Source organism: Acidobacteriota bacterium (assembly GCA_038040445.1).
Classification (GTDB): domain Bacteria; phylum Acidobacteriota; class Blastocatellia; order UBA7656; family UBA7656; genus Onstottus_A; species Onstottus_A frigus.
In genome coordinates this window covers 57,672-115,342 of sequence record JBBPIG010000023.1, presented here as the reverse complement: position 1 = coordinate 115,342, position 57,671 = coordinate 57,672, and the positions used below count along the sequence as shown (strand labels likewise).

Here is a 57,671-nt window from a genome sequence, read left to right as displayed (position 1 = left end):
ACGTAACGCAACCCGATTATGAGAGCTGCGTGCGCTTCGTGAAGGAAGGCTTGCCGGTCGTCGTGTCGCGCACGTTCTCGAAGATCTACGGGATGGCTGGGCTGCGAGTCGGCTACGCGATCGGGCGCAAGGATTTGATCAAGCGAATGGCCAAACGCCAGTTGGTGAACAACCCGAATCAACTAGCTATTGCAGCGGCGCTAGCGGCGTTGAAGAGCGATGGCGAGTTCGTGGATCGCTTGCGTAAGATGAACGCCGAAGTAAGAGACTACGTGTCCAACGAGTTCAGCGCGATGGGTCTCCAGCCCATTCCATCCCAAACGAACTTCGTGATGATCGGCGTTAACCGCCCGGCGAAGCCGCTGATCGAGGAGTTGAAGAAACGCAAGCTGCTTGTGGGCCGGCTGTTCCCCTCGATGCCCCAGCACGTGCGAGTGAGCTTTGGGACGATGGCTGAGATGAAGACGTTCCTAAAAGAGTTCAAAGACCTGCTGACGACTCAAGCTAAGTTGGGCGCCGCTTGAGCGGGCGAGATTCCGGCTCGTCTCCGAGGGATGTAGCGGCGCGCAATCGTGACAGCTCGTTGAGACTCGCGGGGCGCTTGAGTTACACTCTCCAACGAGCAGAACCAACGGTGAGGGCTTGAACCATGTCACGAGTATTAGCAGACACTCCGGTCGATTTGCGTGACGTCATCGAGAACATCATCACCGAGGATGATGAGCCGGTGGACAATCTCTTTTCCTGTAAAGAACAACGTCTTTTGGCGGGGACCATATACAGTTCGTGGACACCGACGCCGAGCGAAGACCGGCCGAAGAGGCGCCGAAAGTTTCTGGCCGGCATCAATGTCGGGATCTTCTTCGCCCTTCATGAACCGCCGCTCGTGCCCGATTTCTTCCTTAGCCTCGACGTGCAGCCGCACAAGGACTGGCACGACAAGGCGCATCGCAGCTACTTCGTTTGGGAGTTCGGCAAAGTTCCGGAGCTCGTCATCGAGATCGTCTCAAATCGCAAGGGCGGCGAGTTGACCGGAAAGCTCAAAGACTACGCGCGTATGGGCGTGAATTATTACGCGGTCCACGATCCCGAAAAGCTCTTGAGCAAAGACCTGCTGCGAGTCTATGAGATAGGCTTCGGCAAGCGGTATCAGCTGCGCGAAGACTATCACATGCCTGATCTCGGCCTTGGCTTGAAACTATGGAAGGGTGTGTTTGAGGACAAGGAAGACACATGGCTCCGCTGGTGCGACGCAGCAGGCAAGTTGCTTCCCACTGGCGAAGAGCGTGCCCGGCGCGCAGAGGCCGAAGTCGAGAGGCTGCGTGCCCAACTCGCACGCCGTAAACGCTCGGCCGCCAGGAAACGTCAAAGGTAGGCCACGCCAGGCGCCAGCAAAGATCAGCGCCAGATTCTGTCAAGAGGCAATACGAACCCCGCAAGAACCGGATCCCCGTTCACCGATACAGGACTATCGAGACATTCGACCTCGGCGTTCTGCCGGTAAACCCAGACTTTCTTCTTCAGCGGATCAATGAGCCAGCCAAGTTGCGCTCCGTTGTCGATGTACTCCTGCATCTTCGCCTGGAGGGTGCTGAGGCGGTCAGTGTCGGAGCGCAGTTCAATCACAAAGTCCGGGCAAAGCGGCGGAAATCTCCTGCGTTCTTCCGCGGTGAGTGCTTCCCACCGCTCATTCCTGACCCACGCCACATCCGGTGAGCGGAACGCTCCGTTGGGCAAGGCGAACTCAGTAGAAGAATCAAAACCCACGCCGGTGCCGTCCGCCATCACCCAATTGGAAAACAGACCTGACAGATTGAAGTTGCTGCGTCCGGTTTCTCCTCCTGTCGGGGGCATAATGATCAAGTCTCCTTCGCTCGTGCGTTCAATCCGCAAGTCGGGATGGAGCTGGCAGAACTGATAATACTCTTCGTCACTCATTTGTTGGATTACCGGACCCAGATGCAGGACCAGAGGATCAGGAGCGCTATGTTCGAGTATCGGATGCATTGCTTGCCTCCCTCCCGGCGCTTGCCGAGCCACGCAGCTACAATCTTACCATGAGTATTCGATGATGCAGTCCTTGCCACGCCGGCCCTGTAGTTCGCTTCTTACTTCTTGACCGTCGGATACTGTATCCCGAGTTGCTCCAGATAAGTCTTGTACTTCGCCGCGTCGTAGTAATACTTCTTCAGCTCAGGCCGGGACCTTTCCATCTTCTCTTTGTTCAGCTCAATCGCCGGTTGATCGGTCGGATTGATCAGCGGTGCGTACTTGATGTCCTTCGTTTGAACATCGTTGAAGTAGGTCCACGCTTGCTTGATCAACTCCGGTGACAGCAAGTAGTCGAGTGCCGTCATCGCTTGAACTTTCGCGCCGGCCGTCGAGCCTTTGTGCGCCAGCGGAGTCGCCATCGCCACCGCGTTTGGCCAGGCGTGGCCCGGCAAGTTCGGAATGTTCGCAGGGTAGCGCAAGTAAACCATCGGCACGTTCCAAGAAATGTCGCCTACATCATCCGAGCCGCCGCCGGTCGGATCTTTTGGCGGCTCGAGCGGCTTGACCTTCATCTTCAAGCCCTCAACCTTCGCGCCGATTTCCTTCTGCAAGGCTTTCGCGAGCGTCTGATCCGCCTCGCTCCATTCAGGCATGCCGACCATCTCGATGTTCTTCTGTTGCACCTCGGCGATCGGTTTGTTGAAGTGGCAAGGCCACGCCGAACCGACGATGCGTTGAGTAACCGTAGTATCGGTCATCATCGTCGCCGCTTGAGCCATCTTGTTGCCAAGCTCGTAGAGTTCCTTGATGCGCGGATACTCCAGCTCGCGGAAGTAGTACCAGACCGCGGCTTCCGAGGGCACGACGTTAGGCTGATCCCCGCCGTCGATGATCACGTAATGCGATCGCTGCTGAAGCCTCAAATGCTCACGGCGGAAGTTCCACGCAGTGTTCATCAACTCGACCGCATCGAGCGCGCTTCGTCCCGACCACGGCGCGCCCGCTGCGTGAGCCGCTTTGCCGTGAAAGAAGTACTGAACCGATACCAGTCCGCTGTTGGTCGCCGTCTGGCCATAGCTGGTCGCAAAGTCCGAATCGACGTGAGAGCCAAGCACGATGTCGACGTCTTTGAATAATCCGGCTCGCACGAAGAATGCTTTTGCAGCGACCAGTTCTTCGGCGACTCCCGGAAAGAGCTTTATCGTCCCGGCGATCTTGTATTTCTCCATCAGCTTTTTCAGGACGATTGCCGCCGTCACATTCACACCCTGCCCGGAGTTATGGCCTTCGCCGTGGCCGGGCGCGCCTTCGACGAGGGGATCGTGATAAGCGATGCCGGGCTTCTGCGAAGCTCGAGGGATGCAGTCGATGTCTGTAATGAACCCGATAACCGGCTTGCCCGAACCGTAAGTCGCCACCCAGGCGGTTGGCATTCCGGCGACGCCGCGCTCAACGTTGAATCCATTCTTCTCCAGGATCCCGGTGATGTATTTCGAAGTCTCGTATTCCTGAAAACCCAGTTCGCTGTAGCTAAATATTTGATCGACCATCTGCTGGGTCAGGACGCGAAGCCCTTCGACTTCGGAGATCGCCTCGCGCTTCAGGTCGTCGAGCTTCGGCGCGTCGTGAGTTCGACCCGGCATACTGGCAGCCAGCATCAATACAACGGCGAGAGCCGCCACTCTAAGCTTGGTCATTGTTCTCCTCCTCTGAGAATCGGTTCAGAGTACAAGCTTTAGCTTGCTTTGTTGTGTTCGGGCGGCAGCCTGAAGGCTGAACTCTGAACTCTTGTGCGATGCGCGAGACTATGACTTTTCGCCGATCAAGTCAACGAACCTGGGAGCGCAGGCATCCCTGCCTGGGGAGGGCGCTTTGAACAAAGAATAGGCGTTAGGGGAAAGCGGCAGGAAGGGATGCCTGCGCTCGCAGGCTTGCAAACGACCGCCTTTGCTGACAGGATACCGCTTCCGAATTACGGCTGGAATTTTCTGTAACCGGGCGGAGACTTTTTGAGTCTTAGGCGTCAGGGCGGGCGCGCTCGTGGCCGTGCTTCCACTGGCGCGGACGCGAGCACGCTCTGCCAGTTTCACCAGGACAAACCAGGGATAGACCGGGATACACAGGACGCTCACACGCTCGAGTCTACCCTGCTCTTGCTGTGTATCCCTGTTTGAATAATCTTCTCTGCCGCGATTTCCAGTTATCAAAAGCTATCCAATGGAGGAAACCCATGAACCGAGGACGCTTGTTTGCTCTCAGGCAGACGTGTGCGCTTCTGATTGCCTGCGTGGCGCTCGCAATGTTCGCCGCTACCGGCCGCGCTGCTGATCCGCGATCCGCACCGCAAAAGAAAGACAAGGCCAAGACTGGCGCGCCCGCCTCGAAGATCAACGAGGAGTACACGGCGAAGATCAAAGAGTACACGACCGAGAAATACTTTCTAACCGAGCTTGTCGATCACCTGCCGGCGTCGGACAAAGTGCCCTCGCCCGATAAGGTCCTCGGCTACGTCGTGGGCACGCCCAACAAGCTCACCTACACGAAGGATATGTATCGCTACTATCGCGAGCTTGAGAAGTCCAGTCCCCGGGTTCGGGTGTTCACTGCGCCCGAACGCTCCGAGGAAGGCAAGGAGCAGATGCTCGTGGTGGTCAGCGACGAAGCGAATATCGCGAAGCTCGACCGCTACAAGGAGATCACGGCAAAGCTTGCCGACCCGCGCAAGACGGACGCCGCCGCGGCTCAACAGTTGATCGGCGAAGGCAAGGCTTTCTACTGGGCGTCGGGATCAATCCACTCGCCCGAGCAAGGCTCGCCCGAGATGTTGATGGAGCTTGCCTATCGGCTGGCCGTCGAGGATTCGCCGGTCATCGAGGCAATACGCAAGAACGTCATCGTGATGATCACCCCCGCACTCGAAGTAGATGGCCGAGATCGTGCGGTTGATCTGTACAACTATCGCAAGGCGAATCCGAATAAGCAGACGCCGCCACTGCTGTACTGGGGCAAGTACGTCGCGCACGACAACAACCGGGACGGGCTCGGCATGGCGCTTGCGCTATCCCGGAACCAGATGAAGACGTTCCTCGAGTATCATCCGGTTGTGCTTCACGACCTGCACGAATCAGTCCCGTTCCTGTACACATCGACCGGAACTGGTCCATACAACGCGTGGCTCGACCCGCTGGTCATCGATGAGTGGCACGTGCTCGCCTATCACGAGATCGAAGAGATGACCAAACGCGGAGTGCCCGGTGTGTGGACTCACGGGTTCTACGATGGATGGGCGCCGAACTATATGTTCTACGTCGCGAACGGGCACAACTCGATCGGAAGGTTCTACGAGACGTTTGGTGGACAGGGCGCGGACACCAGCGTTCGCAACGTTGGCGCGCAGTCCGGGCGCGATTGGTTCCGTCCCAATCCACCGCTTCCGTGGGTGAAGTGGTCGATCCGAAACAACATCAACATGCAGCAATCGGCGATCCTGTTCGCGATGAATTACGTCGCAAATCAGAAGGACCGCTTCCTGAACAACTTTTACATCAAGAGCAAGCGGTCGATTTCCAAGGCCACAAACGAAGGGCCTTATGCATGGGTGATCCCGGGCGACACTCCGCGTCCGGTTGAAGCAGCAGACATGATAAACCTCCTTCGCTTGATGGGAGTCGAAGTTCAGACGGCAACGAAGGAATTTGCCTTCAAAGAGCAAAGGTTTCCGGCGGGTTCTTACATCGTTCGCATGGACCAACCGTATTCGCGAATGGCGGACATGCTCTTCGACACCCAGTACTACAACGTGAACGACCCACGGCCCTACGACGACACGGGTTGGACGCTGGGCGCGCTTCGCAACGTGAAGACGGTGCGGATCACCGATAAGGCGATCCTTGAAGCCCCGATGGTGTTGCTGACCAGTGACGTCAGGGTTCGGGGCAAGATCGCGGGATCGGCTGCCACAGCCGGTTTCGTCATCAATCACACCGCGGACAACACGCTGGCAACGCTTCGGTACAAGCTCAAGGACGTAAAGATGGAAGCGGCCGAAGACTCGTTCAAGATCGCCGATCAGCAGTTCAACGCCGGCTCGTTCATCATCAAGACCGAAGGCAATCCGGCGGACGCACGTCAGCGGCTCGATGCGGCGGTGACGGAACTGGGATTGACGGCGCTGGCGGTCGACAAGCTGCCTGAAGTAAAGAGTCACGAGATCGCCGCGGCGCGCATCGCCATAGTTCACACCTGGACCAATACTCAGAACGAAGGCTGGTACAGAATCGAGTTCGACCGCTTGCAGATTCCTTACTCGTACATTTCGGTTCACGTGCTCCGCGACACGCCAAACCTCAAGGATAAGTACGACGTGATCCTCTTCCCGCCCGTCGGCGGCTCGGCTCAGTCGATCGTCAACGGCATGCCAAAGCGGGGCGACCCGGTGCCCTGGAAGCAGTCCGAGTTGACCCCGAACTTTGGTTTCTCGCCCGATCAAACGGACGACATGCGCGGGGGCATCGAGCTTCGGGGCGTATTGAATCTCCAGCGGTTCATCGAGGACGGGGGATTGTTCATCACGATCACCAACATCTCGCAGATCCCGATCGACTATGGCATCACGACAGGAGTCACGATAGAACCCTCCCGTCAGCTTCAAGCGCGCGGTTCGATTTTCAACGCGACGTTTGCGGATAAGAAGAGCCCGATCGCCTACGGCTATGGTGACTCGCTTCCGGTCTACTTCAATCAGGCGCCTTTGTTGAACGTGAGCGCGCTGCCGGGTGGCTTCGGCGGCGGAGGAGGCGGCGGTGGGGGTGGCGGCGGAGGAGGCGGCGTCGCTCCAGGCCAGCGGCCATCAGGCCGGGGAACGATGACCGATCCGGATATCATTCAGTCAATGCCGCAAGCCGGACAGCGTCCGCAACAACAGACGCGCCCCGGGGAAGAAGGCATCCCCGAGGAAATGCGTCAGTTCGCGGCAGCGCTGATTCCGCCTGTGAATATGAGGCCGCGAGTCGTGCTGCGCTTCAACACGAATGAGAAGGAGCTGCTGATTAGCGGAATGCTGGCCGGCGGGTCGGAGCTTGCGGGCAAGGCGGCGGTCGTCGATGTGCCTGTAGGCAAGGGTCACGTGGTGATGTTCGCGAACAACCCGATGTGGCGGCATCAGACTCAGGGAAGCTTCTTCTTGTTGTTCAACGCGGCGATGAACTACAACAACCTTGGCGCTGGAAGGCCCGAGCCTCCCGCAAGACGACCAGACGCAGCAACCGGGAACGATCAATAGACGGACATGTTGTAGCCTGCATTAAGCGCGCAGGACTGTTTCGGGCCTCGATAGGCTACAACATCACGTACCCACTTCTCACGAAGTGGGTATGCGCGGCGCCAGGCGCGCTTCGTTGCAGGCTACAACATTACGAACCCACTTCTCACGAAGTGGGTATCGATAAACTGAAGTTTGGCGGACCCGGCCTGTGATCCTTTGAAGCTTTTCGGTGATTTCTGAAGGGGCGGTTTCAAGAGCGGACCGCCCTTTTTTAGTTATGCGGTCGAACCAACTCGCCGAGACTCGAACGGCGAGACATTTCTTGGAGGTGATCTAGTTCATGTCGACGACCCAGCCAGGCGAAAAAGCGGACTCGCGCGGAAGTAAGCTCGAGATTTTCGCACACGTTATGGGCCGCTTCGTGCCCGACGCGATAACCGCATCGGTGCTCCTTCTGCTGATACTCGCGGGCATGGCGCTGGCCATGGGCAACTCGGCAAGCAAGACTTTGGAGGCCTACTACCAGGGGCTCTGGATGCTTTTGCCCTTCACGATGCAGATGACCCTGATAATCGTGCTGAGCTCGGTACTCGGAGCAACCCCGTTCTTCAAGACCGCGATCACACGTCTCTCCCGGTTGCCGAAAACACAGTTCCAGGCAATCGCGCTCTCAGTGCTGGTGACCGCCGCTGCTGCGTACCTCTATTGGGGTCTGGGAATCGCGATGACTCCGCTGATCGCGGTGCACTTTGCTCGCGAGGCCGAACGCAAAGGCATCAAGCTGGACTTTCTCTTCCTGTTGGCGTTGCTATGGGGGGCCAACGCGGCGTGGCAATTCGGCCTGTCGTCGAGCGCAGCGCTTTTGATGGCAACGCCGGGTCACTTCCTCGAGAAGAACATAGGCATCCTCCCTTTGAGCACGACGATCTGGTCGCCTGCCGCGATAATACACGAGGTTGCCTTCGTCGCGATTCTGATCGTCGTTGGTTATCTGCTTATGCCAAAGAACGTCAGGCCCGTCTCCGAGTTTCCGGACGCCTGCAAGCTGAGCGAGGAAGGAACGCCGATCGATCCGGGAGCGGCAAACTTCTCAGAACGCCTCGAGCGCAACCCGATCGTCCCGCTCGTGATCTGCGTGGTTCTGGCCGGCTGGTTGTACAATCACTTCGGTGTCAGACATCTCAGTCTGGACATCAATTCTCTCAACACGATTCTGCTGTTCTCTTGTTTGCTCCTGCACCGAACGATCTACCGTTTCACTCAGACGCTGCAGCGCGCAGTCGTCTCGAGCTGGCCGGTGATTATCATCTATCCGATGTACGCGGGAGTGGCGGGGCTCATTCAGTTCACATCAGTCGGAGAGGTGCTGGCAGGTCTAGTTTCATCGGTCTCGACGCCTTATTCGTTTCCGTTTCTGGCTGCCTTGTCAGGAACGATCGTGTCGATCTTCGTTCCGTCCAGCGGCGGGCAGTGGGTTATTCAGGGCTACGTGACATCGGCGGCCGCAACCGCCGCCGGCGTAACGGTCCAGCGCGGGCTTCTGGCGTTGAGCATCGGCGATCACATGGGGAATCTGATTGCGCCGTTCTGGTATGTTGTTGTTGCCGGAGTCGCGCGAGTGAACTTCCGGGAGTTCTTCGGCTATGGTTTGATCTTCGCGTTGCTGTGGTTTGTATTGGGGGTTGTTGTTTTTACGTTTGCACCGTGTTGAATCGCGATTGGCTGCGAGACTCTTGGAAGTCGGACTTGCGCCCGGCGGAGTCTTCGATCTCATGCTGTGAGATCGAGGACTCACAACAGTTTCCCTGCGTCATCAAGGAAGCGTCACATAGGGCGCGAGGAAATTCCGCGAGGAAGCGGTGTCGAGACGGTAAGTAACATTGGTCGAGCGGCAAACCGAGTCGCCGGTGATGGTGATTGCCGCCAACAGCCGCGCACCGTTGTGATTGAAGAAATTGGGCCCGCCCGAATCGCCGAAGCAAGTTCCGCCATTGCCCGTCGAAGGATTTTGCGACAGCCGGAGAAAAGCTTTATTCAGGGAATTGAAACTGGAAAAGGCAAACATTCTCGGCACTGGATTCATATCCTGAAAGAACGGCGGCCCGCCGCCGGTCATCCGGTTCTGCAGACCGTATCCGACGGGAGTGAAGACAGCGTTCTTCAATCCATTTTGCGCCGACAGTTGATCTAGTAGCCCGGCGGCCGGAAGTGTCGCAGGAGTGATGCCCTGCGTATCTGTGGCTTGCACCAATAGGACGCCGATATCTCCTGGATCGCTCTGAGTGTGGTTAAATCCCGGATTGGTCACGACCTGGGTGACGGGAATTAGTTTGGTGAGATTGCTGGTCAAATCGCCGAAGGGGATCGGATTGTCGAAACTGACAAACGCGGTGTAGCCCTGCGGAGCAAGATCCTGCTCGAAGAACGCGGTGCAATGGCTAGCCGTCAAGAAGACGGTAGGCGAGATCAACGTCCCCGTACAGATAGGAAAGATGTTGCCGGTGGTCGGCGACTTGACGATGAACGCGCCGGTGTTGGCGAAGACATTGTGTCCGTCCACGAAGCCATAGACGATCGCTCGCGCGACTGACGGAATGAGGAGAACTGTGACCGCAGCCGTGGCGAGCAAGGCGGCCGATAGATTGTGTTTGCTGCGCATATAATCTTTCTCCTTTCGAATCGCGTTTCGGTTGAAGCTGAGTTGGACGATGTTCGGACGCGCATAATTATATCTTGGGCCGCACATCGACAGCAACAGGCCCAGTTTGTCCGGGGTGAAAGACATTTCCGCCATCGGCGCAGACTCTACGGCTTGATTAGCTGCTGCCGTCCGTCCTTGTTTGTCAATTTCAAGGAACTCTGGGCGCCCTCCGCTTGCAACAAAGCATGTGTCGTGTCACTTTCGCCGATGAGTCCGAGCCCCCCGCCTTCGATAGAAGCTCCGAGTTTCACCTCGGGACGCCCGTTCGGATCGATCAGCCGAAACATCACGGTTTCAGGATACCCAATCTTGCCATCCGGCATCTTGAACTTCGGATCTCCCGCGTGAATCTTTATGCTTGCTCGAACTCTTCCCTGATCGTCGACGATCTCAAGCTCGCGGCCACGCAGCACCGGTGCGACGCCATCCGCCTCGATGCCACGAGTCTCGACACTACCCGCGTCGACCCGCCGGATCTGCGCCAGCAGGAACATCGCAAGGCCGAGATTGATAACGGTGAGAGCGATGAGAATTCGTTGAATCTTCATACTCGTTCCTCCTTAAGCGGAATTGTTTCACCTTTGACGCGTGAGCGCCCAGAAATCTTCCGTGGGAGAGTCGGCAGTCTTTGGCGGTCTTTGCGGATCTTCGCGGGCCTTGCGCGAAACGCGCTAGATCTCTTGGTCCAATCTCCTTTCGGAAGCCGGGTTCGCGCAAAGTCGCAAAGATGCGCAAAGACGCGAAAACCCGGGCGGGCACCGTGGTCATTTATTCTTCTTCAAGCCCAGATCAGACTTCTCCGCCGTGCAAACGAAATTCGCGGCGTCGTCCGTGCTCCCGCTCCCTTTGTAGCGCGCCACCTGCGGGTACGGGCAGAGTGGGCGCGTGCGAGTTACAGGGCTCTTCGGGTCAATGCCCTGCCGCTTCACAGCGATGATTTGATCCGGGGCGATGCCTTCTTCGACCCAGCGTTCAAGCGCGACTGACATGTCGTGTTGCGCGTCGGATTGTCCGCCGGTGACGAATGCCCCGAAGCTGCTCGGGCCAGGGCCGCCGGCGCAATGCTGCATGCCCGGAACCATGAAGAGCCGAATGAATGAACCTGCGTCACGCTCGCCCATTTTCGACACCACGTTCCGGAAGTAGTTTATCGTGTTGACCGGTGGAAGCGCGGCGTCACTCCAGCCGTGATACAAGATCAGCTTGCCGCCGCGCGCTTTGAAAGCTTTCAGGTTCGGGTCGGTAGCGTTGAGAAGCGAACCCAGCTTCTCATCGGCGAGCTTTGTGTCTTTGTCGAGGTTGAAAGTTTTGAAGTCCCACGCCGGATTGTTGTAGATCATATTCGCGAAGGTCTGCGTGGCGAAAAAAAATTGCAGCCCTTTGTTTGACCCGGACCCGGTGATCCAGGCGAGCCAGCCGCCCGGACCCGTTTCGCCTCCAGGCACAAAGCCGGGGATGATCTGCTCACCCGTCGAGGTGCGTGGTCCGGCATAGATTTTCTTCAGCGCTACGATTTGCTTTTCTGTCAGGCAGGCGTCCGACTCGGCTCCTTTGCAAAGCAAGACCGATGGATCGAAGCTGCATTTCGTGGGATCGTCAATCACGCCGTCTGTCACGCCATCCCGCGCGTCACATGCAGCCAGCGCCGCGGCCTCGATCGCTCTTAATTTAGTCGCCGGGATGTAGCTGGCTGGATCATTGAGTGTCGCCTGCAGATTCCACGCGAACCCGGTGAGGATATGCGTGAACTGATTCGCGGGCGCGCCGGCGATCAGTCCGTCGTAGTCGTTGGGATAGCGCTGCGCCTCCATCAATGCCTGCCGTCCTCCGTTCGAGCAACTGGCGAAATAGGAACGCTTCGGGCCATTGCCGTAGAACGCACTGACGATCGACTTGGCCTTCTCGGTCATCTCGTGGATCGCGCGATGCCCGTAGTCGACGATCTTCTCAGGGTGTCCCAGCGCCCAGCTCGCATCCGTAGTAGTGTGACCGGTGTCAGTAGAGGCGGCCGCATAGCCGCGCGCAACCGCGGCAGCCAGCGCCGGCTGAGTGATCGTCCCCGCGAAGCCGCCGTTGCCGATGCCTTGAAACTTTCCATTCCAGCCCGTGCTCGGCATCCACACTTCAAACTTAATCTCCGAGTCAGCGGTCGGTTTGATCACGCCGGTGACCCGACAGAAGGCCGGCAGCTCTTTGAAAGGAGCGGCCGAGCCCGCTGCCGAAGTGAACGCTCCAGGCGCCACGGACTGCGCCGCCGTGATCGTAGTGTTTACGAGCTTGAGTTCGGCGAGCTTCTCGCAAGTCTGCGCAGCGGCGGGCCTCGAACTGAAAGCAAGCGCGGCGAGCAACAGAACCGCAGAGAAGATCCGGAACAGTTTTCGTCTTGAGGATTCGTGAGTATTCATTATTCCTCCTGCAAGCGCGATGGGAAGGTCGACACGGCTCGGTAACACACGTCGACTAACCGTTTTGCGCAACTCTCAGCGGTGATCTTGCTTGTAGTGCAACGCCAGCACGTCTGCGCCGAAATCCGAATTGAAATCTCGCCAGACTGTGTGAATGTGGTTGGCGTTGTTCTGAATGTTGTCGTATTCGACAAGGAACGCCGTGCTCTGGATGCGATAGTAATGCGGCTGACCTTTTTCGAACCCGCCCGCCCACGCAAAGAAAATGTTCGCTAAGCCCGCGGCGCGAACTCTATCCAATCTGGCTGCGGCGATATCCGGCGCGTGCCTCGAAGCGTATTCACTGAGAAGAGTCATCAGAATGTCTTGCTGCTTCTGACCCAGCTTGCTGGTTTGAAGACCGGCGGGCTTGAGCGGTTCCGCCTTTCGCAGATTGGTGGACAGAATATCGGTTGGCGCGCTTTGGCTTACGACCGCTTGAGCGCGCTGCTTGTCATCGAGCGACTTTATCAGCAGCCGCGCCAGGTCTTCTTCGGGAGCGAGCGCTCGCAGCCCTTTGCGCGGGCCCTGCAGGGCTTCGGCCGGATTCGCTCCGAAGAAGGCGGGCGTCGACGCGATGTGCTTGCCGTCGATGAGCGTGAAGTTCAGCGACACGTGATGTCCTTCGACTCTCCATCCCCAGGGTTTGGCCGACCGCGCATCGCCGAAGATGCTGAGGAAGTAGAGCTCCGGGTCGCGGACTGGTCCTTTGCCTTGCTCGATCTCGCGCAGGATCGCGTCGAGGCTCATGATGGTCGCGGCCCTTATGAGCCCGCGCTGGCCGAGACCTGCGCTCATTAGAGCGTTACCCAAAAGACGCTGCGGGGGGTCGAGCTCCTTGAATGGAATTCCTTTGCGCGCACGGGGAATGAAATGCCAGTCGAGCCGCTGCTCGTCCTCGAACGCGAACGAGGCCTTCGCGCGCTGGTCGGCGGACAACGAACTGATGAACGCGTCCGCTGCCGTGCTCATCATCGAGGCGGAGTGCGAACCATTGCCGGAGGGGGCTTGAGGGTATCTCATCGCAAGCGCCGGAGATTCTAACAAGGAAACACCCGCGATGCCGAGAGTGGCTTGCAAGAACTCGCGCCGGCCTTCTGTGTTTTGATCGTTTGATTTCCTTTTCATTTCAGTTCCTGTTGAAAGAACAAAGGAGTCTCCGTCGCGCTTGTTGTATTCCTGAGCGGAGTCTTTGTCAATCTCTGGAGGGTTGGCAGAAGGGTGTCTTGGTCCGCTCGATGCGGGTTCCAGAGAAGGAGATGCCACTCTCGGTCCTGCTCTATAAATCGATCAGCACTCCGGGGTTGAGAATCCACTTCGGGTCGAATTCGCGTTTTGCCGCGCGCAAGGCTTCAGCGAACAAATCGGGGCGCTGGCTGTCATACTGCGGGCGATGCATGCGGCCGACGGCATGATGATGAGTGATCGTCCCGCCATGCTTGATCAACGCTTCCGAGGCCGCGAGCTTCACTGTGTAAAACTGGTCGAGCAGTTTCTCTTTGTTGCCCATCGAGACGAAGGTGAAATAGGGTGCCGGGCCGTCCGGATAAATGTGAGTGAATCGGCAGGTCACCCACGCGCGATTGCCAGTGACTTCGCTGATGACGCGTTGAACTTCGTCCTTGACGTTGGAGTGGAAATCGGCGAAGCGCTCCCAGGTGATCGCGGTTTCGAAAGTATCCGAGAGCACGCCTCGCGGGACCATGTTCTCGCGAAGGTAGCAGGCTCGAAGAAACGCGTTCCGCCACGCGCCCGCCGCGCCTTCGCGATGGGAACCTGACTTCGCAAGCGCTTCGCGATCCCACTCGCCGCCGTGATCTCCGCAAACTTCGAGAGCCCGGCTCATCCAAGCGTCGAGCGGATGATCCGCCGATTCAAAAGCCAGCACCAGCACCGCGTGACGGCCGTCGCCAGCTCCCGCGTTCGCTGCTTCCTGGGCGTCGACCAACCGGCAATTCGCGGGATACAGACCCGCTTGGGAAATGACTCTCACCGCATCGGCCGCCTTGTAGAAGTCAGCAAACTTCACCGTTGTCCCCGCGCGAAACGCCGGCCGCTTGCGCAATCGCATCCAGGCTTCGGTGATGATGCCGAAGATTCCTTCCGAGCCGATGAACAAGCGATCCGCGCTCGGCCCCGCGCCGTCGCCCGGCAAGCGGCGAGTTTCAATGACGCCTCGCGGGGTTACAACGCGAAGCGACTGGACCAACTCATCGATGTGCGTGTGCAGCGTAGCGAAGTGACCTCCGGACCGGGTGGCGATCCATCCGCCAAGCGTCGAGAACTCGAACGACTGCGGGAAGTGTCTCAGCGTCAGGCCGGACGGCTTCAGTTGCGCTTCGAGTGCCGGCCCGTAGGCGCCCGCCTGTATGCGAGCGGCTTCGGAAACGAGATCGATCTCGAGCACTCGATTCAAGTTTCGCAGATCGATGGTAACGGTCGCGCGATAGTGTTCCGATCGCGGCGGCTCGACTCCGCCGACGACGCTCGAGCCGCCGCCGTAGGGAATCGCGGCTGCGCCCGTGCTGCTGCACCAGTCGAAGATATCCACGATGTCTTGTTCAGCGCGCGGCAGCGCTACGACGTCGGGCGGATTAGAGAAGTCACGCTGAAAGATGCGGACGCTATCGGGGAACGATTGACCGTAGCAGTGAGCGAGCCGTTCGTAGTGATCGGTTGTGCACACCTCTTCGAGCGAGTTGGGGATCGAGACTCGCGATGGTCGAAGGTTGATTTCTTCGGCAGTTGGCGGCGGCGTGACATCGAACTCAGACACGCCGAGCCGCTTCGCCCATACCGGGTCAAGGAGCTTCAGCTCGTCACGGGTGAGCCCTTCGCCTTCGCAACCCCAACCCCAGAATTTTCTCCGTCGTTCTGACATAAGAAAGGTAACGAGTGCGGGGTTTGCCACGAAGACTCAAAGGCACGAAGACTCACGAAGAAGCTTGTGGATCTTTGAGTCTTCGTGTCTTTGTGGCGAATCCTGCTTCAATGTGTTGCCGCGAGAGCCGTCCTCCGCGTCAACACGTAATTTCGCGTTGCATTAATGAACCTCTGATTCAATTCGAAAGTCCCATGCTCCGCAAGAGGTCGACGAAACGAGGATCGGACCGAAGAGGGTCAAACAGAGGTTCAACCTTGAGATTGATAATCATACCGGTGCGTTCTTCATAAGCTTTTTTGAGTTGCTCTATCGCTCGATCCTTCTCACCGAGCCCGGTGTAAAGAACCGCCAGATCGTAAGGTGGGACATACGCGTGCCTGGACATTTCTTTGAGTTCATCGAGGATCTTTAGCGCCTCGCCTCTTCTGTTCGACGAGGCATAAGCGTGCCCGAGCAATCCCAACATGGTAGATGTCCTTCCAGATACGTTGATGGCTCTTTGATAAGCTGCGATGGCTTCGTCATACCTCCCTTGTTGCTCGTAGACGGCGCCAGAAACAATGTGCAGTCCGGCATAGTTTGGATCAAATTCGATTGATTTCTGCATTTGCTTGAGGGCCTCATCGTAGCGGCGGGCGAAGTAATAGGCCTGGCCCGTGCTGTAGCTGAGACCGAGCGAGAGCGGGTCGACTTCCAGACCACGCATAGCCATTTTGATTCCCTCATCCAGCTTTCCGGTAGCGGATAAAAGATCGGAGTAGAGACTGTAAGTAGTTGAATAGTTTGGGTTGAGGTCAATGGCGCGCTTGAATTCTTGTTCAGCAGCGGCCCGGTCCAAATCATGAATCATCGTGAGAGCTCCCAAGGTGACGTGCGCTTCCGCCAGTGCCTCATCAAGATCCAATGCTTTTTTCACTGCCGCTTTTGCCTTTTGGAAGCCGTCAGTTGGAGGGATCCAGCAAAGCTTCCTGATGCGGCATACGTGTCTGCTAGGCCGGCATAAGCCAGAGCGTAGTTTGGATCTTTAGCGATTGCTTGATTGAAGTAGTCAATGGCCCGCTGAAAATCCGCCGGAGTAAATCTATTCCAGAAGACCCGGCCCCTGGAATAAAGCTCGTAAGCCTCCGGGTTCTCCGTATAGCGCTTGGTCACGCGGCTCTGCTCCGCGCCCGAAAGCTTCAGCCGGAGCGTGCCGGAGATCTCCTTCGCGATCTCTGCTTGCACCGTTAACAGGTCGGAGAGTCGACGACTGTAGCGTTCGCCCCAGAGATTCGAGTTATCGCGCACATTAATCAGTTCAGTGCTGATGATCAGATCCTGACCGCGCTGCGTGACCCGGCCTGTCACCACGGCGCTCACGCTTAGAGCGTTCCCCACCGTCTTTGCATCCGTCTCCGTACCCTTGTAGAGAAAGACCGAGTTGCGAGACATAACTCTAAGATGTGGCAACTGTGAGAGGCTGTTGATCAGGCTTTCGGTGATCCCGTCACTTAGGTAATCGCCGTCCGGGTCGCCGCTGGTATTGACGAAGGGCAGAACGGCGATTGAATCAATCGCCTGGCGTTCGCTTCCCGCCAACTTGCCCCCAAAAACTAAGTAGATGATGCCGGCGGCCGCGATGACGACAACAACGAGGGCGAGTACCAAACTTCGCTTGTGGCGTTGTGCTGGGCTAACGCCGTCGGCAGTCTGGCGCATTGCCACGCTCTCGCCTGTAGGGTCGGCGGATTCAAGGGCCGTTTCGGATGCGGGTGATTTGGTGATAGTTGCAATCGTTTGACGCTGATCGTGCGGCCCCGCCGAACGTGCCAGCTCAGCCTCAAAGTCCACCCGCTGCTTGAGCCGCCGAAGATCGATCAGCAAATCCTTGGCTGACTGATACCGCTCCTCTCTGTCTTTTCTTAGAACCTTCGATACAATTCGCTCCATCTCTGACGGTACTTCTCGAGAGTAGCGGGCGAGGGGCTCCGGCTCGTGCGTCAGGATAGCTGAGATCGTATTGGCCATGCTCTCACCCGCAAAAGGCCGAACGCGAGTGACCATCTCATATAACACCACGCCAAAACTGAAAATATCGCTCCGGCCATCCAGAGTCTCTCCGCGAACCTGTTCAGGCGACATGTACGCCGGTGTTCCCATGAGCATGCCCGGCACGCTCAAGAGAACTTCCGTGGCTCCCTCGTTATCAAAAGCCTTGCCGTCGTTGACTGTTTTTGCCAACCCAAAATCCAGCACCTTTAGTTGTCCGTGCGAATTGATGATGATGTTTTCCGGCTTGATGTCCCGATGAATAATGTTCTGCGAGTGTGCCGCGGATAGCGCACCTACTATTTGAATCGCGATATCGAGAGTATCGGCGAGGCCGGGAGGCCTTGTTTGGATTCGGCTCGCCAGGGTTTCACCTTCGACATATTGCATTACGATGTAGTTGATGTTGTCTTGCTGGCCGACTTCGTAGATAGCGCAGATGTTTGGGTGATCCAGGCCGGCCGCCGCCTTCGCTTCTCTCTTGAGCCGTCTCTGGGCTTGCTCGTCGGCGGTTAGACCGGCGAGGATCAGCTTGATGGCCACCTTGCGGCTTAGACGGGCATCCTCGGCCAGATAGACTTCACCCATGCCGCCGGCGCCGAGCCGGGACAGTATTTTGTACGAGCCGAGTTGCCGACCCACCATAGAATTGACTTGATCGTCCGCCATTCTCTTGGCGGCTACTTCGAGCGCAGGCGCTTCAATGAACTGCTCGGCTTTCTCCTGGTAGCCGAGCAGCGATTCAACTTCAGAAAGCACCGCTTCTTCACCCGCGCAGGCTTCGCTGAGAAAGGCCGCGCGCTCCGCGGGGTTGCGTTCCAGCGCGGCGTGATAGAGCCGTTCAATCTGTTGCCAGCGCTCAGGCTTCATCCGGCTTCTCCGCGCTCAGTTGTCTGAGCAGCCATACCTTTGCCAGTCGCCAGTCCCGCATCACCGTGTCTGGCGAGACTTTCAGAACTTCAGCGGTCTCCTCTATGTTCAGGCCGCCAAAAAATCGCAGCTCGACCACCCGGCTCTTGCGGTCATCAATCGCGGCCAGAGCATTGAGCGCCTCATCCAGGGCCACCACATCGAGGTCTTGCTCGGGCGTGATCGCTAAAACCTTATCCAGCGACACCTGCACCGCGTTGCCACCTCGCTTCAGGTAGTTGCGAGAGCGGGCGAAATCCACAAGTATGCGTCTCATCAACTGCGCGGAGACCGCAAAGAAGTGCGCGCGGTTCTGCCATCGAACATGGCTTGAATCAACCAGCCGTAAGTAAGCCTCATTGACTAGTGCTGTAGTTTGCAACATATGACCCGGACCTTCTTGATTCATGTATCGATGGGCTAGCCGATGCAGTTCGTCGTGGACCAGAGGGATCAATCTTTCGAGAGCCGATTTGTCGCCATTGCTCCAAGCCACGAGCATTTCAGTAACTTCTTGCGTTGAGGGTATGGACATGGCCTCCCTCCAAGTGAATAATTAGGTCACGAATTCGCCGCATTATATCACCTGAACACCAATTCCTTGCGTCTGCGCGAACAAGATTCGCCGGCGTTCAAGGTTTTCCACCCAGTTCGCGCCTTATTAAGTGAGCGCGAATCAAATCCGCTGTCTTGGACAATGGTGGTGAAGCAATTGGTCGCAAGATCGATTCCACCGAGTTCAACCCGTAGGCCGGTCAGCTACACCCGGGACCTAAGAGACTCTAAGAGACACCAAGAGGAGGTGTTATGAAAAGGCAAGCTTTAATAATTTTGACGAAATCCAGCATCTATCTGGCAATGGCAGCGATGTTCGTGACACTGGCGCTCGCCGGCCCGGCGGCCGCAAAGAAGCAGGTACCTTTCCACGGTTCCATACAAGGAGTTGAAATCGACGTAGTTCAGCCGCCCGCGACACTATTGGTCGATGGGAGCGGCACCGGAATCGCCACCCATCTTGGTCGATTCACGGTGACTTACGAAGTTATGGTGGACCTCTCGGACGGTTCGGGAATCGGGTCCCTTCAATTCATCGCGGCCAACGGAGACAGCATCTTTACGGAGCTTCTCGGGCAGGGCAGTCCGACGGGGACACCCGGTATCGGCCATATTGTGGAATTCAACACCATTACGGGCGGTACGGGTCGATTCGCTGGCGCCACCGGGACCTTCACCATGGAGCGCTTGCTTGACCTGACGACGGGCTTCACCTCCGGTTCGTTCAACGGGACCATTACGTCCCCGGGTGCAGCGCACTGAGAACCTTAAGCACCCACGCGGAACACTGAAGAACTTGCAGCGAAGTCCGCACCGTTTCCGAAGATCATTTACGGAGGAAGTAGCGCAAGACACCGCCTAGTCCCTCTTGGGGCCACGGGGACCAGTACTTCCTCTCCAGGCTATGGACGGAGGGAGACGACGCGGGGCGCGCAGTCAGGATGTCCAGTTCCGAGCGGGAGCTTATTCAGGCAAGGAGCGGAATGGCCAAGAGTTCGTCGGAGCCTCAGATGGTGTCGGTCGTGAGCGTCGGTAATAAATCGCTAAACCAGAACCAACGCGCGCATTGGACCGGACATTCTTAGCGAGTCAATTGAGTTCACCGGCCACGAATGAGTGACAGCAGACGTGGCCGGTGTAAGCACGCGGGCGATCCGGTGCGTGGAGAGAGCACTTCACGGATCAATCGGGTCTATCCCGGATTCACTGCTTAGCCGCAAGCGCCGCCCTGCGCGTCAACACGTACGCGCGGATCGCGTCGACGTCCTCAACGGTCAGCCACCTCTTCAGCGAAGGCATTCCCATCCCCTGATACTTTCCTTCCAGAACGATTTCGCGGTACTTGTCGAAAGTTGTTGGATGAGTAACAAAGATCGGCCGTCGCTCCTCCGCTCGAAGCGAATCCTCATGCTACAGTCGCCCGGCTTCGTAGTCTTCTTTCTCGGTCGTGATGCGCCCGTCCGCAAGGTCATACCAACGCTGCAATCCAGCCGCTATCAAAGCCCAGAACTCCCTGCCGGCGGTCGCGATGATCTTTCGGCGAATCACGCGCCGGTCGACCAGACCCTTCTGCTTGAGCAGGTAGACCGCGTCTTGTTGATCTTTGAAGCGTCCTGCAATGTACTTCAAGATGATCAGCCATTCAGGTGTGACGATCGGCAAGCCCCGCGGCAATTGATAGGATTCCTTGAGCGCTTGCTCATAGAACTTTCGCGCGGTATCGTCGCGGACAATCCAGTCCACAGGCACGACTTTCCTGCCGATCTTGACGTGATATCGTGCGCCGCCGAAACCCAGGCGCTTCTGCGCATCGAGCGGCAAGATCGAAGACGCGATCACATCGACGTCTTTCGTCAAGCGGGGACTTCCGTAGAGGTGCATCGCGATGCCACCAACCAGAGCGTGTTCTATACCGTTACGTTCCGCGACTTCAGCGACTCGCTCTAAAGCCTGCAATCCCGTTTCGGTGTCAATCATCGGGTGCGGGTTGTTCCGCAAGTTTTTCTCAACGAGTTTTTGAAGTTCTTTCTTCGTCACCCCTTCTGTCTCCGGTCAGACCCTTTCCAAGCGTCGGCCATCCAGGATGGAAACCAATGCGGTCCCGCAAACCAAGAACTTACCCAACAGAGTGCCAATAATCCCACCAACGCAGTTGGTGGATCGTTCATACTCAGCCTAAAAACGCAGAGCCGCAGGCCCGTCCGGAATCCCACCAACTGGAGTTGGTGGATCGTTCATACCTAGCCTACAGTCACAACGTCCACTCTCTATCCTCGGGATCGGGGGGGGGCAGTGGCCTCGTCCTGTAGGCTGAGTATGAACGATCCACCAACTCCGTTGGTGGGATTCGAGCCACTGCGCAGTGTCCCGCGTAGGCCGGGTATGAACACACCACCAACTGCGTTGGTGGGATTGCACTTGAATACTTGTGTATCATCGCCTTCTTTGAGCAACCTACCAAGCGTTCTCACTGCTTAGCCGCGAGCGCCGCCCTGCGAGTCAGCACGTACGCGCGGATCGCGTCGACGTCCTCAACGGTCAGCCACCTCTTCAGCGAAGGCATTCCCATCCCCTGATACTTTCCTTCCAGAACGATTTCGCGGTACTTGTCGAAAGTTGTTGGATGAGAGTAACGCAGATCAGCCGTCGCTCCTCCGCCCGCGGCGCCGAAGCCGTGACAGACTGCGCACCTCTGGGCAAACAGCGTCGAGCCAATTTCGATTGTCTCTTGCGATGCGGTCACGCCGATCGGAGTAACGGTCCGTTTCTGCGTGACGACTTCGGGCAGCGGCTGCTTTCCGTTCAGCACGAAGGTCAGTAGTCTGCCCGCCGCGGGCGACGCGCCTTTCCCGTCACCGCCAGTCAGAGGGAAAGCCCCTCCCCAGCCAGCCATGATCGAAACATATTGCACGCCGTCCAATTCATAAGTCACCGGCGAGGCAATGATGCCGGTCCCAACAGACGCTTCGTAGAGCTTCTCGCCTTTGTCTGCGCTGTAAGCTACAAAGCGTCCGTCTGCGGTTCCTTGAAAGACCAGGTTGCCCCCAGTCGTGAGCGTGCCGCCGTTCCAGAAGTTCGCGTACGGAACTCGCCATCGTTCTTTCTGATTCACGGGGTCCCACGCGAGCAGGAATCCGGGCATCAGCGGCGCCGGGTCCTTGAAGAGCGAGAAATCAATTCCGAGGTTCCAAGTGCCGGGTTTGTATTCAAACTTCTTGTCCGGAGAGTAGATGAACAGCGTGTCTTGCGCCGGTATGTAGACGAGTCCGGTCTGCGGGTTGTAAGACATCGGTTGCCAGTTGTGACCTCCAAGCGGGCCAGGCTTGATGAAAGCGGCAGCGTCTTTGTAGCGAACGCCGGTATTCTCAACAGGACGCCCGGTTTTCTGATCAACCTCTTTCGCCCACGAGATCGGAACGTACGGCTGCGCGGAAAGCAATTCGCCGCTGGTTCGATCGAGCACGTAGAAAAACCCGTTCTTTGGCGCTTGCATTAGCACTTTGCGCTTGCGTCCGTCGATTTCAAGGTCGGCGAGTATGATGTGCTGAGTTGCGGTGTAGTCCCACGAGTCACCGGGAGTCGTCTGGTAGTGCCACACAAGCTCGCCCGAATCGGGTCTGAGCGCGAGGATCGACGAGAGGTAGAGATTGTCACCGCCGCCTGGACTGCGAATCTCGCGGTTCCACGGCGAGCCGTTGCCCGTTCCAACGTACAGAAGATCAAGCTCGGGATCGTAAGCCAACGAATCCCAGACGGTGCCTCCGCCGCCAATCTTCCACCACTCGCCCTTCCAGGTCTTCGCCGCGCGTTCCATCGCCGGAGACTCGAACGGCTTCGAAGGATCGCCCGGCACCGTGTAGAAGCGCCACGCCATCTTGCCGGTTTCCGCGTCGTAGGCCGAAAGGTATCCGCGCACTCCCAACTCAGCGCCGCCGTTGCCGATCAGCACTTTGCCTTTCACGACACGCGGCGCGGCGGTGATGGTGTAAGGCCGGCTCTGATCGACGGTGACGACTTGCCAGATCAACTTACCGGTATCAGCATCGAGCGCTGCCAATCGCCCATCAAGCGTGCCGACGTAGACCTTGCCCTTGTAGACTGCCACGCCTCGATTGACCACGTCGCAGCAAGCCTTCTGGCCGAAGGTGCGCGGCACCTGCGGGTCCCATTTCCAAAGCTGTTTGCCGGTGCGAGCATCGATGGCAAACACGACGCTCCAGCTGCCGGTCGTATACATGACACCGCCGACAATGATCGGAGTCGCCTCGAGTCCTCTCGTTGTCTCGGTGTCGAACGACCAAGCAAGCCCGAGCTGTTTGATATTGCCGGCGTTGATCCGATTCAGAGGAGAGAAGCGAGTTTCCCCATAGGTCCGGCCGTGAGTGATCCAGTCGCCGGTGCGAGCATCGGCATTGCGAAGCGCCGCATCGTCGATGGCTCTCGAGCCCTTCGCGGCCGCTTTCTTCTGCGCCTCCGGAGCTTGAAGACGCACCGTGCAGCAGCAAAGCAGCATTAACAGGAGAATCTTGATTCGTCGTATCATTGGTCTACCTCGGGGCTACCTCAGGGCTACCTCACGATGTTGTCATTGCTGATCATCCGGCGTGATTTGGCAAGCGAGCTTCCGGCTCCGCAACTGAATCAGTCCGAAGAAAAACGGTTCGCACATTCGGGCCCACGGTTACAGGAGAAGCCGTCGATCGTCAGCGCCGTCTCTGACGAGTGAGCAATCATAGGTCGGGCGAGCGTTTATCGTCCAGTCCGCCAACTGCGTTGGTGGGATTGAGGACGGGCGTGTGGGAATTTACCCAAATATTTGTGTCTCATCGACTCTTTCGGGAGCCTGCAAGCGCTGATGGGGCAAGACGAGCGGCTAAAAGTGTTCTTCCTCTTCCCTCGATGGTGTGCAGGGCGCCTGGGCAAGTCCTGAAATCCGGCCCCACCGGCTCGTCTGCCAATTGTCGAAGGACTCATTTGCTGGGACCCAGGATGGAAGCGGTATGAACAGGAAATCAGCCAGCGGACTAACGAACGGCTCATACATTCGGCGCAGCTCGGACAACCGCTGATCGGCTGCGGCGCCGTCGGCCAGCTTGACACCGGCTGCCGCGAGGACCGCGCGCAGCCGATTCAGCTCATCGGACGGCAGGCGGTCCGGGAACGGCTCGCGAGGGGGCGTGTTGAAGATTTGCGCCAGATCTACCACCGCGTGGCGGGCCATTGCGAACGTAAGCTGCGCCTGGCGCTTCGGGGCCCCTTCCATGCCGACCATGACCAATGCGCTTGCATCGAGAACAGCAGTCAACGCCGTCAACCAGGACTGGTTATTGTGCTGGGACCGGTAGTAGCAGAGGACGGGATAAGAGAGATGGCTCTCCAACAAGTCGGCCGCCCAGCGTTCCCAATCTCGCAAGAGCTGATCTAGTTCTTGTATGCTCTGGCCGTGACGACGAAGCAACTCCGCCGCGCTGGGCGGCGAACCTGCGCGCGCATCAAGCAGAGAGATGCTTGCCTCGCGCCGTGAGAACGCTTGATAGATTACCGGCAAGTAACCAATGATGAGCGCAAGAAAGCCGAACCCTACTCCGCCCTCTACAACGGCCAGCGCTCGCCCTAGCGGCGCGCCTGGAGTCACATCTCCGTAACCCAAAGTGAAGAAGGTTGTACCGCTGAAGTAAGCATATGTGGCAAAGCTCGCGCGCGCTTCGACCCCATTGAGTGGCGACCCGAGCGACCAGTGCAGCGCGGCGAAACCAATAATCAGTCCTACCGCCCAAACACACAGAAGCAAGATCAACGAGAGTGGGCCGAAGAAGCCAAGATACGTTTCTCGTCGGCTGCTCGATGAGATTCGCCGCGCCAATGCCGCAGAGGGTATCCACGTTGCGCGATAGAAGGCTCTCGCGAAGCGGATGCGCCTCGTTACGCGGCGCGGAAGGACCACTACCTCGAAAGCATCCAGCAGAATGGCCAGAATAAGAAGAACACTAAAAACAATGCCAAGGGCTTTCATCTATCGGTAGCTCTTGTGGCGCATCTCTGAGATCGGCCGTTTTGGAGCATCGGTGAGGAGCGCTGTCTACTTGTGGGCTTCGCTCGCTCACGGCTATTGCTCATTCGGTTCGTTCCAACTCTGCGCGGTCCCAGTTTGCAAGCCGTGCCCCTGCCTCATAGGTGCTCTGCATGAAATCGAGCAACGACCCGTCGGGTGAAGCGGACTGACGGACATCATCATACGGCAGGATGAACTCCGACATTTCCGTGCTGTAGAAGCCTGGGTGAATCGGCGCCTTGTCCAACCCCGCCGGTGCGGGCGCGGTGTAAGAATAGAAAATCGGCGCTTCAACCGCGCCACCGCCCGGCCAGAAACCGTGACTGATCACTTCGTGCGAGTAGGCTTCGCGGGTGATGGCGTCCGCGCCCGGCCGTTCCGGCGCGCGGCGTCCCGAGAACCGGGTGACCGCAAGATCAAAGCTGCCCCAGAAGAAATGCACCGGACTGCACTTCCCGATGAAGCCCGACCTGAACTGCTTGAATACCCCGTCGGCTTGGACCAGGATGCGCCAAAACCGGTTCGCGTACTCAGCATCGTAAGAGGCGTGCTTGTGATCTTCGGCAAAGGGAATCGGATCGGCGACTTCATCTGGGCTAGCGTGAATGTGGACTTCCAATCCCAGAGACCGCAATGTGTCCATCACCTCGCGGTAGAAATCAGCGACCGAACGCGGCGCCAGGGCCAGCGACCCGGTAGCGCCATCGCTGGTGCGAATGTGTAGCTGGTGGTCGATGAAGTCGAAGTCGATCTCGAAGATTCGATGTCCGTGCGGAATTGGTGACGTCGTCAGTCCGCGCGCTGTCAGATACAACGTTGTGTTCCACCAATGATTGATCAAGGGTGTTTGCACGAGCCGAATCTTGCCGACGATCTGCGTCCACATGTGAAGTGTGGCGTAAGTGTCTCCCCATTCTTTTACTGGGAGAGACGGCCAGGTTTCGGCGCCAGCGAGCGCGCTCGTCAAATTTGCGTCCGACATGACTACCTCCAGTACTGTACGTGGCCTATAAGCAAGAACGCAGCGTGCTTTTGAATCCCACCAACGCAGTTGGTGGTTCGTTCATACCCAGCCTAACTCTCCGGTCGGATTCACTTCCCGGTATCAGAGCCAGGTTGGATATGAACGATCCACCAACTGCGTTGGTGGGATTCGGGACTTTCGCCCTGTGTCCCGTGTAGGCTGAGTATGAACGATCCACCAACTGCGTTGGTGGATCCACCAACTGCGTTGGTGGGATTGGCTCTGAATACTTGTGTGTCATCGGTTTTTTCAGCAGCCTGCTAAGATCGCCGTCAAACTTGAAGTGCCTTTCTTCTACTGATGCTGAAATGCGCGCGCAACGCTCGGCGCCAGCTTGCCTTCGATCATCATAAACGCGCTGAGCGCGCTTGCCAACGCGAGCCCAACGGCGGCGGTCATCACCACGCGAAAGCCCAAGACGAAGGATTCATCGATAGCCTGCTTCAATGCTACTCGCGTCTGATCGTCGACGGCGGGGATTTCAGTTGCGCCTAGCCTGACCCGTTGCTCATCGATAGATCTTCGCGTTTCAGGCGAGATACGCAACAAGGCCAGCCGCCGATCAACCTCGCCGCTGTAGGCGTGGAGTATCACAATTCCGAGGATCGCAATCCCAAGCAGCCCGGCCGTGCGCGACACCGCGTTGTTGATCCCAGAAGTAACGCCCGCGCGATTGGCTTCTACCGCACTCATGACTATGGTGGTTAGCGGCGCAACGCTCAGCGCCATCCCGAAACCAAGGACTACCACAGCAGGAAAAAAAGTTGCCCAATAAGCGCCGCCGACGCCCGGACGAATAAACAACGCGTATCCCACAGCCGCGACTATTGGTCCGGCTACCAAAGGCACTTTCGCGCCGTATCGCTTAACCAATCCGCCGGACCATCGGGACAGAAGGAACAAGATGAGAATGAAAGGGAGCAACGCAGCGCCCGCCTGAGTTGCCGAATACCCCTGTACCTGGATCAGGTTGAGCGGAACGAAAAACATAGCTCCTGATAGCGCTGCGTACAGAAACAGCGTGAGTAGATTGGCTCCGATGAAATTCCTCGAACGAAATAGCGTGAGCGGCAGCATCGGATCGGCGGAACGCGCCTCGACCGCGATAAACAAGGCCAGCGAGACCGCGCCCCCGCCGAGCGCTACGAGCACTAGAGGATGAGCGAAGCCTAAGCGTGACGACTCGATCAGCCCATAAACAAGCGATCCCAAACCCAACGTGGCAAGCCCCGCGCCCAACCAATCCAGCCGTTTCTTTCCCGCGGCATCGCAGCTCTCGGGCACCCGCCAATAGGAAAGTCCCAACACGACGAGCGCAATCGGAAGGTTGATGAAGAAGACGGCCCGCCACGAAACATGCTCGATCAGCCAACCGCCGATGACCGGACCAATCGCGGCGGTGATCGCTGTGAATCCCGACCACGTGCCGATAGCCGTCCCGCGTCTGTCTTCACCAAATGAGGCGCTGATGATGGCGAGACTACCGGGTACAAGAAGAGCGCCGCCAACGCCCTGGGCCGCCCGGGCGACTATCAGTTGTCCGACGCTTGGCGCCACCCCACACCAGATGGACGCAAGCGCAAACAGAGAGGTCCCCGCGCAGAAGATGCGCCGCCTGCCGAATCGGTCACCCATCGAGCCGCCGACAAGAATCAACGCGGCGAGAAAGAGCGCATATGATTCAACTACCCATTGAACGTCGAGGACCGTGGCGTTGAGGTTCGCTTGAAGCGCGGGCAGGGCGACGTTGACCACCGTTCCATCGATGAAGGCCATGCTCGACCCCAGGATTGTCGCGGCGAGAATCCAGGGCTCAGCAGCCCGCGGGCACCGGGCAACCGCGGGCTTCGAGATGATCGCGCCCTCATCGCACGGTTGTGAAAAGATATTTGCCATCGCTCTAAAGGAGCTTTGATCGCGGGTGGGTTATTCCGGTCCCGACCAGACGAACGTACCTGCTCTCAGGTCCCGTAGCGCCTGCTCGATCTCTTCTCTCGTATTCATCACGAAGGGGCCGTATCGCGCGATGGGCTCGTTCAAAGGCTTGCCTGACACCAGCAGGAACCGAACAGGACTTTCAGCGGTGACGACCTTGACGTATTCGCCGTCGCCCCACACCACGAGTCTCGTGTGTGATACTTGTCTTTGATCGTCGTCGGCAAATGCAGCCTCGCCTTCAAACACGTAGGCGAAGGCGGTGTGGCCGCGGGCGATCTGATGGGTGAAAGAGGTGTGAGCCGGAACGGAAACGTCGAGATATACCGGATCCGCGGCGATCCCGCTAACCGGACCTTTTACGCCGCCTGCTGTGCCGGTAATCACACGGATCCTTGCTCCGCCTTCGATCTCGACCGCGGGAATCTCGCTGGCTTCAATACCCTGATAGCGCGGTCTGGACATCTTGAGCTTCGCCGGGAGGTTGACCCAGAGTTGAAACCCGTCGATGCCTTCGGGTCGGACTTGAGGCATCTCCTCGTGCATGATGCCGCCGCCGGCCGACATCCACTGAACGTCGCCCGGGCCAATGCTCCCGGCGTTGCCAAGGGTGTCCCGATGATCGACGGCGCCTCGCAGCACGTAGGTGACAGTCTCGATTCCTCGATGAGGATGGAGCGGGAAACCGGCTTCATAATCTTCCGGTTTGCTATCCGCGAAATGATCGAGCAACAAGAATGGATCGAGATAGTCCAGGGTCCGCGTGCCGATGCTTCTCTTGAGTTTCACTCCCGCTCCTTCAATGACCGGTTGTGGCTCAATGATGTGTTCGACTCTTCTTTGAATCGGACTCACGTGTCTTCTCCTTGTTTGATCGAGTTGGAAAGCGTCCCAGTTCTCTTGGCAACAGAATAACGCCTTTGTGGCGATAGCGGAATTACGAACGGCTCCTCTGGGCGCGGCTCTTGTCACCCTTCGGTTAAGTTACTTCCTTCAAACCCGCTGATACGCTGGCGGAGATCTTCCGGCACGGGCGCCGGCTTCAACGCCTTCGGGTCAACGCATACGTATATAGAGTTCGCCGAATTGATCAGGCGGTCTTCGCCTTCGGGGTAGATCTCGAATTCGAAGGTCAGGCTGGTCGTTCCGATCTTCGAGACGCGAGTGTGCACCTGTAGAATCTCGTCGAAGCGCGCCGGCGATTTGAACACCATCGTTGTGCGAGCCAGTACCGTGTCCACTCCAAGCGCGAGCAGATCTTTCCACTCGTAGCCAACCGCGCGGAAATACTCGGTCCACGCAACGTCGTAGTAGGTGAGGTAGTTGCCGTTGAACACGATGCCCTGCAAGTCGGTGTCGGCGAAGCGGACGCGGATGTCGTGATGGAATCGAAAGTCTGATTTCACGGAGCGGCATGATGCCTGAAACACGACCAGCAAATCAAACGCGATTGATTCGTCAGGTCGGCGCTGAAGAATTAGACGCCGCTTGGTGAGCCGAAGTTCCCGCGTGCTGCCGCCCTACACCATGACTTTCTCTTTGTGCTATGCTGACCCGCGCTCGGGTCGAGCAACTTCCCCGGAGGTCTTCAATCGTGATCGTTCCTCTCAATGAATACGACTTCTTGAAGCGCGCATTGGTCGCGCATTCGAACAAAGAAGCCGTCGTTTGCGGCGACACCCGGCTCACTTATCGTCAGTTCGGCGAGAGAGTCAATCGATGGTCAAACGCGATGAGCGGTCTCGGCATTCAGAAGGACGATCGCGTGGCTATGCTTTCTCAGAATTGCCATCGCGTGCTCGAGGCTTTCTTTGGCACCCCGCTTTTGGGTTCGATATTGATGCCGCTCAACTTTCGCCTGGTGGCCGGCGATTTCGAGTACATACTCAATCACGGCGGGGCGAAGGTGCTGATCGTGGAAGAGGGACTCACCGGTCTTATCGATTCGATTCGCGACAGGCTTACGACAATCGAACACTTCGTCGTGGCCAGCGACGACTCGAAGGCCGCCGAAGAAGGCTGGCTCGACTACGAGACGCTGCTCGCCGAGGCATCACCCGAGTCTCCGCCGCCAGTCGATATCGATGAAAACGAAACGTCGGCGCTGCTGTACACTTCGGGCACCACCGGCCGTCCAAAGGGCGTAATGCTCACGCATCGCAACCTCTACATCAACGCGATCAACTCGATCTGCGAGTTCGGTATTCACGAACGCGATGTCTATCTGCACACGCTCGCGCAGTTTCACTGCAATGGTTGGGGCGTCGGTTATGCCGTGACGGGAATGGGCGGGACTCACGTGATCATTAAAAAGTTTGAGCCCGCCGCGTTCTTCGATCTGGTCGCGCGTGAGCGGGTCACGTTTGCGTGCATGCCCCCGACGATGATCAACATGGCTCTGAATCACCCGATGAATGCAGCGATGCTCGACGGGTTGCCGCGCGGCGTACGCGTAGGAACGGCCGGCTCGGCTCCTCCACTTGCGACGATTCAAGGCGCCCAGGAGAAATTTGGTTGGCAGGTGATTCAAATCTACGGTCTGACTGAGACCGCGCCTTTCCTAACCGTCAGCAAGATCAAACCTCACATGCAAGACTGGTCCGCCGATCAAAAAAGCCGGGTGCAAGCAAAGACCGGCTACCCGATGATCGGCGTCGACATACGAGTCGTGGATGACCACGGCCGCGATGTGAAACCAGACAGCGGCGAAGTGGGCGAGGTAATAACTCGCGCGAACGTGGTAATGAAAGGCTACTGGCGGCAGCCGGAAGCGACCGATGCGGTGATCGTCGATGGATGGTTTCACACCGGCGATATGGCATTGTTGGACAGCGAGGGTTACATCGAAGTCGTCGATCGAAAGAAGGACCTGATCATCTCGGGCGGCGAGAACATCTCGTCGATTGAAGTCGAGGGACTTCTTTACAAGCACCCCGCGGTGCTGGAAGCCGCGGTGATCGGGGTGCCCGACGAACGCTGGGGCGAGACAGTCTGCGCGCTTGTTGTGCTGAAGTCCGGCGCGATTGCGAGTGAAGAGGAATTGATCGAGTTTTGCCGCGCGAGCCTGGCTCACTTCAAGTGCCCGCGCCGCATTCAGTTCATCGAAGCTCTTCCGCGAACGGCCACCGGAAAGATTCAAAAGAACGTCTTGCGCGATAAGCACTGGAGCGACAAGGCAAAGCGCGTGGGTTAGTCCAGCTCGAGAGGTTCAGAAGCGTAAGACAATGCCTGCCGAAATAAGCGCGTTGTGTTGACGGTCACTCAACGCTTGAACGTTGAGAGGCGGAAGTTCAGAGTAAAAGTCGCGCACCTCGCCTCTGATGCTCAAAATTGAACGTACCTTCACATCAAGACCAAAGCCGAAAGCGAAAACCACATCGGTCTTGCTGTTACGGTCCGCGACGGTTTGATTGTTCACCGTGGTATCGCCTTCGCGGAAATGCGCAAGCCCAACTCCCATCGTAGCGAAAGGCGAATACTTACCACCCGGTAGCAGTTTGACCTTGATGCCGGGGGTGAAGAAGATCGACGAGTAGCTGTTCGGAGAAAGCGCGTTTGTAGTTTTGATCTTGGTGCGCGGCGTACCCGCGAACGGAACTTCAAAGTAGAGCGCGGCAAGCCGCGCATCGAAGAGGCGCTGGGCGTAGTTGAACTCATATGTGAAGCCGGTGCTGAAACGCAGGAAGCCGGGTTGCGGCAGATCGAATCCACGCTCGCCAATCTTCAGAACTCCCGACGTGAAGGCAACTTCATGCTTTTGCGCCAAGGTTGACTCGGCGCCCAACAGCGTCACCGCCAAAACTAATACTAGTCTCATTCTCATCTGACTTCTGACCTCTGACCTCTGACTTCTGATCTCTGACCTCAGGTTCATCATCGTCCCTCTTGAAAAAAACCAACGAGCGTGCGGTTCACTTCTTCAGACTTCTCGGTGAAGAAGACGTGGCCCGTTGCTTCGAATTCGATCAACCGCGCGCCGGGTATGCGGCTGGCGATCAGGCGCGAGTTGCCTGGATCGACCAGCGTGTCTTCTTTCCCGGTGAGCACCAGAGTCCGGTGAGTTATCTCTGAGAGCCGATCAAACGTTTCGTGTCCCATCACCGCGCCGAGCTGGAGCAAATAAGACGACTTCGGTTGATTGTTGTTCGCCATCACCGCGAGAGTTTCCTCGATAAGCTCAGGCCGCTCGGTGACTGTCTTCTTCGCAAACAGCAGCGGAACCGAACTGCGGAGCGCTTCGGCCCGCGGCATCTCTCGCGACTCGTTGAAAATGCGAACCGCCCACTCGGGCGAGCGCACCGCCGTGCGCGGGCCCGCGTGAGTGCATGCGAGCACCAGCCACCGTACCTTCTTCGGGTGGCGAAGCACAAGCTCTTGCGCAACCATTCCCCCGAGCGATACCCCGAACACGTGGGCGCTCTCGATGCCCAGCGCGTCCAGCAACGCCGCTGTATCGTCAGCCATGTCGGCGATCGTGAAAGGTTCTTGCGGCTGATCGGAGCGGCCGACGCATCGGTTGTCAAATGAAATCACCCGGAAGTGTGGCGACAACCCATCGACTTGTGCTTTGAATCCATCGCTGGTGCTGCCGAGCCCGCGAATAAGGAGCAGAGGTTCGCCGTCGCCGTGCAGCTCGTAGTAGATATTGAGGCGGGCTGTCTGAATGTTTGGCAAAGACTCCTCGTAAGACGGTCGGCCGTGAATGCGGATTCAGTACTCGGTTCAATACTCGAGCTTGCCCTGATACATCATGTCCTTGATTTTGTAACGCGAATCGAGCTTGTAGGTCGAGGACAGCTCGGAGACGAAATGGATATCCTCGGTTGCCTCGGTGATCAAGGGCTTGCCTTCGACCAGGCGGGGGAAGACAAGACGCGCGCCAAACCCATCGCTTTTAGGCGACTGGTACTCCTCCAGGAAAACGCGCTTGCCCCCGACCTGCAAGTAGGTGTTGTTCTTGAGATCCGCGGTTGTGCGATTATTGAGTAGCGCCCGCACCTGCTCGATCTCTCCCGTCGACTCAGTAGAATCAAAGTCCACCACGACCAGAATAAAGTCACGAAATTCATTGGCGACAAACGCCTTGAGTTGATCGGCGAACTGTTTCGGGAGCTGCCCTTTCTGCTTCAACTCTATTGCGCGCACGAAGGCTTCACGAATGGGCCTGGCCGAGAGGAAGCGAATGCGAAAGTTGACTCGTCTCAGGTTCGCTTCCGCAGTTTGCTGGGGGCTGAGCCCACGGGGTCCGGTTGAGAACATCTTCGACGTATCGGTGAACGAGTGCGTCTGGCCCCACGGCGATTGGTTGAGCACTTTCAAGGCTTCCTTGTCTGACCACTCGGCGTACGGTTTCTTGTCCCACTGCGCCGGCGCGGTCACTGAGAAAAGCAAAAGCAGAACGGGTATGCTTAGTATCAAAAAACGTCTCGAGAGATTCATAGCTTATCCCCCATAGCTGTCTTCAGCCGGCCTGCCACGTTGCGTGAGCCGGGACAGACTGCCACTGAACAAGCGTCCTTTCCTTTCCTGGCGCGATCTGGCCGCGAATCAAAGCTCAATACTCTAGCTTCCCCTGGTACATCATCTCTTTGACCTTGTAGCGCATATCCAGCTTGTAGGTCGTGGAAAGCTCGGAGTAAAAGTGAATTTCGTCGCTTGCCTCGGTGAGCCAGGGCTTGCCATCCACCAGGCGAGGGAAAACGAGTCGAGCGCCAAGCCCGTCGCTTTTCGGCGACTGATACTCTTCGAGGAAAACCTTGTTGTTGCCGCTCTGAAGATAGGTGCTGTTCTTTAGATCCGCCGTGGCTCGGTTATTGAGCAACGCCTGCACCTGCTGAAATTCGGTTTTGGCCTCGGATTCGCAGTCCACCGTCACCACAACAAAGTCGTTGAATCCGCTAACCACGAAAGCCTTGAGCCGGGCCGCAACTTGTTCGGGTATCGCGCCCTTTTGTCTTAGCTCTATGAGCCGGGCGAAGGCTTCGCGAACGGGCCTGGCTGACAGGAAGCGGATGCGAAAATGGACGTTGCGTACGCTTGCATCTGCGCTTGGCGTTGTTCTCGCAGTCGGGTTAGCCCCGGGGCCGCTCGAAAAACTTTTCGACATATCCGTAAAGGTGTCTGTCCTACCCCATGGTGACTCGTTGAGCAACTTCGTCGCTTCCTTCTCCGACCACTCGGTGTAAGGCTTCTTGCTCCACTGCGCTGAAATCGCAAGCGGGGACGCGAGCAATAACGCGAGTGCACTGATCACGAACGCGCGGCACACAGGCTTCATGAGACTGTCCTCCAGCGTCTGAATTGTCGAGTGATGAGTAGCGGGTCTCTATGTTTGACCTAAACGAAACCCGAGCTATCATAGCTCGGGTTTCGCGTTCAGTACAACTTTGAATTGAATGGTGGATGCAGATCTAAGCGAGACGGTGGCCGCCATTGGTCATCGTAGTATCAGGGCCGTTGCCGTGCCGGGCATTGCTCCTTGGCGTTTTCTTGGGCTCATGACGCTTTAGATTCCAATTGGCGAATCTTTCTTTGCAGCTTCTCATAGTCCGCGTCGGCGTGCGCCCTGGTTCGATCCATCTGATCCGCGAGCTTATCGCCCAGTTGGATGAATCCACTCTTTACCTCGTATTCCAGTGCGTCAAGTCGAGTTTCTACGGTACCGACTCTCGTTTCTAACGCATCAAGTCGGGTATCTAACGCATCAAGTCGGGTTTCTATCGCATCAAGTCGGGCGTTGAGCCGCTTGTCTAAGTCTTGAAGTAGTCTAAACACCGCCATGATCGTCGCCTGAGTTGTTTTGTCGTCTTCTTTATCTGCCAGGTTGTGAGTAAGGTCGTCGTTGCTCATTTTTCTTTCTCGCTTCAGAAAATTTCCAGCTCGTCTATGAGCCGACCCAGGATGGATAAATAGTGACATATTATCTTTGCTCGAGCAAGTAACCGCGCGTTACGCACGGAACATTGGCACGAATGCCAGCCGGCTTGTTCCGCGGCCCGGCTGCCGCCAAGGTTGTCGCTTGCAGACAAGCGACGCGCGTGGCAGATCACGGCCACATACGCAAGGGCCGAGCGTTTTCGTGTAACCCGGGCAGGGCCGAAACCGTCCTTGCCATTCGCCAACCTTACCAATTCTGGACTATGCTTGCAGTTCGCCGATCATCCGAGGTTCAGAGTCCAAGCTTTAGCTTGCCGGTTTCGCGCAACCTGAAGGTTGAACTCTGAACATCTCAACCATCGTGCCGCTCTGCCACAAAAGGAGACCCTATGAAAAGACTCTATGCCCTTGTTTTCTTCCTGGCGTTGTGCGCGCCGCTCACTGCCGCGGGCGGCGAGGCCAGACTCATTCGCTACCCGCATTATAATCACGGAAAAATTGCCTTCACTTACCTTGCGGACATATGGACCGCCGACGAAGACGGCAAAAACATCAAGCGCATCACCGCCAACAAGGCGCGCGACGTCTATCCGCGCTTCTCGCCGGACGGGAAATGGATCGCTTTTTCTTCGGACCGCAACGGCAATGCTGACGTCTTCCTTGTTCCGAGCGAAGGGGGCGCGGCGAAGCAACTCACTTTTCATTCCGCCGACGACACAGTGCTGGGGTGGACGCCTGATTCACGCGCAGTCTTGTTCGCTTCGAGCCGCGGCGACGACTTCACCGGAAAGCTCTACACCGTTTCGATCGAAGGGGGAATGGAGCGCAATGCAGGCGCCGATATGGGAGTGAACGCCAGCTACTCGCCCGACGGCAAGAAACTCGCGATCAATCGGAAGGGTCAGTCTTACTGGCGCAAGTACTATCGCGGCGCCATGCAGACGGATGTCACCGTGATGGATATCGCGTCCAAGAAGTTCACCGACCTTACCGACTTCGACGGGATAGACTCGTGGCCGATGTGGAGCACCGATGGCTTCATCTACTTCGTGAGCGATCGCGAAGGCAACGGGTTGACCAATATCTGGCGAGTCGCCGAAGCCGGCGGAAAAGCCGATCGCGTCACTTCATTCAAGACCGGTGACGTGCGCTTTCCGGCGATAAGCGCGGACGGAAAGGTAATAGTCTTCGAGCACGACTTCGGCCTGTGGAAACTCGACGTGGCCAGCCGAAAAGCCGCGCTGATCAAGCTCGACATAGCCGCGGAGACCCAGGAGAACCTGGCTGAAGTCCGAGACTTCAACTCGCAAGCTGACGATTACGACCTCGCGCCTTCGGGACGCCGCATAGCCTTCTCTATTCACGGCGAGATCTTCACCGCCCCGACTGAAGAAGGCGACCTTCGCCAGATTACCGACAGCCCCGCGCGGGACAAAGACCCCGGATATTCGCCCGACGGCAAGTGGGTCGCTTTCACCAGCGACCGCAGCGGGCGTGAAGAAATCTATCTCATTGCGGCGGACGCGACTGGCGAGCCGCAGAAGATCACCGATCTCGACTCGCTGAAGTTTTCGTTCATCTGGTCGCCGAACTCCAAGGAGATCGCATTCACGGCTTCGGACAATAAGCTCCGCAAGTACGCCGTTGACTCGAAGCAAACAATCGAGCTCGCTTCGTCGAAATACGGCAACATCGGAGGGCCGGTATGGTCGCCCGATGGCAAGTGGATCGCTTTCTCGAAGGCCGACTACGTTCGAACCTCCGATGTTTATCTAATCCCTTCGAGCGGCGGCGAAGAGCGAAAGGTCACCTTCGACTCTTTCAACGACGTGAATCCGCAGTTCACTCACGATGGCCGCAAGCTTTACTTCGTTCGGACTGAAGCGGGATTGGGCGGAGGCGGGCAACCGTCGGCGCAGATCTACTCAGTCGCGCTGGAACGCGAGGAGCGCGACCCAGCCGATCCTGAGGACCGTCCGGAAGGCGACTTGCAGGATCAAAGCAACGACGCGGTCGCGCGCCGCGTAGCCGGCGCTCAGCGCACCGCGCCGCCGAAAGACATCAACATCGACTGGGCCGGTCTCAAGCGGCGAACCAAACAGCTAACTCGAATGCCGTTCGCGGTGTTCAACTATGCTGTAGCTCCGGATAACCGCACGGTTGTATTTGTCACAACTGAACCGGCGGGCATTCGCTCTATTCCGGTCATCTACTCGATACAAGAAGACGGCAGGCGATTGGCCCGCGTTACCGCCGGCGAGCCGCCTTCGACCGATGACGCCGGCGGGCCGGGCGGCGGATTTGGAGGTTTTGGCGGAGGCATCAACAGCCTCAACATCGCGCGTGACGGCCGCACGCTTTTCTTCAAGGAAGGGAGTTCGATCTACTCGGTCTCGATTGCTCCCGCAACCGCCGGCTTTGGGTCCGGCGCGCCCGCCGCGCCTGCCGCGGCTGCATCGGGCGGACGAGAGGGCGCGCGGCGGCGCATCAGCTTCACTGCCCGAGTGAAGATCGACAAGTCGACCGAGTGGGCGGAAATGTTCGACGACGCGTGGCGCACGATGAAATATCGCTTCTACGACGCGGGGATGCACGGCAAGGACTGGGACGGCGCGCGCGCGAAGTATCAACCGCTCGTTGAATTCGTAGGCGACCGTCAGGAGCTTCTGAACATAGTCAACGAGATGATCGGCGAGTTGAACGCATCGCACACCGGCGCCGCCCCGCCCCCGCGCGGTCGTGATGCCGGCGGAGTTTCCACTTTCCACCTGGGTGTCGAGCTGGCCGCCGATGACACCGCGGGCCGCTACAAAGTCACTCACGTTTATGAAGAAGGGCCGGCCGACAAAGACTGGGTCAGGGTGAGCGCGGGCGACTATCTGATCGCCATCAACGGCAAGCCCGTAAAAGCGGGAGACAACTACTGGGCGATGCTCAATCATCGGCTCAACCGCAAGATCGAAGTCACCTTCAACAACAAGCCGTCCGAAGAAGGCGCGTGGAAGAGCCGCATCGAACCGGTTTCGTCGCAGGCTTACAGCCAGCTTCGATATGAGCGATGGGTTAAGGATCGCCGCGCGATGGTGGACAAGCTCTCGAACGGGCGCATCGGATACCTGCACATTCAATCGATGAATCAGCCTTCGCTGCGCCGCTTCGAAAAGGAGCTGCGCGAAAATCGCAACAAGGAAGCGGTGATCATCGACGAGCGCTGGAACGGCGGCGGCAACATCGAGCAGGAGCTGCTGGCCCTACTTGTGCAGCGCGAGTATCAGATATGGCAACCTCGCGGCACTGAAGCTACCGGCCGGCCGTTCGCAGGATTCTTCGGACCGAAAGTGGTGCTGCAGAATTGGCGTTCGGCTTCCAACTCCGAGATGTTCCCGGCCGGCTTCCGCGCTCTCGGATTAGGCAAGGTGATCGGCACCCCAACGACGGGCGCGGTGATCGGCACGGGGAGCTATTCGTTGATCGACGGCTCTACGGTCCGCACGCCGGGCGTTGGAGTGTTTCTCGCCGATAAGAACCGGACGAACATGGAGAACTACGGCGTGAAGCCCGACATCTTCGTCGAGAACTCGCCTGAAGACAACCTGGCAGGCCGCGACCGGCAGATCGAAGTGGCCGTCCAAGAGTTGTTGAAGGAAATCGGCTCGAAGGCTCAGCAGGCTAGAAAGGAATAACAAAGCCTCTCAACACAAAGGCACCGAGACACGAAGGCGCGGAAGGTCCTTCGTGCCCTGGTGCTTTGTCTTTATGGGAGATCTCATTCGCGGTGCTTGGTGGTTCCTCCACCTTCGTTCTATTATCGCTACATCGGTAACTGAAATGGCTCAAGTAGTCACTCCACGAGCAATGACAATTCGAATTTGAGGATGCGTTATGCGAGGCAAAACCGTATTGATATTGTTTCTGGCTGCAGCGAGTCTGACGCCCCAACCCGCCCGAGCCGCCGTCGTTCCCGCCCTCAACATTTCAAAGCTGGCAGCAGAAGCCAGTCTCATCGTTGTCGGCGAAGTTAAGTCGCTTAGCGAAGAAGAAACCGGCGATTTTGATATTGAAGGACAGATGCGAAAAGCTCGTCGTCTGGCCGGCGTCTTGCGCGTCGACCGAGTCATCAAGGGAATAGCGGATGCGGAAGTTTCCTTCAGATCATATATGCCTTTGGACGACTTCTCAGGCTTCGCGACTGTTCAGGCCAAGCACTTCGGCATGTTCTTTTTTCGAGCGACGGCCGAGGGGCTTGGTTTTGTTTCACCCCACTATCCTTCGATCCTTGCCGTCCGCGAAGGGTGCTCGACTAAAAACACTCCGATGAGCGGCCGCGAAATCGGACGAATCGCGACAGAGATAGAGTGCATTCTCAAGTCTCCGGTTGCCATTCGCCGCGACCTGGTTACCGCTATTGAATACTTTCGCACTGTTCCAGCGGCCAACGCGATTCCTGCTCTTAAAGCTGCTGGCCCCGAGCTGACTTCGCCGCTTGATGTGCTGGCGGCCTCCGTACTGCTTCAGCATAACGACCTGTCAATGCTTCCGCTCGTCGAGAAGTCTTTGCGGAAATCCTCAAAGCTCTTTGTGCAGGCTGAAGGCTCGCAATGGGAATTCGTTTTGAGCGCAGCGTTGACCTATATCAAAGATCCGGCGGCAATACCTGCGTTGAGTCGGTTGATGTCATCACCGGACGAGCAGACCCGCCGTGACGCGGCTGGAGCGCTTCGCAAAATCGGGACTGAAGCGGTCATCGCACCGCTCTCAAAGGCGCTTTACGACGAGGATTGGGAAGTGCGATGGAAGGCCGTGATGGGTCTCGCAGGCGTAGCCCGGTCGGATGAAGATAATGAAAGCTGGTATCCGTCTCACGCCGCATTCAAACAGAACGAGCAGCATTACCTCGACCATTGGCGGGAGTGGGTGAAGAAGAAGGGAATCGAGTTGAAGACGACGGATAAGCTGTAGTACAAGCCTTACGTTTGGTCCACGCTACAAAACCTATCTTGCGAGAAACCATGAAAAGAAAATCGCGCGAACAATACAAACCTAAAGATGACAAAGCAACAGGCGGGATGGACCGCCGCTCCTTCGTAAAGCTCCTTCCCGCCGTCGGAGTAGCCGGTCTTGCCGCGCCGCATTTCGATGTGGCGGCGGCCCAAGCAATTCAACAACCGCAGCAGCCACAACCGCCGCAGCGCATCACGAAGGAAATGCTTCACGCCGCCGAACAGTTGATTGGCATTGAGTTGAACGACGCGCAAGAGACGATGGCGCTTCGAGGAGTCAATCAAGCTCTCACGGGTTACGAGACCCTCCGTAAGATCGATATTCCACTCGACACCGAACCGGCCACTGCGTTTCATCCGGCGCTGCCCGGGAAAAAGTTTGACTGGAAGCCAGTCAAGTTCAAGCTCACCAAACAGGAGATTCCGAAATACAACTCGCTCGAAGAGGTCGCATTCTTCACCGCAACGCAGCTCGCCGAGCTTGTTCGCACACGCCAGGTCACGTCTACGGATCTCACCAAAATGTACCTCGCCCGATTGAAGCGCTACGGTCCGAAGCTGCTTTGTGTCGTAACGCTCACCGAAGATCTCGCATTGAAACAGGCCGCCGAAGCCGATCGTGAGATCAAGAGCGGCAAGTATCGCGGTCCGTTGCATGGAATTCCGTGCGGTGTCAAAGACCTGTTCGCGACTAAAGGAATCAAGACGACCTGGGGCGCCGAGCCTTATCGCGATCAGATGATCGACTACGACTCGACGGTGGTCGAGCGCTTGCGCGAAGCAGGCGCGGTGTTGGTGGCCAAGCTTTCGATGGGAGCGCTCGCGCAGGGCGGCCGCTGGTTCGCGGGCGTGACCCGCAATCCGTGGCAGGTGGACGAAGACCGAACTGGCTCGAGCGGTTCATCGGCGGGACCTGCCTCGGCTACCGCCGCCGGTCTGGTCGGGTTTTCAATCGGAACTGAAACTCTGGGTTCGATCGTGTCACCGGCGACTCGCTGCGGGTGCGCGGGGCTCAGACCGACTTACGGCCGCGTGAGCCGCTACGGCGCGATGGGATTGAGTTGGACGATGGATAAGATCGGCCCGATCTGTCGCGGCGTCGAAGACCTCGCCGCCGTGCTTGCTTCGATCTACGGCCCGGATCAACGAGACATCACCGTTGGAGACGCACCCTTTAACTGGACCCCCGAGGTTCCGCTTTCAAAAATGCGGTTAGGTTATCTGAAAGCCGAGTTCGAAGGCGGTGATAACGAAAAGCAGAAGGCTCTATACAAGGAGGCTCTGGACGCATTGAGAACCGCAGGCGCCAAGCTCGAGCCAATCGAGCTGCCCAAGTTCTCGACGGGGTCGTTGCGCGTCATCCTCGTTGCCGAAGCAGCAGCAGCGTTTGATGACATCACCCGCGACGGCCGCGTCAATCAACTCTCCGGCCAGGCGCCGGGCGATTGGCCGAATTCGTTCCGCACATCGCGCTTCATCCCGGCGGTCGAATACATCCGCGCGCAGCGAGCGAGGACGCTGCTTATGCGCGAGATGGACAAGCTGATGTCAAAGTGGGACGTGTTCGTCTCGCCCGCCCCTGGCAGCGCGAGTTTGCTTGTGACAAACCTGACCGGCCATCCTCAGGTGTGTGTGCCGTGCGGCTTCATCGACGGCTTGCCTCGATCGATCATGTTCACTGGTGGTTTGTACGACGAAGGCTCACCGTTGAGAGTAGCGTTGGCATTCGAGCGCGCGACGATGTGGCACACGATGCACCCAAAGATGGATTGGGCGTGATAACGTTGCGAAGGTGCCCACAAGCGTTTAACTCACCAGCTTCGCATTGAGCTTGATCTCGGTCGCGGCGAGCGCCTTCGATACAGGGCAGTTCTTCTTAGCGCCCTCGGCCTGTTCTTGAAAGGCATTCTCGTCGATGCCGGGAACATTGGCGGTCGTTTCTAGTTCGATCAGCCCGATCGCGAAGCCGCCTTCTACTGGTCCCAAATGAACTTTGGCCGTAGTCTCTATACGGGTGGGCGGAAAGCCTGCGCGCGTCAACGCCCCCGACAAAGCCATCGAGAAACATCCCGCGTGAGCTGCGCCGATGAGTTCTTCAGGATTAGTGCCCTTCCCGTCTTCAAACCGCGACGAGAATGAATAAGGTCCCTCGAACGCTCCGCTCCCCAGTCTAACCGTGCCCTTGCCCTCTTTGACCGTTCCTTCCCAAACCGCACTGCCGTTCCGTGTTGCCATCGTAGGAATCTCCTCTCTTGAATTTGTTTCAAACAGCTTAACCTGATCAACCCAGCCGGGCAAACACGAGAAAAGGTTGAGAGTTTGTTTCCTAACGTTTGGCGGAAACCGACGCGCCGTTCGACTAAATCAGTAGAAGCGAAATTCAAATCGGGAGGAAAAGGAAATGGAAGTCAATGTTTCGTGGTATCAAGTGGAAGACCTCAACGCGGCAAAGAAGTTCTACGGCGAAGTGCTGGGTCTCAAGAAGACGTTCGAGATGGAAGGCTGGTGCGAGTTCAGCCACGCCGATGGCGCTGCATCCATCGGGCTGAATCAACTGCGTGAAGGTGACGACGAACGCGGAGCGACGGTCGTACTGCGAGTTGACGATCTCGCTCGCGTGCAAAAGGAACTCACCGCCAAAGGCGTCAAGTTCGAAGGCGAGATCCACGAGGTGCCCGGCGCCGTGCGCATCGCAACCTTTCGCGACCCCGCCGGCAATCGCTTGCAGCTTTGCCAGGTGCTGATGCAGCAGTGAATCAGAATGTGACGCGTGATCCGTGATGCGTGATCCGTGATTCGTGATGCGGGATGCGTGGCCCGTGATCCGTGATGCGTGATGCGTGATTTGATCCTGCGGTAGGGCAAAGTGAAGGTTGATCTTCACGCATCACGAATCACGCATCATTGATCACGCATCACGCATCACTTTCATCTTGTCGATCCTGATTGTTGTTGTTTATTCTGGGCTAACGATGTTGAACCCGTTGCCTATCGAGCAAGAGACCCAACTAGTCGAGCGCGCGCTGCTGGGAGACGAAGCCGCGTTCGGCGAACTCGTCGAGCCGCTGCGCAAGCCGCTGTTCTCGTACATCTATCGCATGGCCACGCTGCACCAGGATGCCGAAGACCTGTTGCAAGACGTGTTGGTTCGCGTGCTTCAGAGTCTACCCAGCTTTCGCGGCGAGGCCCGATTCAAGACCTGGCTGTTCGGAATCGCCACTCACGCTTGTATGGACCATCTTCGTTCAAGGAAACGTTGGCGCGTCGAAGCGCAACTCTACGGACAGTACGAGACCGAGGCCGACGAGAATGAAGTTGAAAAGCTCGACGCGCTGATCCACTCACCCGACTTTGTCTTCGAGATGCGCGAGCACATCGCATTCTGCTTTTCGTGCATAAGCCGTACGCTCGAGCCCGACGAGCAGGCGGCGATCATGCTTCGCGAGGTGCTTGGCTTTTCGAATCAGGAAGCGGCAACGATGCTCGAGGTATCCGAGCCCATCTTTCGGCATCGGCTATCAGCGGCGCGATCAAAGATGATCGGAAGCTACGACGGGCTCTGCCAGTTGATCAACAAGACTGGCGTGTGTTGGCAGTGCAAGGGTCTCCACGAATTTGCGGGCCCCGGTCACAACGGCCAGGAGCTGGTTCAGATCGAAGTTGCGCCTGGCATTGAAGTCTCGGCTGAAAGTCTTTTCGACTCGCGGCTGCGGATCGTTCGCGAAGCCGGTTTCCCAGAGAGTAAGACTCGCCCAATGCACGACGCGTTCTTTGAAGGACTCACACGCCGCGAGGAGAGCAGCGTTTGAGCGAGCTGCTGAGCGTCAGTTCACAAGCCCGGTGTTCAGACACTGTTGAAAACTCCGCGAATCCCATCCACGGCAGTGGGTGGATGGTTCAAGCCCAAGCTACACAGGTGGCGCAGGGGTGATTCCCGTTTTCCTCTCCTGCTCTCCCCTCGCGGCGCGAGGGGAGAGAGATAACAGAAACAACTGAGGCGGCCGGCTCTATCGTAGGCTGGGTTTGAACCATCCACCCACTGCCGAGACTGTGCGAAAAGTCGGGCGAATAGCAAGTGTGGTGAATAGTACAGCGCGTATTTGCCCCGTGACGCGTTTTCCACAGGGAATCTGATCATTTTTGATCACCCCTTCTGCTGACATTCGGACTTTTCGCACAGTCTCGGCAGTGGGTGGGATTCCCATCACGGGAACCGGTCGCGGTTCGAGCCGCCTTCAAAAAACCCAACAACCAATTTGTGCGCTTTGCAACGCTCGCGGCGCGTAAATCTTCGGACAAGGTTCAACCTGATGCCGCATATTTCACATTCGCCCGCCGCCCGGCGGTGCGCTCTCACGATTTCTTGAGCGGCCTCTTCTTTCTCGAGCCGTTTCAGCTCGGCAAGCTCGAGCGCAAGGATCTCTGCTTCCTGACGCATCAGCGTACCGCGTTCTTCGCCGGCCTTGACCTCAGCGTACTCCTCCTCGGTCAGCAGCGCCTTTAGCCACAGTTGAACGTCGCGGCTCGCAAGCGCCATCCACTGCCCCTTTGGACTGAACGCCACCGGGTGCCAACTGATTTCGCTGAACCACAGCGTCTTCACCAAACGCCCATTCGATAGCTTCCATATCCTGATCGTCTGGCCCAGGCTTCCTCCAGCGACGAGTTCTCCGTTTGGACTGAATGCCACCGAAGTCACATCATTGATGTGACCGGTTAGCGTTCGAATCTCGCGGGCAGTGGCCACATCCCAAATTCTCACCATCTTGTCTTCCCCGCCGGATGCGAGCAATCGGCCGTCGGGGCTGTATGCGAGCGATGCCACGCCTTCGGTGTGCCCTTCGAACGTCTTCACCTCGCGCCCGGTGTGAGCCTCCCAGAGTCTGATCGTGCGATCCAGGCTTCCCGATGCGATGTATTGACCATCCGGGCTGAACGCGGTCGAAGTCACCGGCCGCTCATGTCCGATAAACGGCTGCACCTCGCGCCCGGTGACTGATCTCCACAGCCTTACCGTTGAATCAGTGCTCCCAGAAGCGAGCCATTGCCCGTCGGGACTGAAGACTACCGCGCGCACTTCGCCGTCGTGGCCGTCCAGCGTACGAATCACCTGGCCGGTGGACACATCCCATAGCTTGATCGTGCGATCGCGGCTACCCGAGGCGAGGCACTGACTATCGGGACTGAAGGAGATCGAGTTGACGCTTGCCGTATGACTGCGCATCGCTCGCATCGGCACGCCGCTGTCCACTTCCCAAATCTTGATCCCCTCGTAAAGAAACCCGCAGGCGACCAGCCGTCCATCGGGACTGATCGCGACCGATCTCACATAGTCGCGCGTGCCGATGTCGTACTGTTTGTAGAAGAGATCGTAGATGCCCCGCAATTCCTGCTGCACCTGCGAGAGCGTTCCCATGAACTGGACGCCGGAGCGGTAAGTGTTCGCCGCCGCCAATCGCTCCTCGACGTTTTGAAACATGCTCGACAGCGTCTGCCGTTTTTCAGGCGTAGCGATGACATATCTTTTGAGCATGGTCGCATCGCGGCCGACCTCGGCGAGCTTGGCCTGAACGGGTTGCATCAACCGGTCGAGCAGGGCTTGCACCTGCGGGCGCACCGCGTCGAACACTTCGTCGCTCTTCGCGCGTTCGTAGTATCGCGGGTCGCCTTTGATTGCAAGCTCCAGACTGGTGACCGCGGCGTCAGCCTCATTGAGCATCGCCGCAAGGCATGCCTTCTGATAGTGCGCTTCGAACAAGGCGGGATTGAGCGCGACGGCTTCGCCGAAATGGTCGAGCCCGTCTTGAAACTGTCTCTGGATCGCGCACACGACGCCGGCGAAGTAGTGTGCTTCGGCGGACTGCCGCGCATCGCTCGGCCTCGAGTACTTGGCGGCCTTGCGAAAGTATTCAAGCGAGCTCGTTAGATTGACCAGATGATAAAGGCAAATGTTGGCGATCGATCGAAGCACTCCGAAGTCGGGATAGTTGCGTTTTTCTGCTTCCAGGAAATCCGCGAGGGCTTCTTCGTACCAGCCATTGAAATAAGCCTTCTCGGCCCTGCTTCGATAAGCTCGCGCCTCTCGTTCGAACTCTGCAAGGCGAATTTCGTGCAGGATGTTGCTGAGCGCCTCCTCGTGCATCTCGAGCTTCCATATCGCGTCGCCCAGAAGAAAATTGAAGTCGGCGTTGAGCTGATCCAGTCCCCCGGCAAGCTGTTCGAACGCGAACTCGATACTATGCCCCGACTCGGTTGCGCCGTTACCCAGTCCCGCCCCCAGCGCGCCCAATCCGGATTCGAGCGCGATCTGATAGTCCGCCGCGCTCAACCCAATTTGCATCGCGCCCGGAAGCACCGGCGATTCTTCAAACCGGGCGGCGCGTTGTTCAAGCGCTTTCTCGAACGACACGAGCGAATCGCGGCCGCTTATGTAGTCTTCCCACGACTGACGGCCAAGGTAAACGGCGGCAAGTCCCATCGCGAACGGGTTCCTTCTTCAGTGGATAATTAAGGCGGGCACACTGGCGATAGAATAGGACAGAACCTGCCACGCGTCCAGAGGAAAGCCGTGATCGCGACGCCTCGCTTAAGGCCCGCCTTGACAGGAATAACCTGACGTAATAAAAAGACACGTCTTGCTCGAAGGCCTCTAGCAATCTGAACATTCATATTCGAAAAGGAGACTCCATGGCACGTCGATGGAAAAAGTATGTTGGAGCAACACTGTTCATAGTTTTTGCCCTGCTCATTGTGGGAATCACTTTCACGATTGGATGGCGGCCTTTCATCGGGCCTAAGACTCGGCCGCTGACTAACAGGACATTCGAAGCGACGCCGGCCCGGCTCGAGCGAGGACGCTACATGGTCACCGCCGTATACGGTTGCGTGGCCTGTCACTCCGAGCGAGACGAAAACGCACCGGGAATGCCGCCACGGGCAGGCAAATTAGGTGCGGGCACCGTGTTCGACGAAGGCTCAGACCTCCCGGGCCGGCTTATCGCCCCGAACCTCACCCCGGATAAGGAAACGGGCGTAGGCGACTGGACTGATGACATGCTGGCGCGCGCAATTCGTGAGGGCGTAAGTCACGACGGACGCGCGCTGTTTCCGTTGATGCCTTATGGCAACTATTATCAGATGCCCGACGAAGAGCTGGCGGCTGCGATCGTCTACCTGCGCTCACTTGCGCCGGTTAGAAATCCACTGCCGCAAACTGAAATCATTTTCCCGGTGAAGTATCTTATGCGCGGCGCGCCGCAGCCTGTTAACGCCCCTGTGCCTGAGCCCGATCTGTCGGATCCGGTGAAGCGGGGAGAGTTTCTAGTTCGAATGGCCAGTTGCGCTGACTGCCACACGCCTCAAGAAAGGGGTCAGGTGAAACCCGGATTTGAATTCGCCGGCGGTCTGTTGTTCGAGACGCCTCAGGGAACGGTTATGGCAGGCAATATCACATCTGATGCATCCGGGATTTCTTACTACGACGAAGCGCTTTTCATCCACGCGATGCGCACCGGCAAGGTGAAAGCGCGATCGCTGAGCCCAATCATGCCGTGGTACTTTTATGGCCAGATGACCGACGAAGATGTGAAGGCGATTTTCGCTTATGTGCGAACCATCAAACCGGTTAAGCACACGATCGACAATACCGAACCGCCGACAGACTGCAAGCTGTGCGGCTTGAAACACGGGGGCGGCGACAGGAACTAACGGCACGATGATAGAGCTTCGGATCAAACTGCTCGACGCGGGGTTACCGATGCCGCGTTATCAGCACGCAGGCGATGCGGGATTGGATCTGCCGAGCCGCGTCGATTTCGTGCTCGAGCCCGGTGAGCGCGCGATGATACCCACCGGCATCGCCATAGCCATCCCGCCGGGCTATGCCGGACTTGTTCTTCCAAGAAGCGGGCTCGCCTCACGTCACGGCATCGCTTTAGTGAACTCACCTGGGCTGGTGGATTCGGGGTATCGCGGCGAGATGTCAATTGTCATGATCAACACGGACAAGCACGAAGCGTTTCACATCAAACGCGGCGACCGAATCGCTCAGCTCGTGATTCAGAGAGTCGAAGAAGTGACACTGATCGAGGTAGATGAGCTGGACGACACATCGCGCGGCGCGGGCGGCTTCGGAAGCACCGGCACCCACCACACTGCATCTGAATAAGGCATTCGAAAGTCAGACTCAATCCCGCCTCTTTCTTTTTGCATCGAGCAGCCGGCTGGCGAGTGGCTCCGTGCGTTCGCTGGTATCAGCGGAAGCGAGCACTTTCGAATCTTGCTCGGCCAAGGTTTCGCGAGCGGATTCAATCGGCGGCTGCGTCTCGTTGCCCGGCGCATCGCCCAGCACTACTCGAGTTCGCGCGTCTTTCAGCTTTGCCATCGAAACCGACGCGGCAGAATCTGGCTCGGCAGAAGAGCCGCGCCGAAGCTTCGACTGAATCCATTGCTGCGCAAAAGCCAACTGCTCGCGAGTGATGAGAACCCGTCGTACTCCTACGTCAACCGGCAACAGAATCAACGCCGCGAGCATAAGCGCTTCCCAAATCTCGTGCGGGATTGTTTTGGTCGAAGGCTGTTTGAACAGATCGACGCTCGCGGCATCGCTAGAGATCACCCTCCCGCCGGTCATCTCGCTGACACGCGCAAGCATGTCCACGTCCTGCGAAGCAATATTGAACTCCGGCGAATACGAATTCACTGCCCCGGCCGTTGTTGCGGACTGGCCGTCATCTTCCGAAACGCTGACGAGATAAGCTCCGCTAGCGGTAGCCGCGAAATCACCTTCGTAGCGACCCGCCGCGGTTTGATCGAGCGTGATGTCAGTCGTCGAAAGATCAGGCGCGACGATATGAGTTCGAAGTCGAAGATTGTTCTTGAACTCTCCGCCCGGCGCCGTTGCTTCAACCGACACGTGACCGCGGCCGGCAGTTATCTCGATTCGCGGAGTGAGTCCGCCGCCCGATTTGCGGCGCACCGTGTCTCTGAAAGCTTGCGTCCAAAACGATCCGAAGCCCGGCCAGTTCATCCAACCGGCGGCCCACCGCGGCTTCGCATCCGAGGTGAATGCCGCCGCCCGGCCCAATCCGTATTGCCATATCGCGAACACCGGATCGTCTTTGTCTGAGATCAGCGAGGTGATTGCCGGCGACTTCAGCGAATCGCGTTCGGCCGTTCCGATGTAACCGCCAAGCGGCGGCGCGGCGCTCCAATCAATGCCGTTCGTTGCTTGTGACGGCCGGACGAGTCTCGGCACAAAAGGGTCCTCGATGATCGTCGAGCGCGATGCCAGCGACGCCTCGCGGGTGAAAATGCGCGGCAGGTTGTCGGGGCGGTCGGCCGCATAGAAGCGCCCGCCGCCGATCTCCGCCAGCATCGTCATCATCGGAATATCCGCGTCGTCACCCACGGCAACCGCCGTCAACGTCATCCCCGCGTCGCGAATCGCGCGCGCGATCGCGCGAAAGTCGCCATCCTCGCTCCTTCCATCCGAGAGCACGATGATGTGTTTGATTTGAGCATCGCTTTTCTCGAGCCAGTCGCGGGCCATTCGCAATCCCGGATGCATGTTCGTTCCGCCGAGCGCTTGAATCGTTCCGATCTGGCGAATGATCGCTTGCTTGTCTTCAACCTTAGTGAGGTTGACGACCGGGTACGGGTCGCTGTCGAAAGCGATCACTCCAACCGAGTCGCGATCGGATAAGAATTCGACGGTCGCCGAAGCGGCTTCTTGAGTCAGTTGCATCTTCGAGCCCGCCATCGAACCCGACTTGTCGATGACCAGCGCGAGCGCCAGGCTTGGCAGGTGTTTCTTCTGGCGCACGTCGAGCGAGACCGGCAGCGTTTCCTCGATGACCGTCTTGTAGTAACCGCCAGGGCCGAAGCTTTGATCGCCGCCGATCATAACGAACCCGCCGCCCAGATCCCGCACGTATGACTGAACCATCTTCATCTGCGCCGCGGTCAGGGCCGAAGCCGGCACGTTGTCAAAGATCACCAGGTCGTAGTCCTGAAACCCGGCAAGCGTCGCCGGCGCCGATTGGGCCGTTCGCATATCAGCCGCAAAGCTTCCTTCCGCGAGAACGCGAACCACCGCAGGCGAGGGCCGCGCGTCGCCGTACAGGTAGAGCGTTTTCGGCTGGCCCTCGACTATCGCGAACGCCTCTCGCGCGTTGTTCTGGACAAAAGCGTCGGATCCGATGGCTTCGACTTCCGCGCGATAGGTGTAAAAGCCCTTTTGTTCAACACGCTGAGGCAAGACGAAGACGTTCTCGCCGTCCGCTGCGATGTGAATGCTTCGCTCCGCTGCGACCGAATCGTTTCGAAAGACTCGCAACGTCGCATCGGCGTCGCGAGTGCTGTCGATGGTGACTCTCAAGTCGAAGGCTTCGCCTTCGTCCAGCTTCCCGGGCACGTCGAGGTCGCGGACTGCAATCTCTCCGCGCGAGGGACCGCGCTCGGTGGTCGTGCCGATCGCGCGTGTGTAGACCTCGATGCCGGCGACTCGGAGAAGCTCGGCCTCTTCGGCTGAGCTCTCGAGGTTCTCGTTGCCGTCGGAGATCAGAACGAATCTACCCGCTGCGTCTTCCGGGACCAGCGCGGCTGCGAGTCTCAACGCCGCGGCGATGTCGGTGTAGTCGCGTTTTGGATTCGAACTGATTTCCGTTATGCGCCAATCGCCGAGCGCCGCCTTGCGAGCGGGGGCCAACTCGACCGAAGGTTCGCGCGCGAACGCTATCACGCCGACGTAATCGCGAGGCCCGGCGTTGGCGGTTTCAGCGTTGATGAAGTCGAAAATCTCCTGCCGGTTGTCCTGGGCGACGCTCGCGGACACATCCACCAGAAAGATCAAAGCGAGATCGCGCGAGGTCGTTCTTATTCGCAATCCGGCGAGAGCAAGCACGATGAGCAGAAGCAACAGGATCCGCGCGGCGATGCTGATCCCGCGTCGAGTTGAAGAGAGATTGGCAAGGCTGTTTCGCGCGAGGTGAAGCGCAACCGGGATCAGGCCGAGAAGTAGAAGCGCCATCGGATTGGTAAAATCGAGCTTCATCGACACACAAGGATTCAAGTGCAATCCCACCAACGCAGTTGGTGGATCGTTCATACTCAGCCTACACGCGGCGCCGGGCGGGGGCCCCGAATCCCACCAACGCAGTTGGTGGATCGTTCATATCCAACCTGGTTCTGATCCGCCGGAAAGTGAATCCGAGCGGAGCGTTAGGCTGGGTATGAACGATCCACCAACTGCGTTGGTGGGATTCAAGAGCACGCTGCGGCCTTTCCTGTAGGCCACGTATGAATGAACCACCAACCGCGTTGGTGGGATTATCGGGTGCATTGCCGCGCGCTCCCTATGCTGCACATTCAAGCGATTCTCTTGTGATAAGCCCACCACTCGACCATCAACACCGCGAGCGCGAAGAGACCAATCCATCGCCACGTTTCGCGCTCAGTTTGAAAAGTTTCCGCCTGGCCGCGGACTTCGCCGGCCCGAGTCTGGATTGAATCGCGCGGCGAGGTGTTCGACTCGGCCTCGCTCAGCAAACTGGCGGCGAACGTTGTTCCCCCCTTGACCTCATACTTTCCCGCGCGCAGCGTGTCCGCGAAAACGACCGAGCCATCACGCGCCGCGACTTCGCGAGTATCGCCGCCCGGCGTTGTTATCGCAGCGGCCGGCGCTTGAGTGTGCACCGTTGTGGGCTGCCCGGTGCGAACGGCCCGCTCCATGGAAGGCGCATCTCTCTTCGCAAGCCAGGACAGAGAATTCGCAAGAAGGATTGGGAACTCGACTTTGAGCGGCAGGTCGCTTCGCGCCAGATCGAAACCGATCATCACGACCCGCCTGCGTCCGTCATCGCCTGCCCAGATCACCGGGTCGTTCCCCGCGCTCACAATGGGTTTTAGCCACGACGGCACTTCGCGCCGCGGGACACTTTCGATGTGCAGATCCGAATAACTGAGAAAGCTGTTCACCGGATGCGAGCGCTCGACCGAAGTGATCTCGGGGCGCTCGTGCTGACCTGTTGTGCGCCACAGACCGGCAGCGTCCGGAGGGTTGATGAGCAACATTGGGCGGGTGGCTTCAAAAGCGCCCAGGCCCTCGCTCACAAAGCAATCGAACTCGGAACTGATTGAGGCCGCGGTTGCGCCGATCGTACTCGCGGAGATGTCCGAGTTGGCCGCGAGCGCTTCGATCAGGAATGGATTCTCGCCGGCTACACCAACTCGAACACGCTGCGCGCTGGGCAAGAAAGCATAGGCAACATTGTCGGATGCGAGGTCGTCTTCGACGTCGAGCCGCAATTCCGCCAACCCGCCCTCACCGGGCAGCGAATCAAAGACCAGCGCGCTCCTATCATTGGAATCGAGGTTGATAGTTCGCGCATCAACAAGGTTACCTTCAATCTTCAGCTCGGCGGCGAAGGCTCGGGGGCGGTCGCCGAAGTTCGCTATCGAAGCGAACATCTCGCGCCGCGTGCTTCCGGAAAGCTGTCGTGAGTTCATCGCGATGATGCCGAGGTTATCCGCGCGGCTGCCGGCGCGAACGAACCGAATCGAAGTCTCGCGCGAAGGCGACACTGCTCGCAGTGAGAGTTCAAGTGATGATTGGGCCTCCATCGCGATGCCCGAGCCGCCGTCGCTGATGATAACCACGCTAGCGTCCCGCTCGCTCTTGGCGATCTGCTCAGCCAACCGGAGGGCATCGCCGAGGACACCCGGCGCGTCGGTCTCTTGAATGTCATCGATTGCGTGGGCGAGCGCCGCGCGATCCGACGTGAGCGGGCTGCGCACGGTGACTCGGGATGAGCTTTCGATGATCGCCGCGCGGTCGCTGCCGGCGAGGCCGTCGATCATCTCACGGGCAAGCTGTTTGGCGCGATCGAGCCGCGAGCCGGCGTCCTCATCCCGCGCGCGCATGCTCGCCGTCGAGTCGATTATTATGACCGTGCTGCCTGAAGCGAGAGCGCGAGTGACGACCACCGGCCGCGCTAAAGCGAAGCCTAAAGCGGCGAGGGCGAGAAGTTGAACCAGCAACAAGAAACTGCGACGCAGCTTCTTGAACGGAGCATTCGCCTCGAACTCTTCGATGGCTTGCTTCCAGAGAAGTATGCTCGGTACGACCGTCCGCTTGCGCTTGAGCTTGAGCAGGTAAAAGAAAACGATAGTCGCGCCGAGCAGCAGCCACCACAGAGAGCTTGATGAAAGCAGTCTCATAGCGGAAAGGATTATAACGCAAGTTCGTAGTCCCGCCTTCAGGCGGAAGTTTGTGAAATAGATCTCGCGAAAAGCAACTACGAACTTCCGCCTGAAGGCGGGACTACGAACGGATTCAAACTGGATGAAGCGGTCAATGGGGGCTACGATCTGAATAATGACGAATCAACGCTCGTCTGATAGCGATGCGAACAGCAAGGATACCGATGGCGCTGAAATGATTGTCTCACCGCCGCGCATTGCGAGGAGAGCCAGGTGGGCTGCGATGGTCTTCCTGGCGACCCTCAGCATGTATGCTGTGCTGGGGCTGCTCGCTCATCGCTATGCGTACTTCGAGTGGGACCTCGCGCTGGCGCGTAGCATTCAATCCATCTCGCTGCCCGGTTTCGATACGGCGATGATCGCCTTATCGCTGTTGGGTGACGGTTGGATCGCGTGGCCGCTGGTCATCGCCACGGGTCTTGCGATGATCAAGGCGGGGCTGCGTGTGGAGGGCGTGATGTGTATGGCAGGAGCGGCCTCCGGATCGACGGCGAACTTGCTCTTTAAGCTCTTGATCGGGCGTCCGCGGCCGACCGAAATACTTGTACACGTGGCTCGCGTCTATCGCCACGAGAGCTTTCCTTCGGGACACGTCTTCTTCTTCGTCGAGTTTTTTGGATTCCTTTTTTTCCTCACGTACGTGCTGCTCGAGCGAGGACTTTGGCGTCTGGCATCGCTCGTCGTGATGGGACTGCTCATCGCGCTTGTCGGCGTGTCGCGCGTGTATCTGGGCGCGCACTGGCCGAGCGATGTAGCAGGCGCATACCTGGCCGGCGGCGTCTGGTTGATGGTTATGATTGCGGTCTACCGGCGGATCAAGGCAAAGTGGCCGAGCTAGAAACTGACGGCCTCTGGCGCAGCAGGTCTTTTGTCGTTGCTGGAACTCAGTTGGGACGCGCAGCGGAAGTGAGTCTTCGGCCAGCGCTAGTCCGACGGAGTACCCTTCAACTACTTCGTCAATTAACTCATTCTTTGCGAGCGCTGCGAGTCGAAGCCTCTCTAACCGGCACGTGTTCGGCCATCGTCTCGGCGCCCTTCCCCGCGTCAGCGGCGGCTGGCGCCTGCCTCAGCGCGGTAGGGAGTTCTTCGGCCGCTTCGCTGCGCCGTATTTTGCGCGCTTTGCCTCCGCCTCGCGCGTCGCCATCCCCCGCGGCTTCCGGCTGGCGGGGAGACCGCTGACGAACTGCGATCGAATACTCTTCGTTGGCCGCCTCGAGATCTCCCATCGAGTACAATACTCGCCCGAGATCCTGATGCGCCTCCGGGTAGTAGCCCCCGCGCTGTTCGATTGCCTTGCGATAGGCTTTGACAGCCTCTTCGGTGTTGCGTACTCGCATATGATCCAGGCCCATGTGGTAATAGGCTTCGGGATAAACTCCGCCCGATTGCTTGATCGCGATCTGATAAGCGTCGAGCGCTGATTCGACATCGCCCTGCCGCGACAGCAGCAAGCCGTTCTGGAAATGGGCCTCCGCAAAGACGCCGCCTTGCTGTTCAACGGCGGTCTTCAGCGCAGTCACCGCCTCTGCAAGCCGCCCGGCGCGAATCAGCGCGCGCCCAAGCTCGTAGTGCGCGCGAGGGAACACGCTGCGGCCCTCGACAGCCTTCTGTAGTTCAGCGATCGCCTGGGTGCTCTCGCCTAGATCATAAAGCACGCGGCCGAGATCCAAATGAGCCTCCGGGAACGAAGGAGTGGCTGGCGTTCGAGGAGCCGCGGCAATGATGGTTGTGTCCCCGTGTGCCGCGGCAGATTTGACGCTCTCGCTTCCAAGGATCGCCGTCATCCCATCGGCCTGTTGGGGAGGCGCGGTCTCTCGCGCTGCAGCCGTTCCTTCGCGTTGAGTGATGGCCGTCTCGAACTCCTTACGCGCCTCTTCGAGCGCGCCGCTTTCATAAAGCGCGCGGCCGAGATTGCGGTGAGCTTCGGCGTCGTTGCCTGCGCGAAGATCAAGCGCGGTTTGAAACTCATGAATTGCTTCTTCGAGTTGGCCCCGGCCGTAAAGCACCAGCCCAAGATCGTGATGAGCGTCCGCCGCGGCATCGCCCTGCGTGATCGCTCGCTTCAAGGAATCAGCCGCGCGGTCCAAATCGCCCAGCCGAGCGAGCGCGTTTCCGAGATTGCGATGCGCGTCGGGGAAGTTGCCGTGCTGCTGTTCGATCGCCGTCTCGTAAGCGCGGACGGACTCTTCGATCTCACCTCGCGCGTAGAGCGCGTTGCCAAGATTGTAATGAGCTTCGGCATATCGGCCGCCGCGTTGCTCAATCGCGGTCTTATACGAAGCGATTGCTTCATCGATCTCACCGAGGTCGTAAAGCGTGACTCCGAGGTTGTGCCAGGCCGCGGGGAATCCGTCTCCCAGCGCCGCCGTTGCGCGGCGAAGACTTGCAGCCGCGTCTTCAAGGTCGCCTCCTTCGTAAAGCGCAAGCCCCAGATCGTGATGGGCGATCGGATAGTCGGGCCGGTGCTCGATCGCCGCGCGGTAAGAGCTGATCGCGCCGTCCAGATCACCCATATCGTAGAGCACCCGGCCCAGATCGCGATGGGCTTCGGCTATCGTTGGGTTTGCCGCGAGGGCCGAGCCCAGCGCGCCAACCGCAGAGTCCAGATCGCCAAGCTCATAGAGCGCGCGGCCCAGCAAATGGTGCGCTTCGGGGAACTCCCTGCCGTGCCCGGCGATCACCTTCTCGCAAGTATCAACCACACCGGCAAGGTCACCGTGATCGTAGAGCGAGCGAGCAAGATTCAGATGAGCCTCGGGAAACACCGGCTGCTGCTTGATCGCGCTGCGAAGCTCGTGAATCGACTCATCGAGCTCGCCGGTTTGATACAGCGCCAGGCCCAGGCGGTGATGAGCCCACGGCATCTCGCCGTTCAACGCAATCGCACGGCGAAGCTCGACTATGGCCTCGTCAAGCTGCTCGGTGTCGAGCAGCGCCGCGCCCAGGCTGTAGTGCGCCGCTGGGAACGCTTCGTTTTCTGCGAGTGCGGCGCGGTAGGATGTAATCGCCTCAGCCAACTCGTTGATTCGCGCGTGGGCAAGGCCGAGATTGTAGTGCGCGTCGGGATACGGTCCGCGCCGATTGGCGATCGCGCCGTTGTAAGCCTCGATCGCTTTTTTGACTTCGCCCTTGGCGTTGTACGCGGTGCCGAGCCAGAAGTACGCTTCCGAAAACTCCTTTGATTGTTCGAGTGCTTTTCGCTGCGCGCCGATCGATTCGTCGAGCTGACCTTTGCTGAAGTAGGCCAATCCCAAATCGTGATAGGCTTCGGGAAACTCACCGTCTCGTTGGTCGACCGCCGTGCGCAACGCGGCTACCGCGCCTTCCATATCGCCCGATCGATAAAGCGTGCGGCCCAGGCTTCGAAACGCTCGCGGAAAGGTGGGCTGCTGATCGATGGCCAGCCTGAATTCCTTCGTCGCTTCGTCGAGCACTCCAAGATCCGCAAGCGACAGGCCGAGGTTGTGATGCGCCCGGGCGAAGTCCCCACCCCGCTGTCCGATCGCCGCGCGGAACGCAGCAACCGAGTCCGGAAGCTTGCCGCTGCGATAGAGCGCCAGCCCGAGTTCATGATGAGCCTCGGGGAAGTTCTCGTTCTGCGAGATCGCGGTTCGAAGCGATGCAATCGCCAGATCGAGCTTCTGCTCGCCGGCGTAGATTCGTCCGAGCTCGTAATGGGCGTCGGGATAGCTTCCGCCGCGCAATGCGATTGCCGCGCTGAATTCTTCGGTTGCGTCCGAAACGCGACTGAGGCTGTATAGCGCATTGCCCAGATCGTAGTGGGCGCGCGGGAACCGCGGGTTCTGCTCGATGGCTTTTCGATAGGCTTCGACAGCCTCATCGAGATTGCCCAGGCGAGCCAGGGCTACGCCGAGATTGTGATAAGCCCAGGGGAAATGTTCGCGTTGCGCAATGCCGGTTCGATAAGACTCGATCGCTTCTTTCAAATCTCCCCGCCGCGCAAGCGCTCGTCCCAACGCGTAGTGCGCTTCGGGGTAGACGGCCTGCTGTTCGATGGCCGCGCGAGACTCGATGATTGCTTCTTCGAGCTGTCCCAATCCAAACAGCGCGCGGCTCAACTCGAAGTGCGCTTGCGGGAAAGGCGAGCGCCGCTGCTCGACCGCCGCGCGGATCGCTTCGACGGCGCCGGGCAGGTCGCCTTTTTCGACCAACACCCGGCCAAGCTCGAAGTGGGTGTCGGGGTAGTTGCCGTGGCGCTGGTCGAGCGCCTTGCGAAAAGCGCCAGCCGCCTGTTCCAGATCGCCCTGGCGCGCAAACGCGATGCCCAGGTTATGCCACGCCTTCGGGAACTCGCCGTTGCGTTGTTCGATCGCGCGATTGAACGCGCCGACCGCTTCGTTAAAATCGCCGCGCCGAAGGAGAGCTATGCCGAGATTATGACAGGCCCATGGATGATTGCCGCCGCGCTGCTCGACGGCTTTGCGGTACGCGTCGATGGCTTCGGCATACTCACCACGCCGGGCCAGCGTGAGTCCGAGCGAGTAATAGGCGTCGGGGTTATCGGGTTGCTGTTCTATTGATGAACGGAGCGCGTCGATGGCGCCGCCGATGTCGCCGGCATCCAAAAGCGCGCGCGCAAGCTGATAGAAAGCTCGAGGAAAGTTGCCGTTGCGCATCTCGATGGCCATGCGAAAGCTGTTGATCGACTCGTCTAGCCATCCCTTGTTGTAAAAGACCAGACCTTTGTCCAGGTATTGCTGTGCCGTGCTGAGGGAACCGCTCATAAG

Annotated in this window: 41 protein-coding genes (2 of these 41 cut by a window edge); 14 read left to right on the top strand and 27 right to left on the bottom strand. The window is 58.3% G+C overall.

Features of this window, described 5'->3' with window-relative positions; translation table 11 throughout:
* Both AABO57_22060 and AABO57_22055 read left to right on the top strand, forming a co-directional pair.
* A protein-coding gene (locus tag AABO57_22060; GenBank protein ID MEK6288411.1) for an aminotransferase class I/II-fold pyridoxal phosphate-dependent enzyme crosses the window boundary here: on the top strand, window positions 1-524 show its 3' end. 637 nt of this gene lie to the left of the window's left edge; only the last 524 of its 1,161 coding nucleotides appear in the window; its start codon lies beyond the left edge, outside the window; its stop codon occupies window positions 522-524.
* Window positions 525-649: 125 nt separating this feature from the next.
* A complete protein-coding gene (locus AABO57_22055) occupies window positions 650-1,375 on the top strand; it encodes a Uma2 family endonuclease (GenBank protein ID MEK6288410.1) in 726 nt (241 codons plus the stop codon).
* A gap of 23 nt (window positions 1,376-1,398) precedes the next feature.
* Here the strand turns inward: AABO57_22055 and AABO57_22050 are convergent, their stop codons facing one another.
* Both AABO57_22050 and AABO57_22045 read right to left on the bottom strand, forming a co-directional pair.
* Window positions 1,399-2,007: a Uma2 family endonuclease gene (locus tag AABO57_22050; GenBank protein MEK6288409.1), complete on the bottom strand. Its 609-nt coding sequence runs from the start codon at window positions 2,005-2,007 to the stop codon at window positions 1,399-1,401.
* Window positions 2,008-2,108: 101 nt separating this feature from the next.
* A complete protein-coding gene (locus AABO57_22045; GenBank protein ID MEK6288408.1) occupies window positions 2,109-3,650 on the bottom strand; it encodes an amidohydrolase in 1,542 nt (513 codons plus the stop codon).
* 572 nt (window positions 3,651-4,222) lie between these two features.
* Here AABO57_22045 and AABO57_22040 point away from each other — a divergent pair.
* Window positions 4,223-7,273 (top strand): M14 family zinc carboxypeptidase, encoded by a 3,051-nt coding sequence (locus AABO57_22040; protein MEK6288407.1) that lies wholly within the window; start codon window positions 4,223-4,225, stop codon window positions 7,271-7,273.
* A 322-nt stretch (window positions 7,274-7,595) separates the two neighbouring features.
* The gene (locus AABO57_22035; protein MEK6288406.1) at window positions 7,596-8,966 is read left to right on the top strand and encodes a TIGR00366 family protein; all 1,371 of its coding nucleotides are present in this window, start codon (window positions 7,596-7,598) and stop codon (window positions 8,964-8,966) included.
* Window positions 8,967-9,068: 102 nt separating this feature from the next.
* On the opposite strand, the gene AABO57_22030 is transcribed toward AABO57_22035, so the two are convergent.
* The 8 genes from AABO57_22030 to AABO57_21995 form a co-directional block, all read right to left on the bottom strand.
* Window positions 9,069-9,914: a trypsin-like serine protease gene (locus AABO57_22030; protein ID MEK6288405.1), complete on the bottom strand. Its 846-nt coding sequence runs from the start codon at window positions 9,912-9,914 to the stop codon at window positions 9,069-9,071.
* Window positions 9,915-10,060: 146 nt separating this feature from the next.
* Window positions 10,061-10,504 (bottom strand): hypothetical protein, encoded by a 444-nt coding sequence (locus AABO57_22025; GenBank protein MEK6288404.1) that lies wholly within the window; start codon window positions 10,502-10,504, stop codon window positions 10,061-10,063.
* 216 nt (window positions 10,505-10,720) lie between these two features.
* Window positions 10,721-12,361 (bottom strand): tannase/feruloyl esterase family alpha/beta hydrolase, encoded by a 1,641-nt coding sequence (locus AABO57_22020; protein ID MEK6288403.1) that lies wholly within the window; start codon window positions 12,359-12,361, stop codon window positions 10,721-10,723.
* 75 nt (window positions 12,362-12,436) lie between these two features.
* Entirely contained in the window at window positions 12,437-13,528 is a 1,092-nt protein-coding gene (locus tag AABO57_22015) for a DUF3500 domain-containing protein (protein MEK6288402.1), read from the bottom strand.
* A 151-nt stretch (window positions 13,529-13,679) separates the two neighbouring features.
* Window positions 13,680-15,281 carry an FAD-binding oxidoreductase gene (locus tag AABO57_22010; GenBank protein ID MEK6288401.1) on the bottom strand — a complete coding sequence of 534 codons (1,602 nt, stop codon included), beginning with the start codon at window positions 15,279-15,281 and terminating at the stop codon, window positions 13,680-13,682.
* A 178-nt stretch (window positions 15,282-15,459) separates the two neighbouring features.
* On the bottom strand, window positions 15,460-16,134 hold the full coding sequence (locus tag AABO57_22005; protein ID MEK6288400.1) for a tetratricopeptide repeat protein: 675 nt from the start codon (window positions 16,132-16,134) through the stop codon (window positions 15,460-15,462).
* A 62-nt stretch (window positions 16,135-16,196) separates the two neighbouring features.
* Window positions 16,197-18,182, bottom strand: coding sequence for a protein kinase (locus AABO57_22000; protein ID MEK6288399.1), 1,986 nt, complete (start codon window positions 18,180-18,182; stop codon window positions 16,197-16,199).
* On the bottom strand, window positions 18,172-18,756 hold the full coding sequence (locus tag AABO57_21995; protein ID MEK6288398.1) for a sigma-70 family RNA polymerase sigma factor: 585 nt from the start codon (window positions 18,754-18,756) through the stop codon (window positions 18,172-18,174). The genes AABO57_22000 and AABO57_21995 overlap by 11 nt, the downstream gene beginning before the upstream one ends.
* A 272-nt stretch (window positions 18,757-19,028) precedes the next feature.
* On the opposite strand from AABO57_21995, the gene AABO57_21990 reads away from it, so the two are divergent.
* Window positions 19,029-19,538 carry a hypothetical protein gene (locus AABO57_21990; GenBank protein MEK6288397.1) on the top strand — a complete coding sequence of 170 codons (510 nt, stop codon included), beginning with the start codon at window positions 19,029-19,031 and terminating at the stop codon, window positions 19,536-19,538.
* A gap of 648 nt (window positions 19,539-20,186) precedes the next feature.
* On the opposite strand, the gene AABO57_21985 is transcribed toward AABO57_21990, so the two are convergent.
* The 7 genes from AABO57_21985 to AABO57_21955 form a co-directional block, all read right to left on the bottom strand.
* A complete protein-coding gene (locus tag AABO57_21985) occupies window positions 20,187-20,813 on the bottom strand; it encodes a hypothetical protein (protein MEK6288396.1) in 627 nt (208 codons plus the stop codon).
* A 430-nt stretch (window positions 20,814-21,243) separates the two neighbouring features.
* Window positions 21,244-23,319, bottom strand: coding sequence for a PQQ-dependent dehydrogenase, methanol/ethanol family (locus AABO57_21980; GenBank protein MEK6288395.1), 2,076 nt, complete (start codon window positions 23,317-23,319; stop codon window positions 21,244-21,246).
* Window positions 23,320-23,649: 330 nt separating this feature from the next.
* The gene (locus tag AABO57_21975) at window positions 23,650-24,789 is read right to left on the bottom strand and encodes a potassium channel family protein (protein ID MEK6288394.1); all 1,140 of its coding nucleotides are present in this window, start codon (window positions 24,787-24,789) and stop codon (window positions 23,650-23,652) included.
* A gap of 100 nt (window positions 24,790-24,889) precedes the next feature.
* Window positions 24,890-25,810: a DUF5996 family protein gene (locus tag AABO57_21970; protein ID MEK6288393.1), complete on the bottom strand. Its 921-nt coding sequence runs from the start codon at window positions 25,808-25,810 to the stop codon at window positions 24,890-24,892.
* A 336-nt stretch (window positions 25,811-26,146) separates the two neighbouring features.
* Complete coding sequence (locus AABO57_21965) at window positions 26,147-27,748, bottom strand: MFS transporter (GenBank protein ID MEK6288392.1); 1,602 nt, start codon at window positions 27,746-27,748, stop codon at window positions 26,147-26,149.
* A gap of 30 nt (window positions 27,749-27,778) precedes the next feature.
* Window positions 27,779-28,642: a pirin family protein gene (locus AABO57_21960; protein MEK6288391.1), complete on the bottom strand. Its 864-nt coding sequence runs from the start codon at window positions 28,640-28,642 to the stop codon at window positions 27,779-27,781.
* A gap of 113 nt (window positions 28,643-28,755) precedes the next feature.
* Window positions 28,756-29,193, bottom strand: coding sequence for a thioesterase family protein (locus AABO57_21955; GenBank protein ID MEK6288390.1), 438 nt, complete (start codon window positions 29,191-29,193; stop codon window positions 28,756-28,758).
* 188 nt (window positions 29,194-29,381) lie between these two features.
* Between AABO57_21955 and AABO57_21950 the strand changes: the two genes are divergently transcribed.
* Window positions 29,382-30,980, top strand: a complete 1,599-nt coding sequence (locus AABO57_21950; protein MEK6288389.1) for a fatty acid--CoA ligase — start codon at window positions 29,382-29,384, stop codon at window positions 30,978-30,980.
* Window positions 30,981-30,995: 15 nt separating this feature from the next.
* Here the strand turns inward: AABO57_21950 and AABO57_21945 are convergent, their stop codons facing one another.
* The 5 genes from AABO57_21945 to AABO57_21925 all read right to left on the bottom strand — a co-directional run bounded on the left by AABO57_21945 (window position 30,996) and on the right by AABO57_21925 (window position 34,636).
* Complete coding sequence (locus AABO57_21945) at window positions 30,996-31,604, bottom strand: hypothetical protein (protein ID MEK6288388.1); 609 nt, start codon at window positions 31,602-31,604, stop codon at window positions 30,996-30,998.
* A gap of 56 nt (window positions 31,605-31,660) precedes the next feature.
* Window positions 31,661-32,461 (bottom strand): alpha/beta hydrolase, encoded by an 801-nt coding sequence (locus tag AABO57_21940; protein ID MEK6288387.1) that lies wholly within the window; start codon window positions 32,459-32,461, stop codon window positions 31,661-31,663.
* 48 nt (window positions 32,462-32,509) lie between these two features.
* Complete coding sequence (locus AABO57_21935; protein ID MEK6288386.1) at window positions 32,510-33,226, bottom strand: hypothetical protein; 717 nt, start codon at window positions 33,224-33,226, stop codon at window positions 32,510-32,512.
* Between the two features lie 115 nt (window positions 33,227-33,341).
* Window positions 33,342-34,064 (bottom strand): hypothetical protein, encoded by a 723-nt coding sequence (locus tag AABO57_21930; protein MEK6288385.1) that lies wholly within the window; start codon window positions 34,062-34,064, stop codon window positions 33,342-33,344.
* Between the two features lie 218 nt (window positions 34,065-34,282).
* Window positions 34,283-34,636 carry a hypothetical protein gene (locus AABO57_21925; protein MEK6288384.1) on the bottom strand — a complete coding sequence of 118 codons (354 nt, stop codon included), beginning with the start codon at window positions 34,634-34,636 and terminating at the stop codon, window positions 34,283-34,285.
* A 416-nt stretch (window positions 34,637-35,052) separates the two neighbouring features.
* Here AABO57_21925 and AABO57_21920 point away from each other — a divergent pair, with 416 nt between their 5' ends.
* The 3 genes from AABO57_21920 to AABO57_21910 all read left to right on the top strand — a co-directional run bounded on the left by AABO57_21920 (window position 35,053) and on the right by AABO57_21910 (window position 41,442).
* Window positions 35,053-38,346: a S41 family peptidase gene (locus AABO57_21920; protein ID MEK6288383.1), complete on the top strand. Its 3,294-nt coding sequence runs from the start codon at window positions 35,053-35,055 to the stop codon at window positions 38,344-38,346.
* Between the two features lie 199 nt (window positions 38,347-38,545).
* Complete coding sequence (locus tag AABO57_21915) at window positions 38,546-39,622, top strand: HEAT repeat domain-containing protein (GenBank protein ID MEK6288382.1); 1,077 nt, start codon at window positions 38,546-38,548, stop codon at window positions 39,620-39,622.
* A 50-nt stretch (window positions 39,623-39,672) separates the two neighbouring features.
* Entirely contained in the window at window positions 39,673-41,442 is a 1,770-nt protein-coding gene (locus tag AABO57_21910) for an amidase (GenBank protein MEK6288381.1), read from the top strand.
* Window positions 41,443-41,469: 27 nt separating this feature from the next.
* Here the strand turns inward: AABO57_21910 and AABO57_21905 are convergent, their stop codons facing one another.
* Entirely contained in the window at window positions 41,470-41,898 is a 429-nt protein-coding gene (locus AABO57_21905; protein MEK6288380.1) for an OsmC family protein, read from the bottom strand.
* A gap of 166 nt (window positions 41,899-42,064) precedes the next feature.
* On the opposite strand from AABO57_21905, the gene AABO57_21900 reads away from it, so the two are divergent.
* Window positions 42,065-42,418 (top strand): glyoxalase superfamily protein, encoded by a 354-nt coding sequence (locus AABO57_21900; GenBank protein MEK6288379.1) that lies wholly within the window; start codon window positions 42,065-42,067, stop codon window positions 42,416-42,418.
* Window positions 42,419-42,647: 229 nt separating this feature from the next.
* Entirely contained in the window at window positions 42,648-43,472 is an 825-nt protein-coding gene (locus AABO57_21895) for an RNA polymerase sigma factor (GenBank protein ID MEK6288378.1), read from the top strand.
* A gap of 395 nt (window positions 43,473-43,867) precedes the next feature.
* Here the strand turns inward: AABO57_21895 and AABO57_21890 are convergent, their stop codons facing one another.
* Entirely contained in the window at window positions 43,868-46,141 is a 2,274-nt protein-coding gene (locus AABO57_21890) for a hypothetical protein (protein ID MEK6288377.1), read from the bottom strand.
* 209 nt (window positions 46,142-46,350) lie between these two features.
* Here AABO57_21890 and AABO57_21885 point away from each other — a divergent pair, with 209 nt between their 5' ends.
* Window positions 46,351-47,370 carry a c-type cytochrome gene (locus AABO57_21885; GenBank protein MEK6288376.1) on the top strand — a complete coding sequence of 340 codons (1,020 nt, stop codon included), beginning with the start codon at window positions 46,351-46,353 and terminating at the stop codon, window positions 47,368-47,370.
* Between the two features lie 7 nt (window positions 47,371-47,377).
* The gene (gene dut, locus AABO57_21880) at window positions 47,378-47,830 is read left to right on the top strand and encodes a dUTP diphosphatase (GenBank protein ID MEK6288375.1); all 453 of its coding nucleotides are present in this window, start codon (window positions 47,378-47,380) and stop codon (window positions 47,828-47,830) included.
* A gap of 18 nt (window positions 47,831-47,848) precedes the next feature.
* Here the strand turns inward: dut and AABO57_21875 are convergent, their stop codons facing one another.
* On the bottom strand, window positions 47,849-50,770 hold the full coding sequence (locus AABO57_21875) for a VWA domain-containing protein (protein ID MEK6288374.1): 2,922 nt from the start codon (window positions 50,768-50,770) through the stop codon (window positions 47,849-47,851).
* 260 nt (window positions 50,771-51,030) lie between these two features.
* Window positions 51,031-52,881, bottom strand: a complete 1,851-nt coding sequence (locus AABO57_21870) for a VWA domain-containing protein (GenBank protein MEK6288373.1) — start codon at window positions 52,879-52,881, stop codon at window positions 51,031-51,033.
* Window positions 52,882-53,038: 157 nt separating this feature from the next.
* Here AABO57_21870 and AABO57_21865 point away from each other — a divergent pair, with 157 nt between their 5' ends.
* The gene (locus AABO57_21865) at window positions 53,039-53,761 is read left to right on the top strand and encodes a phosphatase PAP2 family protein (GenBank protein MEK6288372.1); all 723 of its coding nucleotides are present in this window, start codon (window positions 53,039-53,041) and stop codon (window positions 53,759-53,761) included.
* 127 nt (window positions 53,762-53,888) lie between these two features.
* On the opposite strand, the gene AABO57_21860 is transcribed toward AABO57_21865, so the two are convergent.
* A protein-coding gene (locus AABO57_21860; protein ID MEK6288371.1) for a tetratricopeptide repeat protein crosses the window boundary here: on the bottom strand, window positions 53,889-57,671 show its 3' portion. It continues 75 nt past the right edge of the window; 3,783 of the gene's 3,858 nt are visible here — the last part of the coding sequence; its start codon lies off the right edge, out of view; it ends in the stop codon at window positions 53,889-53,891.

What these genes read in the sequence shown, in the direction of transcription:
- AABO57_22055 (MEK6288410.1), top strand. Translation starts at nt 650, where the DNA reads ATGTCACGAGTATTAGCAGACACTCCGGTCGATTTGCGTGACGTCATC.
- AABO57_22050 (MEK6288409.1), bottom strand. Translation starts at nt 2,007, where the DNA reads ATGCATCCGATACTCGAACATAGCGCTCCTGATCCTCTGGTCCTGCAT.
- AABO57_22045 (MEK6288408.1), bottom strand. Translation starts at nt 3,650, where the DNA reads ATGCTGGCTGCCAGTATGCCGGGTCGAACTCACGACGCGCCGAAGCTC.
- AABO57_22040 (MEK6288407.1), top strand. Translation starts at nt 4,223, where the DNA reads ATGAACCGAGGACGCTTGTTTGCTCTCAGGCAGACGTGTGCGCTTCTG.
- AABO57_22035 (MEK6288406.1), top strand. Translation starts at nt 7,596, where the DNA reads ATGTCGACGACCCAGCCAGGCGAAAAAGCGGACTCGCGCGGAAGTAAG.
- AABO57_22030 (MEK6288405.1), bottom strand. Translation starts at nt 9,914, where the DNA reads ATGCGCAGCAAACACAATCTATCGGCCGCCTTGCTCGCCACGGCTGCG.
- AABO57_22025 (MEK6288404.1), bottom strand. Translation starts at nt 10,504, where the DNA reads ATGAAGATTCAACGAATTCTCATCGCTCTCACCGTTATCAATCTCGGC.
- AABO57_22020 (MEK6288403.1), bottom strand. Translation starts at nt 12,361, where the DNA reads ATGAATACTCACGAATCCTCAAGACGAAAACTGTTCCGGATCTTCTCT.
- AABO57_22015 (MEK6288402.1), bottom strand. Translation starts at nt 13,528, where the DNA reads ATGAAAAGGAAATCAAACGATCAAAACACAGAAGGCCGGCGCGAGTTC.
- AABO57_22010 (MEK6288401.1), bottom strand. Translation starts at nt 15,281, where the DNA reads ATGTCAGAACGACGGAGAAAATTCTGGGGTTGGGGTTGCGAAGGCGAA.
- AABO57_22005 (MEK6288400.1), bottom strand. Translation starts at nt 16,134, where the DNA reads ATGATTCATGATTTGGACCGGGCCGCTGCTGAACAAGAATTCAAGCGC.
- AABO57_22000 (MEK6288399.1), bottom strand. Translation starts at nt 18,182, where the DNA reads ATGAAGCCTGAGCGCTGGCAACAGATTGAACGGCTCTATCACGCCGCG.
- AABO57_21995 (MEK6288398.1), bottom strand. Translation starts at nt 18,756, where the DNA reads ATGTCCATACCCTCAACGCAAGAAGTTACTGAAATGCTCGTGGCTTGG.
- AABO57_21990 (MEK6288397.1), top strand. Translation starts at nt 19,029, where the DNA reads ATGAAAAGGCAAGCTTTAATAATTTTGACGAAATCCAGCATCTATCTG.
- AABO57_21980 (MEK6288395.1), bottom strand. Translation starts at nt 23,319, where the DNA reads ATGATACGACGAATCAAGATTCTCCTGTTAATGCTGCTTTGCTGCTGC.
- AABO57_21975 (MEK6288394.1), bottom strand. Translation starts at nt 24,789, where the DNA reads ATGAAAGCCCTTGGCATTGTTTTTAGTGTTCTTCTTATTCTGGCCATT.
- AABO57_21970 (MEK6288393.1), bottom strand. Translation starts at nt 25,810, where the DNA reads ATGTCGGACGCAAATTTGACGAGCGCGCTCGCTGGCGCCGAAACCTGG.
- AABO57_21965 (MEK6288392.1), bottom strand. Translation starts at nt 27,748, where the DNA reads ATGGCAAATATCTTTTCACAACCGTGCGATGAGGGCGCGATCATCTCG.
- AABO57_21945 (MEK6288388.1), bottom strand. Translation starts at nt 31,604, where the DNA reads ATGAGACTAGTATTAGTTTTGGCGGTGACGCTGTTGGGCGCCGAGTCA.
- AABO57_21935 (MEK6288386.1), bottom strand. Translation starts at nt 33,226, where the DNA reads ATGAATCTCTCGAGACGTTTTTTGATACTAAGCATACCCGTTCTGCTT.
- AABO57_21930 (MEK6288385.1), bottom strand. Translation starts at nt 34,064, where the DNA reads ATGAAGCCTGTGTGCCGCGCGTTCGTGATCAGTGCACTCGCGTTATTG.
- AABO57_21925 (MEK6288384.1), bottom strand. Translation starts at nt 34,636, where the DNA reads ATGAGCAACGACGACCTTACTCACAACCTGGCAGATAAAGAAGACGAC.
- AABO57_21920 (MEK6288383.1), top strand. Translation starts at nt 35,053, where the DNA reads ATGAAAAGACTCTATGCCCTTGTTTTCTTCCTGGCGTTGTGCGCGCCG.
- AABO57_21915 (MEK6288382.1), top strand. Translation starts at nt 38,546, where the DNA reads ATGCGAGGCAAAACCGTATTGATATTGTTTCTGGCTGCAGCGAGTCTG.
- AABO57_21910 (MEK6288381.1), top strand. Translation starts at nt 39,673, where the DNA reads ATGAAAAGAAAATCGCGCGAACAATACAAACCTAAAGATGACAAAGCA.
- AABO57_21905 (MEK6288380.1), bottom strand. Translation starts at nt 41,898, where the DNA reads ATGGCAACACGGAACGGCAGTGCGGTTTGGGAAGGAACGGTCAAAGAG.
- AABO57_21900 (MEK6288379.1), top strand. Translation starts at nt 42,065, where the DNA reads ATGGAAGTCAATGTTTCGTGGTATCAAGTGGAAGACCTCAACGCGGCA.
- AABO57_21890 (MEK6288377.1), bottom strand. Translation starts at nt 46,141, where the DNA reads ATGGGACTTGCCGCCGTTTACCTTGGCCGTCAGTCGTGGGAAGACTAC.
- AABO57_21885 (MEK6288376.1), top strand. Translation starts at nt 46,351, where the DNA reads ATGGCACGTCGATGGAAAAAGTATGTTGGAGCAACACTGTTCATAGTT.
- dut (MEK6288375.1), top strand. Translation starts at nt 47,378, where the DNA reads ATGATAGAGCTTCGGATCAAACTGCTCGACGCGGGGTTACCGATGCCG.
- AABO57_21875 (MEK6288374.1), bottom strand. Translation starts at nt 50,770, where the DNA reads ATGAACGATCCACCAACTGCGTTGGTGGGATTGCACTTGAATCCTTGT.
- AABO57_21870 (MEK6288373.1), bottom strand. Translation starts at nt 52,881, where the DNA reads ATGAGACTGCTTTCATCAAGCTCTCTGTGGTGGCTGCTGCTCGGCGCG.
- AABO57_21865 (MEK6288372.1), top strand. Translation starts at nt 53,039, where the DNA reads ATGACGAATCAACGCTCGTCTGATAGCGATGCGAACAGCAAGGATACC.